The 57,671-nt window shown below is 56.5% G+C and carries 41 protein-coding genes and 1 pseudogene (1 of these 42 running past the window's edge); 22 read left to right on the plus strand and 20 right to left on the minus strand.

Features of this window, described 5'->3' with window-relative positions; all coding sequences use genetic code 11:
• Window positions 1-20 precede the first annotated feature (20 nt).
• The 3 genes from NRS07_RS19880 to NRS07_RS19890 all read left to right on the plus strand — a co-directional run bounded on the left by NRS07_RS19880 (window position 21) and on the right by NRS07_RS19890 (window position 5,226).
• On the plus strand, window positions 21-257 hold the full coding sequence (locus tag NRS07_RS19880; protein ID WP_259213894.1) for a hypothetical protein: 237 nt from the start codon (window positions 21-23) through the stop codon (window positions 255-257).
• Window positions 258-460: 203 nt separating this feature from the next.
• Window positions 461-2,626 (plus strand): McrB family protein, encoded by a 2,166-nt coding sequence (locus NRS07_RS19885; protein WP_259213895.1) that lies wholly within the window; start codon window positions 461-463, stop codon window positions 2,624-2,626.
• Window positions 2,623-5,226, plus strand: a complete 2,604-nt coding sequence (locus NRS07_RS19890; RefSeq protein ID WP_259213896.1) for a hypothetical protein — start codon at window positions 2,623-2,625, stop codon at window positions 5,224-5,226. Before NRS07_RS19885 ends, NRS07_RS19890 begins: the two co-directional genes overlap by 4 nt.
• Before the next feature lie 222 nt (window positions 5,227-5,448).
• Here the strand turns inward: NRS07_RS19890 and dndA are convergent, their stop codons facing one another.
• Window positions 5,449-6,576: a cysteine desulfurase DndA gene (gene dndA / locus NRS07_RS19895; protein ID WP_259213897.1), complete on the minus strand. Its 1,128-nt coding sequence runs from the start codon at window positions 6,574-6,576 to the stop codon at window positions 5,449-5,451.
• Between the two features lie 62 nt (window positions 6,577-6,638).
• Between dndA and dndB the strand changes: the two genes are divergently transcribed.
• From dndB to dndE, 4 genes are read left to right on the plus strand one after another with little or no spacing between them, the layout of a single operon-like run.
• Window positions 6,639-7,736 (plus strand): DNA sulfur modification protein DndB, encoded by a 1,098-nt coding sequence (gene dndB, locus NRS07_RS19900; RefSeq protein ID WP_259213898.1) that lies wholly within the window; start codon window positions 6,639-6,641, stop codon window positions 7,734-7,736.
• Window positions 7,726-9,321: a DNA phosphorothioation system sulfurtransferase DndC gene (gene dndC / locus NRS07_RS19905; RefSeq protein WP_259213899.1), complete on the plus strand. Its 1,596-nt coding sequence runs from the start codon at window positions 7,726-7,728 to the stop codon at window positions 9,319-9,321. Before dndB ends, dndC begins: the two co-directional genes overlap by 11 nt.
• Before the next feature lie 3 nt (window positions 9,322-9,324).
• The gene (dndD, locus tag NRS07_RS19910; protein WP_259213901.1) at window positions 9,325-11,310 is read left to right on the plus strand and encodes a DNA sulfur modification protein DndD; all 1,986 of its coding nucleotides are present in this window, start codon (window positions 9,325-9,327) and stop codon (window positions 11,308-11,310) included.
• Window positions 11,307-11,684 (plus strand): DNA sulfur modification protein DndE, encoded by a 378-nt coding sequence (dndE, locus tag NRS07_RS19915; protein WP_259213903.1) that lies wholly within the window; start codon window positions 11,307-11,309, stop codon window positions 11,682-11,684. The genes dndD and dndE overlap by 4 nt, the downstream gene beginning before the upstream one ends.
• Before the next feature lie 337 nt (window positions 11,685-12,021).
• Here dndE and NRS07_RS19920 read toward each other — a convergent pair whose 3' ends face one another.
• A complete protein-coding gene (locus tag NRS07_RS19920) occupies window positions 12,022-13,365 on the minus strand; it encodes a hypothetical protein (protein WP_259213904.1) in 1,344 nt (447 codons plus the stop codon).
• 1,294 nt (window positions 13,366-14,659) lie between these two features.
• On the opposite strand from NRS07_RS19920, the gene NRS07_RS19925 reads away from it, so the two are divergent.
• Window positions 14,660-15,667: a phospholipase D family protein gene (locus NRS07_RS19925; RefSeq protein ID WP_259213906.1), complete on the plus strand. Its 1,008-nt coding sequence runs from the start codon at window positions 14,660-14,662 to the stop codon at window positions 15,665-15,667.
• A 336-nt stretch (window positions 15,668-16,003) separates the two neighbouring features.
• On the opposite strand, the gene NRS07_RS19930 is transcribed toward NRS07_RS19925, so the two are convergent.
• A complete protein-coding gene (locus NRS07_RS19930; protein WP_373889887.1) occupies window positions 16,004-17,341 on the minus strand; it encodes a HipA domain-containing protein in 1,338 nt (445 codons plus the stop codon).
• Window positions 17,335-18,192 carry a helix-turn-helix domain-containing protein gene (locus NRS07_RS19935; protein ID WP_259213907.1) on the minus strand — a complete coding sequence of 286 codons (858 nt, stop codon included), beginning with the start codon at window positions 18,190-18,192 and terminating at the stop codon, window positions 17,335-17,337. Before NRS07_RS19935 ends, NRS07_RS19930 begins: the two co-directional genes overlap by 7 nt.
• A gap of 1,341 nt (window positions 18,193-19,533) precedes the next feature.
• Between NRS07_RS19935 and dptF the strand changes: the two genes are divergently transcribed.
• The 5 genes from dptF (at window position 19,534) to NRS07_RS19960 (ending at window position 29,514) form a co-directional block, all read left to right on the plus strand.
• Window positions 19,534-21,144, plus strand: a complete 1,611-nt coding sequence (gene dptF, locus NRS07_RS19940; protein WP_259213908.1) for a DNA phosphorothioation-dependent restriction protein DptF — start codon at window positions 19,534-19,536, stop codon at window positions 21,142-21,144.
• Window positions 21,144-22,460 carry a DNA phosphorothioation-dependent restriction protein DptG gene (gene dptG, locus NRS07_RS19945; protein ID WP_259213909.1) on the plus strand — a complete coding sequence of 439 codons (1,317 nt, stop codon included), beginning with the start codon at window positions 21,144-21,146 and terminating at the stop codon, window positions 22,458-22,460. Before dptF ends, dptG begins: the two co-directional genes overlap by 1 nt.
• A complete protein-coding gene (dptH, locus tag NRS07_RS19950; RefSeq protein ID WP_259213910.1) occupies window positions 22,441-27,468 on the plus strand; it encodes a DNA phosphorothioation-dependent restriction protein DptH in 5,028 nt (1,675 codons plus the stop codon). The genes dptG and dptH overlap by 20 nt, the downstream gene beginning before the upstream one ends.
• A gap of 481 nt (window positions 27,469-27,949) precedes the next feature.
• Complete coding sequence (locus NRS07_RS20320; protein ID WP_307729957.1) at window positions 27,950-28,192, plus strand: hypothetical protein; 243 nt, start codon at window positions 27,950-27,952, stop codon at window positions 28,190-28,192.
• Window positions 28,189-29,514 carry an ImmA/IrrE family metallo-endopeptidase gene (locus NRS07_RS19960; protein ID WP_259213912.1) on the plus strand — a complete coding sequence of 442 codons (1,326 nt, stop codon included), beginning with the start codon at window positions 28,189-28,191 and terminating at the stop codon, window positions 29,512-29,514. Before NRS07_RS20320 ends, NRS07_RS19960 begins: the two co-directional genes overlap by 4 nt.
• An 876-nt stretch (window positions 29,515-30,390) precedes the next feature.
• On the opposite strand, the gene NRS07_RS19965 is transcribed toward NRS07_RS19960, so the two are convergent.
• From NRS07_RS19965 to NRS07_RS19980, 4 genes are all read right to left on the minus strand, one after another.
• Window positions 30,391-32,262, minus strand: coding sequence for a patatin-like phospholipase family protein (locus NRS07_RS19965; RefSeq protein WP_259213913.1), 1,872 nt, complete (start codon window positions 32,260-32,262; stop codon window positions 30,391-30,393).
• 133 nt (window positions 32,263-32,395) lie between these two features.
• Window positions 32,396-32,809 carry a hypothetical protein gene (locus NRS07_RS19970; RefSeq protein ID WP_259213914.1) on the minus strand — a complete coding sequence of 138 codons (414 nt, stop codon included), beginning with the start codon at window positions 32,807-32,809 and terminating at the stop codon, window positions 32,396-32,398.
• Window positions 32,810-33,076: 267 nt separating this feature from the next.
• On the minus strand, window positions 33,077-33,436 hold the full coding sequence (locus NRS07_RS19975) for a hypothetical protein (protein WP_259213915.1): 360 nt from the start codon (window positions 33,434-33,436) through the stop codon (window positions 33,077-33,079).
• 100 nt (window positions 33,437-33,536) lie between these two features.
• Complete coding sequence (locus NRS07_RS19980) at window positions 33,537-34,760, minus strand: PD-(D/E)XK nuclease family protein (protein ID WP_259213916.1); 1,224 nt, start codon at window positions 34,758-34,760, stop codon at window positions 33,537-33,539.
• Between the two features lie 440 nt (window positions 34,761-35,200).
• Between NRS07_RS19980 and NRS07_RS19985 the strand changes: the two genes are divergently transcribed.
• Window positions 35,201-36,712, plus strand: a complete 1,512-nt coding sequence (locus tag NRS07_RS19985; RefSeq protein WP_259213917.1) for an amidohydrolase family protein — start codon at window positions 35,201-35,203, stop codon at window positions 36,710-36,712.
• Window positions 36,713-36,747: 35 nt separating this feature from the next.
• Window positions 36,748-37,998 carry an IS256 family transposase gene (locus NRS07_RS19990; RefSeq protein ID WP_259213935.1) on the plus strand — a complete coding sequence of 417 codons (1,251 nt, stop codon included), beginning with the start codon at window positions 36,748-36,750 and terminating at the stop codon, window positions 37,996-37,998.
• A 330-nt stretch (window positions 37,999-38,328) separates the two neighbouring features.
• On the opposite strand, the gene NRS07_RS19995 is transcribed toward NRS07_RS19990, so the two are convergent.
• From NRS07_RS19995 to NRS07_RS20020, 6 genes are all read right to left on the minus strand, one after another.
• Window positions 38,329-39,479, minus strand: a protein-coding gene (locus NRS07_RS19995; RefSeq protein WP_259211202.1) for an IS3 family transposase whose coding sequence is annotated in 2 segments (ribosomal slippage) — window positions 38,329-39,233 and window positions 39,233-39,479 — 1,152 coding nt in all. Because the reading frame shifts where the segments join, the coding sequence is not laid out codon by codon here.
• A 57-nt stretch (window positions 39,480-39,536) separates the two neighbouring features.
• Window positions 39,537-39,884 carry a helix-turn-helix domain-containing protein gene (locus NRS07_RS20000; protein WP_259213918.1) on the minus strand — a complete coding sequence of 116 codons (348 nt, stop codon included), beginning with the start codon at window positions 39,882-39,884 and terminating at the stop codon, window positions 39,537-39,539.
• Window positions 39,860-40,897, minus strand: a complete 1,038-nt coding sequence (locus NRS07_RS20005; RefSeq protein ID WP_259213919.1) for a type I restriction enzyme HsdR N-terminal domain-containing protein — start codon at window positions 40,895-40,897, stop codon at window positions 39,860-39,862. Before NRS07_RS20005 ends, NRS07_RS20000 begins: the two co-directional genes overlap by 25 nt.
• Before the next feature lie 608 nt (window positions 40,898-41,505).
• Window positions 41,506-43,335 carry a site-specific integrase gene (locus NRS07_RS20010; protein ID WP_259213921.1) on the minus strand — a complete coding sequence of 610 codons (1,830 nt, stop codon included), beginning with the start codon at window positions 43,333-43,335 and terminating at the stop codon, window positions 41,506-41,508.
• Between the two features lie 244 nt (window positions 43,336-43,579).
• The gene (locus NRS07_RS20015; RefSeq protein WP_259213923.1) at window positions 43,580-43,948 is read right to left on the minus strand and encodes a hypothetical protein; all 369 of its coding nucleotides are present in this window, start codon (window positions 43,946-43,948) and stop codon (window positions 43,580-43,582) included.
• A 348-nt stretch (window positions 43,949-44,296) separates the two neighbouring features.
• Window positions 44,297-46,213 (minus strand): hypothetical protein, encoded by a 1,917-nt coding sequence (locus NRS07_RS20020; RefSeq protein WP_259213925.1) that lies wholly within the window; start codon window positions 46,211-46,213, stop codon window positions 44,297-44,299.
• 853 nt (window positions 46,214-47,066) lie between these two features.
• Here NRS07_RS20020 and NRS07_RS20025 point away from each other — a divergent pair.
• A complete protein-coding gene (locus NRS07_RS20025; protein ID WP_259213927.1) occupies window positions 47,067-47,207 on the plus strand; it encodes a hypothetical protein in 141 nt (46 codons plus the stop codon).
• Between the two features lie 67 nt (window positions 47,208-47,274).
• Here the strand turns inward: NRS07_RS20025 and NRS07_RS20030 are convergent, their stop codons facing one another.
• Both NRS07_RS20030 and NRS07_RS20035 read right to left on the minus strand, forming a co-directional pair.
• Window positions 47,275-47,433 (minus strand): hypothetical protein, encoded by a 159-nt coding sequence (locus NRS07_RS20030; RefSeq protein ID WP_259213929.1) that lies wholly within the window; start codon window positions 47,431-47,433, stop codon window positions 47,275-47,277.
• Window positions 47,434-47,641: 208 nt separating this feature from the next.
• A complete protein-coding gene (locus NRS07_RS20035) occupies window positions 47,642-48,277 on the minus strand; it encodes an RES family NAD+ phosphorylase (RefSeq protein ID WP_259213930.1) in 636 nt (211 codons plus the stop codon).
• Between NRS07_RS20035 and NRS07_RS20040 the strand changes: the two genes are divergently transcribed.
• A protein-coding gene (locus NRS07_RS20040; RefSeq protein WP_259213846.1) for an IS3 family transposase occupies window positions 48,253-49,814 on the plus strand; the annotation gives its coding sequence in 2 pieces (ribosomal slippage) (window positions 48,253-48,709 and window positions 48,709-49,814; 1,563 coding nt in all). The two genes, NRS07_RS20035 and NRS07_RS20040, sit on opposite strands and share 25 nt — an antisense overlap.
• 98 nt (window positions 49,815-49,912) lie before the next feature.
• Here NRS07_RS20040 and NRS07_RS20045 read toward each other — a convergent pair.
• Window positions 49,913-50,710, minus strand: coding sequence for a hypothetical protein (locus NRS07_RS20045; protein WP_259213931.1), 798 nt, complete (start codon window positions 50,708-50,710; stop codon window positions 49,913-49,915).
• A gap of 388 nt (window positions 50,711-51,098) precedes the next feature.
• On the opposite strand from NRS07_RS20045, the gene NRS07_RS20050 reads away from it, so the two are divergent.
• Window positions 51,099-51,884 carry a restriction endonuclease gene (locus NRS07_RS20050; protein WP_259213932.1) on the plus strand — a complete coding sequence of 262 codons (786 nt, stop codon included), beginning with the start codon at window positions 51,099-51,101 and terminating at the stop codon, window positions 51,882-51,884.
• A 185-nt stretch (window positions 51,885-52,069) separates the two neighbouring features.
• Here the strand turns inward: NRS07_RS20050 and NRS07_RS20055 are convergent, their stop codons facing one another.
• Window positions 52,070-52,387 (minus strand): hypothetical protein, encoded by a 318-nt coding sequence (locus NRS07_RS20055; RefSeq protein ID WP_259213933.1) that lies wholly within the window; start codon window positions 52,385-52,387, stop codon window positions 52,070-52,072.
• Window positions 52,388-52,465: 78 nt separating this feature from the next.
• Here NRS07_RS20055 and NRS07_RS20060 point away from each other — a divergent pair.
• A pseudogene (locus tag NRS07_RS20060) lies at window positions 52,466-53,070 on the plus strand (transposase); the annotation flags it as partial.
• Between the two features lie 35 nt (window positions 53,071-53,105).
• Here NRS07_RS20060 and NRS07_RS20065 read toward each other — a convergent pair.
• A protein-coding gene (locus tag NRS07_RS20065; protein WP_259213846.1) for an IS3 family transposase occupies window positions 53,106-54,667 on the minus strand; the annotation gives its coding sequence in 2 pieces (ribosomal slippage) (window positions 53,106-54,211 and window positions 54,211-54,667; 1,563 coding nt in all).
• A gap of 574 nt (window positions 54,668-55,241) precedes the next feature.
• Here NRS07_RS20065 and NRS07_RS20070 point away from each other — a divergent pair.
• The gene (locus NRS07_RS20070; protein WP_259213849.1) at window positions 55,242-55,577 is read left to right on the plus strand and encodes a transposase; all 336 of its coding nucleotides are present in this window, start codon (window positions 55,242-55,244) and stop codon (window positions 55,575-55,577) included.
• A 189-nt stretch (window positions 55,578-55,766) separates the two neighbouring features.
• Here NRS07_RS20070 and NRS07_RS20075 read toward each other — a convergent pair whose 3' ends face one another.
• Window positions 55,767-57,017, minus strand: a complete 1,251-nt coding sequence (locus NRS07_RS20075) for an IS256 family transposase (RefSeq protein ID WP_259213935.1) — start codon at window positions 57,015-57,017, stop codon at window positions 55,767-55,769.
• A 423-nt stretch (window positions 57,018-57,440) separates the two neighbouring features.
• Between NRS07_RS20075 and NRS07_RS20080 the strand changes: the two genes are divergently transcribed.
• Both NRS07_RS20080 and NRS07_RS20085 read left to right on the plus strand, forming a co-directional pair.
• A complete protein-coding gene (locus tag NRS07_RS20080; RefSeq protein ID WP_259213851.1) occupies window positions 57,441-57,599 on the plus strand; it encodes a hypothetical protein in 159 nt (52 codons plus the stop codon).
• 64 nt (window positions 57,600-57,663) lie between these two features.
• Window positions 57,664-57,671, plus strand: the start of a protein-coding gene (locus NRS07_RS20085) for a hypothetical protein (protein ID WP_259213853.1). The gene runs 1,861 nt beyond the window's last position; 8 of the gene's 1,869 nt are visible here — the first part of the coding sequence; its start codon is at window positions 57,664-57,666; its stop codon lies off the right edge, out of view.

A 57,671-nucleotide genomic window follows, 5' to 3' on the forward strand; every position in this document is an offset into this window, starting at 1 on the left:
GTCCCGCAACGGAACGTCAAATGCCTATCGGGCTTAATCTTGGGAGCTTCCAAAGTATCACGCGCAAACCCAAGATGTTCGAGCGCATCGAGATCTCGCCGGTCGATTTTCGTGGACGCCCCAACGGCGTGACGCAGCGCCGCCATACGTTCACGGATCGGAAGATCATTCTAAGCGTGCAGCAAGCGTCGCGTGCGCGCCCAGACGAGCACAGCGCCTCTGCGATGCTGGCGGCGCGATGCATCAGCCGCGGATGATCCATCCATTTCGCATCACCAACGATCATTCCTTGTCATCTGGCGACAACGCTTGAGCTGTACTTGCATGCACATTCCACGAGCCATGAAAATTTCTGATTCGAACTGGCACATTGTCTGAAGCAATTTCTTGAGCCCAGCTCAGCAATTGGCGCTTAAAATAACCGGTGCAGGCAACGATTAATTTGACGCACGGTGGACTCATGGCTGAAGCAGATGACGAACGCAAAATAATCAAAGCAATCTCGAACAACGACATCTCATCGAAACCTGACGATGAGCTCATTGCTATGCTCAAAGCTTCCTGGACGTATGAAGATCAGGACGCGCTTGACGTTGTGGGACGACTGACTACAGTGCAAGGGAAGACGGGAAACCTCCTGCACTTCCTTATTGATCTGCGCAGCGTCAAAGACGGCGCGCCGCTTCAGTTTCCTCATGAAGGACAGGGACTTCGACCTCGCGTGTTCGTTCGGCCTGCGGATGTCAAGCGATTGTCCCCGGCGCCAGACGAAGAGCCCTGGGTGCGTGCGCGAAGCGCGCTGTCGCCTCTGGAAGAGCGTGACAAGCAGGGCAATCCTTTCGCCTTGACTGCGGTGTCGGGAAGCGTGAACCGTCTGACCGCCTTGCCGCGCGAGTGGCGCATCGACAGCTTGGAGCTCGACGGCAGGGTGCACCTGGAGGAATCGATCGTTTCAATGCTCAGGCAACAGTACACTGCGGAGCTTGAACAGGAAAAGCGCGTGCTCGAGGCGGGAAACCGCGAGCTGGCCGTCGAAATTCAGCAGTTAAACGAAACTAGCGCAGTGCTGCGAGCCGACCTCGAGGCTGCAGGCAGCGAGCGAGCCGCTGTGACGGCTTCGATTGCAAGCGCGAATGAAGCGCTGCAGCTGGCGAAAAGCCGGTACGACAGCGGCGTCACCGTCATCAATAGCCGCTTAAGCCGGCTTCGCGCTTTCGTCGAGCAACGCGCAAAGGAGCTGTTGGCGCTGGATCTGATCGACGTCGACAACCTGGAGGCGCTGATTGGCCCGCCTAGTACGGCCGCCGATGCGGCGGGACACGTGTTCGACGAGGTCTTCAGCGGCGACTTGCAGACTGCGGCGCGCTACATCCAGGCGTATCTGCATAACAAAGGGATTTTTTATCGCCAAGCGGTGCTTCTGGATTTCCTGGCGCTGCTGCGAACCAATGATTTGATTGTGCTGGCAGGCGACTCCGGTTCTGGAAAAACGCATCTGGTGAAATCGTTCGCCGACGCTATCGGCGGCAAAGCGGTCATCGTTCCGGTCAAACCTAACTGGAACAGCGCTGAAGATCTGCTCGGCTATTACAACCCGATCGAGAAGCGGTATCTTTCGACGCCATTCCTGGAGGCGCTGAAGGAAGCGGCGCGAAACCCCGAAACGCCCTATCTGTTGTGTCTTGATGAGATGAATCTGGCGCGGGTCGAATATTATTTTGCAGACTTTCTCAGTCTGTTGGAAGAGCGCGGCGCCCCTCTGGAACTCCAACTGTACGCCAACACTGAACAGGCCCATGCGCTGAGCGAGTACAAGACGTTTATCAGTTTGGCGCGCGAAGCCAACGGCGGCGAAGGCGGCGACCTCGACAGTTTCGTGGAGATGCTGAAGGACGAACGCGTCCACCAGCGACTGCGCGAAACATGCGGCTTCGGCAGCGGCGAGTCCCTGCTAAAGCATCATGCGCATTTGCGCCGGTCGCTTGGAAACCTGGTCGAGTCCCCGTCCACGTTTACTTTCCCGACGAATGTGCGGATCATCGGCGCGATTAATGTGGATGACACTACTCACTATCTTTCTCCAAAAATCCTCGACCGGGCGCACATTGTGCGTTTTGAAAGCCCTCTGCTGCAAGATTGGGACGCGCTTGAACTGGAGGTCGAGCAATTCGACCTTGATCTCACTACGCCGTTGCGTCTCATCGCAGCCCAGCTTGGAGAAAGGGGGCCGTATCCGCAGCTCGACCGAAGCGACGCTTTCGTGCAGTTTGTTTTCGCCCTGACGCGAGACTACCTGAATGATCTAGGGATTGAAGTCGGGTTGCGTACGGTAAGGCAAGGCGCCAACTACGCCAATGAATTGCGAAGGCTTGGCGCCAGTGAGGCGCTCGTGCGCAACAATTTCGTGATTCACAAAGTGCTGCCGAAGCTAATGTTCGACGGACAAAAAAAGAGCAGGCGAGGCCACCCCAAGAGCGCGCTGCTGCAGGGCATGCGTGATTATCTCGCCAACGAGATCGACGCCGACGCCCTCGGTTGGCGCACCGCCTATTGCGTGGATGAGCTGACGCGGGTGATCGAGACGGCCGAGGCCAACGACGGCATCGTCAATTATTGGTCGACATGAACGCGGTTCCGTTCGAGGCTCGCTACCTTGACGTTGCATGGCTCGACCGCGACACCGTTCAGCGGCTTTCGGCGAGCGTTGATTCCATTCCCGTTGAAGAGCAAGAAGGCGCGTGGAGCATCGACACGCAGGTGTTCAAAGCCGCGCGCTTGCGGCTTGGGTTCCGTGTTCTTGACGTGCAGCTGACCCATCCGCCCTATTTCCTTGTCGACGAAAGCGCGCGCGAAGAGCTGCTGGCGATCGTCGATCCACGCAACGGCTGCACCTGGTGGATCGAAAACAGCGGTTGGGATCCGGAGCGCCGGCGCTACCATTCCCGACTGCAGCGCACCGTGGGGACGGCGCGGCTCCACCTGCAAGGGCGCCTGCTCACCATACGCAACCATAGTCTTAACTTCACAACCGACGAGCTCGAGGCGTATCTGAGCGATTTTAAGAGCGACCTGTGGGCGCTGATTTTTGATCCTCGCGGGGTTGTGCAAGGTAAGGTGGGCAAAAACGCGCCGAGCGTCTTAGGTCAAGAGCTTTTGCACCAGATACGCGAGTTCACCAGCGCGGCTGAGCGGATCGGCGAACGGATGGAGGTCGAGCTCAAGGAGATCGTGGAATTGCGTCCCCTGAGATCGGTGCGGCCGATTGTCGCGACGTTCAGGGAGGTGGCGGTGCGCGGCTGCGCCCGACAGCTGAGCAGTAGAGGTTTCGCTGAACTCAAGGATACGGCGGTGAACCGTTACGCCCACCATCTCGTCAACAAGATGCGATTTATGGTGGGACAGCTTCAACGCATGGCGCTTGCGCAAAAGTCCGGCTTGGAAACCAGGGCGCAGCAGCATTTGGCGAGCGCGGCTGAAATCGCGTCGCAACAATTCAACATCGTCGACGAAGCGGTGTTTCGCAGTGAACTCGCCAAGTTCGAGTCGGAGCTTGCGGCCGCGCGCCAGTCTGTCAATGAACAGGATGCAGCGCGACGTCCGCCCCGTACGCGTCCAGTTCAAGGATATACCTTCAAGCTGCGCCCAATCAAGCCAAAAAGTCAGGAATCGAATGTTATCGAGCCGGACGGTCGGAGGTTTAACTGCATCGAACTCGACGGCGAGGACTTCAAGGAGACATTTGGAACGTATTGCATGGTCACGCTGCCCAAACAAATTGGGACGCACGTCGCAAAGCTCAGCCAAAACGGCCAGCGCGGCATCAAATTGCTTGGATCGCTGACGAAGTCAGCCGCATACGACAAGAATGGGAAGAAATTTTATACGATCGAATTCGACCATATTGAGCGCATTGAGTTTGTAGGCCCGACTGCTGCAGACGAATCGCGCAAACGAATGGATGCGCTAGCAGCCAATAGCTGGCGTATGCCGTTGACGCCCAGGGAGCGGCAAGAGCTTCAACACGAATCGAAAGCGCTTGCGGTGCGGGCCGCGGCTCAGAAAGCGCGCGCTGGCGCGCTCGGTGAAACACTCGATGAGTTGGATGCGTTGGACAGCCGTCTGCGCAAGCTCGGACGGCTCTTTCGCACGCTAAACATCGGAATCAGTTCGACGCTCCCGCAGTCGATGACCTATGTGCGCAACCCGCGCTATTTCGCGCTGAAGACGGCTTACAACAAGCTCAACAATTTGGCTGGAACCGAAGACGACGTCCTTGATGCAATGATGGATGTCGAGGACATGGGCTTGGTTAACGTGTCAAACCTCTACGAGAAATGGTGCTTGCTTCAAATGATCAAGGTTCTCCGCGACGGCTTTGGGTTTGAACCGAGCAAGGGATGGCAAAAAACCTTGGTGGACGGCGTCCTTGGACGTTCTCACGACATCTCCCTAGCGCTCACAGGCGCAGGACGCTGGGCGGCGACGCTGATCTATGAAAAAGTATTGACGAACAAGCGCCGCCCGGATTTTGTGTTCGATCTCACGGTTCCGCTCTACGAACAAACTAAGACTAAACCGCTGCAATGGTTCGACAGCGGGGACAGCACGACCACGCGATTTGTGATGGACGCTAAATTCCGCGAACGATGGCGTCCCGGCGAACTTGCTGAACTCCTTGAAGAATTATGCGTCCGGAAAAATTATTCCGAGGGCGGGGAAAATTCTGTTTTCATCCTCCACCCATGTGAAGAGCATGCTCAACAACGCACTTCACCGTTGACCTGGGGGCGAGGCTCAGACTACGGCCAGCTGCATAATCACGAGCGCGGTGCGATCCGTCTTTCCCCGCGACGCGTGAACGGGTCGACCATCGACAACCTCCACAGATTGTTCGGAATGATGTTTCAGGAGGCGAGCAACTATCTGCGCGACGACAGCGGCTGGCAATGGACTGATGCGCTGTGCATTGGTTGCGGACGCGGCGTGGATGCATCCGAAGTGCGTTTGAAGTACAGCACCACGAAGGCCGGTAAAGAAAAGTGGGAGCTGGGCTGCCGAACATGCCAACTGGTCTCGGTCAGAACCAACTGCTACGGTTGCGGTGCGCGCTTATTCAAAAACGGACACTATTGGACTTACCATCGAACCAGGGCTGAGTCGCTATCGAATGTCGTGTGTCCGAAATGCGAGCGCTTCTTCGACAACGCGTCCAGCGAAGCTGTTTAACTGCGCGAAGCCCGCTAGAAGCCGACGAGGTTGGCTCCTCAAGGTCAAGCGAAGAGCGTAGCAACCCGCTTCATGGATGGAATTGACAAGCATAGGGGCAGGGCGCTTGCACTGCTCGCAGCGCCGCAACAGCATCTCAGCTAAGAGCTAAGCATGGGGGCTTGTTGAGGCAATGCTCACGTTGCCGGCGTCCTGCTGAGGTTGGCCCGCCGGCGCGGTTTTCTACATCATGCGGCGCAGAACCTGACATACGTGTTGCCAATCAACCGCCGGCGTCGCGTGGCACCACGACAAGCGCAACGCGCTGTCGATCCGCTCTTGATCCAGTCCCATTGCCACCAAGACGTGGCTGGGTTCATAACTTGTCGACGTGCACGCAGACCCATTCGACAGCGCCAGCATTCCTTTCAGCGACACCATCGCCGCCTCGGAATTCAATCCTGGCAGAGAAACGTTCAGTACATGTGGCAGACAGTGTTCTTCGGCGCCGTTGATCTGGCCACCCAGTTGTTGCACTGCCGTCACCGCATCGTCACGAAAGCGCAGACACGTGGCCGTGCGCTGCGCGTGGTCGCGGAGCGCGAACTGCGCCGCAACGCCGAACCCAGCGATCAAATGCACCGGGTGGGTACCCGGGCGTACGCCTCGTTCTTGTCCGCCACCGAACATCAAAGGTGCCATCGGAGGACGGTTCCCTAACCGCCGACGACTAATCAGGGCGCCCACGCCTTTCGGGCCATACACTTTGTGCGCCGAGATACTGATGAGGTCAATGCGTGGGTTCTGGAGTGGATCGATCAGTTTGCCGAAGGTCTGCGCAGCATCGACGTGAAACCACACCTCGTCTGGCAAGCCGGCCGCGATCACTTCGATTGGTTGTACGATGCCGGTCTCATTGTTCGCATGCATGACGCTCACTAACAAGGTGTCTGACCGTACCGCGGCCAAGATCGCTTGCGCATCGATTCGTCCCGTCGAGTCCAGCGCTACCAAGGTGATGTCAAAGCCAAGCGTGCGCAAGTGCTCGAGCGGCTCGAGCACCGCCTTGTGCTCGATGGTCGTTGACACAATATGACGCCGACTGGCGCTGTCGGCATGGCCAGCCAAGCCGAGTAACGCGATGTTGTTGCTCTCCGTGGCGCCACTCGTAAAAATCACATCGTCGCGGCGCGCCGCGACTACCGCGGCAACTTGTTCACGCGCCCGCTCCACGGCTTGTTTCGCGCGAACACCGAACTCATGGGTACGACTGCCGGCGTTGCCGTACTCCTCAGCTAGATAGCGAAGCATCACCTCCAACACCGCCGGCTCGACCGGCGTGGTGGCGTTGCAGTCGAGATAAACAGACATAGTTTGCGTTTTTGAAAGAGCTTGTTTGTGTTATAATAGCACAAACAACCGGTTACCCATCCATGAACGGCGCCTTCGAATACGTATTCCCGTCCATCAAAGGGGTGCAATCGGGACGTGAATACTACGTCTCGATGTGCCCCTTGCGCTTGATCCCCAAGATTTTTCTGTTCGACGACGACGAACTCAATCCCGAGTTGCGCGCCCAGCGTACCCTGAACAAGGGACGGGTGCCCGAAATCGCGGAATACATCCTTGGCAACCGCCAGAGCTACACGTTTTCCGCCATCACGGCATCGGTCGATGGCGGTGTACGCTTTGTGCCAGCAACTGGGACCACCCACGGCAGCCTGCTCGGAACTTTGCACGTGAATATGCAGTCACGCTTCATCATCAACGACGGCCAGCATCGCCGCGCCGCGATTGAGCTAGCGTTGAAATCCGAACCAGGCTTGGGCGACGAAACCATTGCCGTCGTGTTCTTCGTCGATCCCGGTCTCGAGCGCTGTCAGCAGATGTTTGCGGATTTGAACCGTCACGCGATCCGTCCAAGCCGCTCGCTCGGCCTGTTGTACGATCATCGTGACCTGCGCTCACAGCTCACGAAACTGATCGTACTGAAGTCGAAGTTCTTCTGCGACATGGTCGAGATGGAAAAGAATACCTTGTCCGAGCGCTCCCGCAAACTGTTTACGCTCAGCGCGATCTATTCGGCCAACACGGCCTTACTGGACGGCGTCGATACCTCCAATACGGACGAGACCGCCCAACTGTGCGCCGACTACTGGGATACCGTCAGCGCCCACATTCCGGAATGGCAGCGTGTAAAAGAGGCGCGCTTGAGTGCGGGGGATGTGCGCCGCGATTGCATCCACTCGCACTCGGTGGCGCTGCAGGCGATCGGCGCGGTGGGCAACCATGTGCTGCGCCGACCGAAGTCGACCTGGAACGACATCCTGAATCCTTTGAGCACGCTGGATTGGTCGCGCGCGAACGCGCGCACCTGGGAAGGGCGCGCGATGGTCGGCGGGACGATCTCGAAAGCGTCGAATAACGTGGCGCTGACGATCAATCAACTCAAAAAACATTTACAGATTCCTTTGGGGCCGGACGAGCAGCGGACCGAGGATGCCTTCCTTCGAGGACACCATGGACACTAAGAAACCCGCATCCGCCTCGGCCTTCGCCGAAAAAGGGTTCAAGCTGACTGTTGCCGAGCGCACGGAGGTCGTGAAAGCTCTCTACCTGAGCGATACCATTCCCTGGGTGATCGGCTATAGCGGCGGCAAAGATTCGACCGCGACCTTGCAGCTGATCTGGAAGGCGCTGCGTCAGCTCGCTCCGGAGCAACTGCACAAGGATGTGCACGTTATCAGCACCGACACCCTGGTGGAAAATCCAATTGTCGCCCAGTGGGTGGCGCACTCTCTCGAGGTCATGGGTAAAGCCGCCGAAGAGCAAGCGCTGCCAATTAAACCGCACCGTTTGACGCCCGAGGTCAAAGACCGGTTCTGGGTCAACTTGATCGGTAAAGGCTATCCAGCCCCGCGCCCAAAATTCCGTTGGTGCACCAGCCGCCTAAAAATCAGCCCGTCGAACAATTTCATCAAAAAGCTCGAACAGCAAAACGGCGAGGCGATCGTTGTCCTGGGCACCCGCAAGGCGGAGAGCACCTCGCGCGCTGCCTCGATGAAGCGGCATGAAGGGAGCACCCGGGAGTGGCTCAATCGGAACGGACAACTCGATCGCAGCTGGGTGTTTACGCCGATCGAGGACTGGACCAACGACGACGTCTGGATCTACCTGATGCAGGAAAAAAATCCCTGGGGCTTCGACAACAACGAGCTGCTCGGAATGTACCAAGGCGCCACGGCCGACGGCGAGTGCCCCTTGGTGGTCGACTCCACCACACCGAGCTGTGGCGACAGTCGCTTCGGCTGCTATGTGTGCACGATGGTGTCGCAAGACAAATCGATGGACGCCATGATCCAGAACGACAGCGAGAAGGAGTGGATGGCGCCGCTGCTAAAACTGCGTAACCAAAAGCTGCTCACGACCGACGATCGTCACTTGCGTGAGTTCCGCCGCATGGATGGTCGTCTCACCTTGATGGAAGTGAGCAAGGAAGGTCCAGACGTGTCGCGCGGATCCGACGGCAAGCTCTATCAATTGGTGCACGGGCCGTACAAGCAAACCTACCGTGAAGAGCTGCTGCGCGAACTGCTCAAAGCGCAGAAGGAAGTGCACGAGCGGGCGCCCGAGAACGTGAAGTTCGATCTGTTTACGATTGAAGATTTGGAAGAGATCCGCCGGATTTGGCTGTTCGAAAAGCACGAAATCGAAGATAGCGTACCGCGCATCTATGAGGAAGCGATGGGCCAGCCGTATCCCGAACCCAAACTCGACGAGAGTCAGGTATTTAACGCGGGCGACATCGAATTGCTACGTCAGATCGCCGCCGAAGAGGGCGATCCGGACCAGCTGCATTTTCACTTGGTGCGTCAACTGCTGGCCGTCGAGGGCAAGTATCAACATGCGGCGCGCCGGGCCGGGCTGTTTGACGAACTCAACGAAGTGCTCGAGTATCACGCCTTCACCGGCGAGGGTGAAGCCCTGGAGTTCGCGATCCACCGCTCGCTCAGCGTGCAAAAAGCCAAGGGCATCGAAGTGGAATTCTTGCGCCCTGTTTTCCAGATTGTCCCGGTACTGCAAGGCGACACCGAACTCACCGTAGAAGAAGAGTAAACCATGCTGTTTAAAGAATTTGTCCTGCACAACTTCGGCATCTATAAAGGACGTCACGAGGTTGATCTGATGCCAGGGCAGGGCCGACCAATCGTCTTGTTCGGTGCACTCAACGGTTCCGGCAAGACCACCTTTCTCGACGGTCTGCAATTGGTTTTGTACGGCAAGCATGCGCGCTGCACCGCGCGCGGCAACATGGCCTACCCGGATTTTTTACGCAGCTGTATCAACCGCTACGTCTCGCCACATGAGGGAGCCGGGCTTGAACTCGAGTTCCAGCATCACCGCGAAGGAAAATGGCAGACCATCCGGGTCAAACGCAGTTGGAACGGTCGCACCGAGAACGTGCGCGAAAAACTCGAAGTGATCCGCGATGGTGTGCTTGACGCTATGTTGTCGGAGCGTTGGAGCGAGTTTGTTGAGGATTTTATTCCTTCGCAGATCTCCGAACTCTTTTTCTTCGATGGCGAAAAAATCGAAGCGCTGGCCGACGAGCAATCGGCCGCGGCCATCATCCGTACTGGCATTCAGGCGCTGCTCGGTTTGGACGTCGTTGAGCGGCTCATAGCCGACATCAAAGTCCTGGAACGCCGCCGTCGCGTGGATCAGCTTCACCCGGAAGCGCAGGCGCTCATCAAAGCCAACCAACAAGCGTTGGAGCTGCTGAGGGACAAAATGGCGGAGCTCGAAGCTCAGCTCAAGCAGCAGAAGACGGTGACGGAAGCAATCGCGGGCGAACTGAAGGTCTCCGAAGAAAGCTACCGCCAACAAGGCGGTGCGTTGGCCGAGCAAGCGGCGGTGTTTAAAGCCCAGCTCGAACTAGCGCGCGAACAGAAGGAGGCGCACGACAAGCACCTGCGCGACAAGATCGCCGGTGGTCAAGCGCCTTTATTGCTTGTACAGAATTTGATGCGCACCGCGCGCACTCAGTTGTCCATCGAAAGCAACGCGCACGTGGCCGCCGCGATCGTGCAGGAGATGAGCGCACGCGATGCCGATGTGCTCGGCTGGTTAACCCAGAACGACGTCAGCGCCGCGACACGCGATGCGTTAGCAGCGCAATTGGCGCGCGACCGTGAGCAACGCGCAGCTGCGGCCCAGATGCCGGCGTATTTGCACCTGCGGCCGGAAGCGCTTGCCATGTATACGGAGGAGCACTTCACAGCGCTGCACGCGGACTTAGGCGAGGAATTAGTACGCGAACAGCAGCTGGCTGAACGCGTCAACGATTTGGACCGTACGCTGGCCGCGATGCCCAATCCCGAGACCTTGGCGCCATTGCGCGAGCGTGTGGTCAAGCAAGAACAGCTGCTTCAGCAAGCGTTGGGCGCGGCGGACCTGCTTCAGCAACAACACGACGATGCGGTCAAGACAGTGGCCCAGGCCGAGCGGGAATTGCAAAACCGCATGCTCGAATTAGCCGATCAAGACCTGAAGCATAAGACGAATGAGCGGGTGCAGCGTCATCTTGGCCAGGTCGAGAAGACCTTGCGTAGCTACCGGGAGGCGGTCCTGCAACGGAACGTCAAACGTCTATCCGGCTTGATCCTGGAGAGCTTCCAAAGCATCACGCGCAAACCGAAAATGTTCGAGCGCATCGAGATCTCGCCGGTCGATTTTCGTCTAGCCTTGTTCGATCATGCTGGCCATCAAATCCCGAGCCATCAACTCTCGGCCGGAGAGCGTCAATTGTTGGCGGTGTCGATCCTGTGGGGCTTGAGCCGGGCGTCAGGGCGTTCGCTGCCAGCCATCATCGATACGCCGCTCGGTCGTTTGGACGGGCAACATCGGCAAAAGCTCGTCAAGAACTACTTCCCGAAGGCAAGTCACCAGGTCATTCTGCTGTCGACCGACCAGGAAATCGACGAGGAGCTGCACGCTAAGCTCGAGCGCTCGATCTCGCAGGAATACGTGATTGAATATAGCGAAGAGCAGCAAAGTTCGCAAATCTGGCCAGGTTATTTTTCGTTTGCTGAGGCATTGTTATGATTATCGATGACGTGCGCGTCTCCGAAAAAGCGAAGCACCAACTGTTGACCCTCAAGCGTCGTACCGGCATTTTGCAATGGAACGTGCTATGTCGCTGGGCCTTGTTGACCTCGCTGGCCGAAAGGACCGTACCGCCGCACGAGGAAATCATCACCGACAGCAATGTCGAGATGAGTTGGAAGACGTTTGCTGGCACACTCGACGAGGCGATTACCGCAGTTGTGCGTCAACGCGCGCATGAGGATGGTGTCACGGAGGACCAACTGCCGCAGTTCTTTAAGATTCATTTGCACCGAGGCATCGCCTACCTCTTGAATGGAGCTCAAGACCTACGCGGCCTGATCGCGATGACCGGTGGCGGTAAGAAGTGGTGATGTCTTTCTACGTCACCTCACCACGTGTCATGGATCGGCATATCGTCTGTGTTACTTCGCAACCCTAGGATCCACATTGAGACTGGGACTGTGGCTTATTGCGCTAACGGTATTGCCAAAGGCCGGCGCCGCGCCTACCGACTGCTACTGTGTCTGGGGGATAGACGAACACCCAGAGCGCCGCTGTCCTAAAAACGTCTAACAAAACCGTTGGACATACCGCCCAACAGGTGAGCGAGCAGGCAAGCGAATGGAACGCTTGGGGGATGTCTGCGCGTCGCTCGTGCCGATGCGTAGTCCGCGAAATCGGTGTAGCCATCGTAGGGGAGTTAAGCCATCAGTACGGCACGATTTTCCGAATAATATCAAGATTCCCTTCAGTGATATATATATTACCCTGCTTGTCAATAGTTATTCCACGACTAGTTGTGAATGGAGTCGGAGGCGCAAATCCGTCACGATAGCCCGGCGTGCCAGCAATTGTATAAGTGGAAACCAATCCATCAGGACCAATTTGTCTTAGAAATCCATTTCCGGTGACAAAAACATATCCTTCTGAATCAACTGCTAGAGCCATCGGAAAATGAAAGCGCGCTTCCGTAGCATACCCATCCACATCGGGGGAGGAATCGACCGTAACCTTGCCCGCAATTGTAGTCACAACGCCTTCTGCAGAGATCTTCCGGATTAAGCGGTTAGAAGTATCAGCTAACCATACATTTCCGTTTTTATCAGTTGCGATTCCTTCAACGGCGCCGAACATTGCATTAATACCCGTCCCATCGCGGCTTCCTGGCATACCCATACCGGCGAAGGCCAACACTGTGCCATCAGGCATGACCTTACGGATCATATAATTTCCGGTATCAGCGACGTACACTGTACCAGCCAAATCGACGGCAACAGACCTCGGCCCTCTAAAACTTGCTATTGAAGCGCTTCCGTTGTCCGCCCCTGCCTGAGTACTCCCGGCCAATGTCGAAACGTTACCCGCTAAGTCAATTTTACGAATGACATTATTGCCAGAATCAGCTACATATATATTGCCCTTCGAATCCGACGCTAGGCCCATCGGCGAATTGAACCGTGCAATGCTAGGTGCTCCGTCGACATAACCACCGAAGCCATGTGCAACGCCGATTAACTCCACTGCGCCATTGGCCGAAATTTTACGTAGGGCATTTCCTGACGTAACATACACGGTACCGAAAGGGTCAAGCACCACTCCATGCGGGGTGTACACGCTTGCGAACTCCGTAGCCATTGCTTTGGTGGAGCGACAGATAACATTGATATCGCTGATATTCATCTTTCCTACTTTGCCGGCCCCGTTCTGCAGTGAACAGATTTTTGCACCAAGTGGTTGCCTGGCGATGCTCACAACGTACGAATTACCTTCGGTTAATTTAGTTGAAAACATAAAGTTAGTCGCGTTAGCGGAAACGCTAATAGTCTCGTCCCCCAGCATAAGTTGTAATCCATCACCATACGACGCCGATACTGTACCACCAAGAGTAATCGATTCGGCAGGAGCGTTAATTGGCGGTGTCGGGACACTAGTTACCGGCGGCGCTGTGTTCCCTATTTGTACTGGTGCTGCATTTTGCGAACTGCTACCTCCACCGCCACACGCGCAAAGCAGCAAGGTTAGAGTAGATGACATAGCGAGGAATTTAATCATGGATTCTTTGTTTAACCAGATATTGGAAGTCACCAAATACAAAAGGTACGTATAAATTATAGGTACTTAATCCGATCATATCCATTATGAGTTCCTCTTTCGAAACTAATACTGCCATCTCGGAAGTTTAAACATCGAAAAAAATATTGAGGGCACTTCTGTCGATTTGCCTGAACCGCAACGCATTGTCGACCACGTAAAAACGGGGTATGCCTAATGTAATTTTGAAATTTTGGCATCAAGCTGAGCAGTTTAGAGCATTCCCAGCATCGAAAATGCACATATTGTCACACTAAGGAGTAGGCGTCTTGAGAGCAGTCGTGGCTGCGATTCAACGTCAACAGACTGGGTTTTTCGATGGGCCTGACTAGGGCAGTGGGCCTTTGCTTTCGCGTTGACATTACTTCGCGGTTTCGAGTGCGATGCGTAAAGCGTTGATTTGACACGTAAATTGGATTGTTGAATGGCTGTCGTGAAAGCCAAAGTGAGAGAGCTTAGTCCGCACTTGGCGCGTAAACTGGCGTAACAGTTCGCCTACTACTTACGTGCAGCCGTTATAAGTTTTGCAATCCTCGTTGGAAATTGACGATAGCGCACAGCCCAGCGGCCGACTTCATTATTGGGCTTCGTGTAGATCAGGCAGACGTCATGAAGGCGGCCTCGACGCATAACGGTCCTACAGGGCGGGCATGGCCGTGGCAGCTTCTGGGCCGATTACATCTTCCAATCGAGCCAAACGAACCTACGAACGCAACGGATGCGAATGCCAGCGAAGGCGCTAGGTAGATGCAGCGGCAATACGAAGCAACCTTGCAAGTCGAGGTGAGGAATCGGCAACAGTCAGTGCATACGTCAGAGCGCAGAATGCGATAGGAACCCAAACTAAGAGGGCATGACCCAGCAGATTCGACAGTACATTCACGCTAGGTGAAAGCAACGCGAGCGCGCAGCAGAACTAAAGACCTGCAAGAAGTAGAGCAAGCATAAACGCACCGACAGGGTGGAACTGTGGTCTAGGCAGTGTCATGTTTGAAATCCTTGGGAAATGCAAATGTCCGCTCCTTGCCCGAGGCGGCCGTTCGGCTCAGCATAGCAGGTGTAGTCTTTCAATTTTGGGCCTCGTCATAGTCGACCTGGTAACTTACTTCTCGTCGAGCCATGTCTGAGGTATTCAGAACTGGCACGATGGAGCGGCGAAGTAATTCGGGATCACTCCCGAACATCTACTTCGAGTGGAGACAGCTGATGTATTGTTGGTTAAAATAGTTGCTCTTCCTTACTCGAAAGCCGATCCATGCGTGCTCTACTTTCCGCGAACGCCATCCGCACCGCTGTACACGATGTCCTTGTCGATCCCTCCCAGGATCGCGTTGTCGCGGTGGCATTCGTGGGTAAAGATCCGACCAGGTGGCTGCCGTCCAATCTAAAGGGCATCCAGCTGTATTGCTGGCCAAAATTAGGAAGCACCAATCCAGCCAGTATCGAGACCTTGCTTAACATGGACGTTGAGGTGCACTTCGTCGAGAACTTGCATGCCAAGCTGTTTTGGGGCGCGGCCGGCGGTGCGGTGATCGGGTCTGCGAATTTGTCGGAAAACGGCATGGACGAAAACCGCTTGATTGAAGCCGCTGTTCATTTGCCGGCAGGCGATCCCGCAATCGCCGATTTCTTGAGCTCGATTCACGCGCGCGCGGTGGGGAGTAAGGAACACGAAAAGGAGTTCAGGAGGCAGCTGGACCGACTTCACATCGCGGACGTGCAATACCTTCAACGCAACCCACATCCGCGCAAGGCTGCTAGCGGCGAGAAGCCTGCGGCATCGCGCACCTTCGGTGACTGGTCTGAGTCCAAGATGCCGGAACGATGGCAGCTCGGCTGGTGGGAGGAAAAGGCCGAGCCTCCGCGCGACGCTGCGGTGGAGTTTAGCTCGCGCTATCCTGGCCAGCAGTACGAATCCTGGCTACCCGGGGTAAAAGGTGAATTGATCGAGGGAGTCGCCACGCTGTCCGTGAAATTTTCTTCGGATCCGCGGCGCGTCCTTGTGCGACCAGCGCCTTACTGGTGGTATCCAGAAGATTGCATCGTTTCGCACCAAAAGAACGCGCAACAGTATCCCTATAACTGGCTGGCGAGAATTGATATACCTGTGGGGCGCGGCGTGCCATTCAACCCTGCTGAGAAGCGTTTTCAGTTAGCCCTCAAGGCAACAGTCGATAGCTTAGGCGACGATATTCTGGAAGTGCGCGGACCTGTTCGAGGACGCTTTCTGACGACCTTGAAGCGCCATTACGGTCAGTTATAAGCGGCGTTGGACAACCTATCTGACACAGCACGCCGCTACAGAGCGATGGGGCGGAAGATAAGCTGCCTTAAGGGGCACAGGTCTTCGGGAAGCAGTGCCTGGGCCATGGCATCAGTCCGTCTACAAACACGGACGCCCTGTTAGTGCCCTTACTAAGCCTGCTTAGGTTTGCTAGCGACCCATTGCGGACGATCACGCACAAATAGTCTGCGCCAATTTCTTAATCGTGGAAAGTGAGGTTCCAGGTGCAACGGAACGGCATACGAGTTAGACCTGCGCTAACTTACTGGCGATGATCAATTGGGATGACGGACTTTTCTAGGGTTCCGGCGGAACTTATTGAATATCAGGCAGTTGTTCCTTAGTGATTCCGGAAAGAAATCGTTTGGCCTCGGCGCGCATGCCTTCAGCGATGCTGGTCCACGTGTGTTCCTGGAAATTGATCGGTAGTTGTGGCGCGACCTTAGCCAGCACCTCATCCACGCTGAGCACCAGTAGCACCATCGCGCTCCATATCACTGGGCCGCCGTTCTTCATTGCCAGCTGGTGCCAGTGGCGTGTATGCATATCTCTGAATCGGTAGTGTGCGTTCTTCGACCGAATTGCCATGGCCGCTCCAGCTTTTTGCGGACTGAGTTGGTGGGCACCTTTGCCCAAGTAGGGCCAGACCGACAGGATGTCGTAGAGCGGCGTCATTTCATATGCGTCTTCGTGTCCCAAAAAAATGGAGAAATTTTTCGCATGCCCATCCGACGCGGCCAACAGGAAAAAGATTAGCTGCGTTAATAAAAAGCGCATCGTGTCGTCTTTGTCCACGCTACCTTGAAGAAGTTGCAGGCACTGAAGCATGCCGGGGCCGCCGTGCTCTTCATATTTTTTTTCCGGCGGAACGGCAAGTGCCTGACAGAAATCTTCCTGTGGCAGTCGGGCGATCCAACTGTCATCGTCCCGCCATTCCCGATCAAAGCGTTCCACAACAAGAACGGTCTGTTCACCAAACGTGAGCATCGACGTCGTTGCTGTCTGCAGTCCAAACGCGGCGACGATTTGGGCGCATAACCACTCATTCTGTACAGAGTTCGACATATCCAGTACCGCCCCTTTGAGTGGCACAAATCCAAGCGGCAGTTTGAAGATATGAGTAGTTGGCGTTGATCCCCTTGGATGGCACCACTGCCCGTTCCAGAGAGTAAAAGCTGTCTTTTCTTGGGCGCCTGCAATTGAAATCCGAAACAGCTCGTCTTCGTTGTGAGCCGGACCAGCGTCGGCAGGAATGGCTTGCAAAATATCCGCTATTTTTCCGTTGGATAAGGGCTCGCAATTAATACGATTCCAGCCGTCGGGGAGCACACCATCGGGCAACAATTGCACGGCACCAACGCAATCACGGCCGATCGCCTCTAAGAGAGCGAAAGTATCTGATTTTGCATTGAAACGTTTGGCCAGACGCGAGCGTATTTTGTCGTTGTCAGGCAATAGATTATCGAAGTAATTTTTTACTGCGTCGCCCTTGATTTCAAGCGAGCTGCTGATGGGCAACGATAGCGACAATGATCGCCGGCGCGGCGAATCAAGCCATGATGCTTCGTATCGGAAGGTATGGGCGCTGCGGTCGACGCTCCACATGCCGACAAGTATCCCATTCATCCACACATTCAGCGCCTGGCTCACCAAGAACCTTTTTTCAGTTTGCCAAGACCTAGGCCGGCCGCGCTGGCAAGTTTGCGCAGCTGTTCGCTGGAGCTAAGGCCGAGACCGGCCTCGCTGGCAAGTTTGCGCAGCTGTTCGCTGGAGCTAAGGCCGAGACCGGCCTCGCTAGCAAGTTTGCGGAACTGTTCGGTGGAGCTAAGGCCGAGACCGGCCTCGCTGGCAAGTTTGCGCAGCTGTTCGCTGGAGCTAAGGTCGAGACCGGCCTCGCTAGCAAGTTTGCGGAACTGTTCGGTGGAGCTAAGGCCGAGACCGGCCGCGCTGGCAAGTTCGCGCAGCTGTTCGCTGGAGCTAAGGCCGAGACCGGCCTCGCTAGCAAGTTTGCGGAACTGTTCGCTGGAGCTAAGGCCGAGACCGGCCTTGCTAGCAAGTTTGCGGAACTGTTCGGTGGAGCTAAGGCCGAGACCGGCTTCGTTGGCAAGTTTACGCATTTCGTCGCTGGAGCCAAGGCCGAGACCGGCTTCGTCGGCAAGTTTACGCATTTCGTCGCTGGGGCCATGGCCGGGACTGCCTCCGCTGGCGAGTCGGCGCATGTTCTTGCTGAAGCCGAGACCTCTCTCGGCTTCGTTAGGGATCATGTTTCGTGGAGGTGTTTCATGAGGATCACTCAAGGCAATGCTTACACCGAGCATCGAGAGTAGTTGCATTAACTGATCAAAACTTACCAAACCAGGGTTTGCCTCTATTTCGGCAATACGTACCTGACTCACCCCAACCAGAGCGCCAAGCTGCGCCTGTGTAAGGCCGCGCTTTTTCCGCAGCGCCCGAAGGTGTTGGCGTAGTTGCGCCGAGAAGCTAATGGGGTAGGTAGTTGCCATGATAAGTGAAGTATATAAGCCCTAGGCTATAAAGTCCAGATATAGGGCGTAACATATATTTTTGTTGACAGGGTAGCACTGGATAATTTTCCGTAGCAAGGGCGCTCGTGGGAAAAGTTGTTCGTCTTCGCGAAACCCTGGCAGCAAGCAGAACTTGGCGACGCCTTCTAGCTCCACCTAGGCCACTGCTGTTTTTGGGAAAGCTTACGGTAGACAGAAGGAGCTCCAATTCCGGGCGTGTTTACTGTGAAGGTTAGGAATTGCTTGATGAATTCAAATTGCTCACATTTCCCTCAGTTCGCAAGATGTTGGGGGGTTAGGTTGTAAACTGTTGCGCCTGGTCATCATAAGAAGCAAAATATAAGCCTTATCCTATAAAATCCAGATATAAGGTCTCGCATATATAGTTGATAATAAGACATTACTAATTCCACAGTTGCCCTGGAATTGGCCCTCACAGAAGGAAAAAATAGACTTCAGACATGTCGATGGCCAGGGCGAAGAATCCAACAATCACGAGCAGGAGCATCGCCGCGATGAGGGGATGGCGCCGGACCGCCCGGCACCTGGCGGGCGCGTCATAAAGCGCTGCTGCGGAGCCGAACGAGCACCAAGATGGGATACGAGTTTGGAATGCATGTGTTGTTGATCTCACAGACGCTTGACCCGAACTAATTGAATTGCGTCAACAGAAGTGTAGGAGCGGGGCATGGACCACGCTTTGACGACTGACAAATGCGTAAATAGGCGCGCAGCCTGACTGCAGGACATGGATGATGAACGCCGTTATCGCACCCCACAGCGCCCTACAGATGCGCGTCATGCAATATTGCTTGGAATAATCGATCTGTTTCTGATAGCAGTCGTTCGGCTGATGTTAATATCCAGCAAGTGACAATGTGTGAGTTCAATGAGGCGATGAACCATTACACTGTTCCATTGAACGTTCATCATGTACACATACACAGCTCACCACCTTCCACATCACCGACGCCGCGGTGCGCGCGTGCGCCTGCGCCTGCGCACCGAGGGACTATCCGTGCGAGTCGTTGCAAGCGTACGCATAGCGCGGCGCGCGCAGAGGTGGATGGCGAGGCGTGCTGACACGCGGGGCGTATTGGCGCGGTTTTGCTCGCCACAGTTGGAGACATCGATGTATTACGTTGGACCTAGCCGCCACTGGCCATGCTCGGCATGCAGGGCGTCGATGACCGGAAAGATGAGCGGGCCGCTCTATTGATCCCTGATGAACGAAGCGCCGTGTCGTCCAGTTTCCGCGCCAACGTCGCCGTTTCATGCGATAGCAACTTCAGCATTTTCACGCTCACCATTTGACCGGTTATGACAACCATTACGTTTCGGGACGCCCTTTCCGTCCTTTCCAAATCATCGCCCTTTTCCGTCAAGACCTTGTCGACCAAGGCCCCCGACGGCTTCGACGCCCTGAAAGAGTGGCTTTATATCGAGCAGGATATCGAACGGGATCTACGGGCCCAGCTGGCGCACGCCAAGCCTGGCGACGTGTTGTTCCTATGTGGCAGTAGCGGCGACGGTAAGTCCGAAATTTTGACACGGGTCCATCACGCCTATCGGGATCGGGTGACTTTTCACTTGGATGCGACCCATAGTTTTCAGCCCAACCAATCGGCTATCCAGGCACTTGATCAGGTATTTCGCCGCGCCGTGATGGACCAAAAAATCCTGGTTGTTGGGATCAACATCGGCATGATCGGCAACTACGCCCAGGAGGGAAGTCCCGAGCTAGCCGAGGTGCGAGATGCGATGCGCGCCTTCCTGCAGAACGCCGAGCCGCCGGCTCCTTACTATTTCTTTAACTTCGAGAATTATCCGAAGTTCAAAATGGACAACGGTATCCCCGTCGCGCCGTTCGCCAAAGACATCATGCGTCGCCTAACGAACACGAGCGACGCGAACCCGTTTTATGCGGCCTTCAAGCACGGCGAGCTACGCCACAGCGAACCGCGGCTGTACGCGAATTTCCGCTTGTTGATGCTCGGCGGTGTGCAGGACGCGATCATCGCCAACATCGCCAAGGCGCGCTTAGCCAAAGATCAATTCGTCACGGCACGCGGCCTGCTCGACTTGTTGCATCATTTACTGACCGGGCCGGGCTATTTGTTCGACAATTTGTTCTCTGGCGGCGACAACGAACTGGCCGCACGCGTGGCCGATTTCGATCCCGCCTTGCTCCGCACGCGCAAGCTCGACCAGTTAGTGTTGCGCTATGAACTGGGGCTGGTCGAACCCGAGCGCGATGCCTTTCTCGAAGAATTCACCGCATGGAATATCCGGCTCAATAGCGAGCAGCAACCGAACGCTGCCTCCTTGATCCGCCTGTTCTCGACTTTGCAGGGTGAGCATGTCGGAAACGACTATCACCGGCAATTCGCCGACGAGTTCGCCGACCAAGTCATGATCGACTACGCCGCTGTGTGGAAGATGCATGCCCAATTCGACGGCAGCAGCGAGGCCAGGACGGCGCTGCGTCGATTCTATACGTCGACCCTTACCGCCGGTATCTTCCGTTACGCCAACCGTAACGCCGCCGAGCTCGGCAAGGACGAGATTTTGCTCGGCGAGTATCACGGCGTCAAAATCGCTAGCTTGGCCGACTTGCGGCCCGACTATACGGCCTTGCAAAGCTTGGCGCCCACGACCTCGATCGCCAGCTTCAACGTCGCGCTGCGGGTCGGCGACGAGCCGCTCAAGCCAATGCCGTTCAACATCAACCTGTTCGGACTGTTGCTGCGCTTGAACCAAGGTTACCGCCCCAATAAATACGATAAAAACAGCATCGTCTTACTTGACGAATTGGTCGAACAAATCAAAGCCCTGGTCAAGCGCGGCAACCGCTTAAAACTGTATCGCCAGCAGCAACGCATCTCCTTGAGATACGAAGACGGCATGATCGATACCGTTGGAGAAATGTAATGTATCCATTCGCAACCGACTTGCAGGTGTCGGACAAAAACAAGTCGCCTAACTACCTTCCGGTACGACAAAAAGGAAATGAATTTTCCTGGGCATCGGTGACCGGTCTGGTGCTCGGTAGCGTGCTTCAGCAAGGTTTGCAGGACTTTACCGTCGAGGCGTTCCGCGACGAGTGCCGCGCCGAATTCAAGGATTTGTTGAACGAGCCGGGGGTGTGGGAATGGCTCGACCATATGTATTTTTCCAACCATGCGGTGCTGCAGGTCTCGCCGCTGTTTCTGCTGTTTAAGGCGCAAAAAGCCGCGCGTAGCGAGCACGAGGATCCAGCCGCGAATCAACGCATGAGCGACATGTTCTCCGGTTTGCTCGCAGGTTTTACTTTGCCTGAGAAGCCGGACGACAACCTGCACTTTCTCGAACAGGTCATGCTCGACGTATTGGTGCGGCGACTCAGCCCGCTCGAGAGCAAAGGACGGCCACGCGAGCGCCCCTATCTGCCCTTTCTAACAGAGGCCTTTCAACGCGACATGCAGTTCCTTGCGGCCTATCCGCAATACTTGATGTCCGAACTGACCAACACGCTCAAGCTCTACGCGTTTAGCTACTGCTCGCAGCTGTCGTTGGCGGTGCGCGATTGGCGCCGCGGCACGCCGCAGCCCAAGGAGCTGTATTTCATTCTCGACGTCGAGAAAGCCTCCACCGAGCGCGACAAGATCCGCGAGCGCGGCTACCGCTTGCTGGCGTCGACAGCCAAGGAGCTGTTCCCGGTGCTGTCGGCCGCCGAGGTACTGCAGACCGAGGGTTTGCAGCGGCCCCTGTGGCAAATCTACGCGGATGCGCAAGAGCACGGCGATCAACAAGCATTGGTCGACGCGCTGAACGACTACATCGGCCAATTCGCGACCAGTCGCCAACTCGCGGCCCCGCCGCTGGCCGAAACGCTCGAAGACGCCTTTAAGCAATTCGTGGTGCTGGCACTGCGCCAGTTCGACCCGGGTAAAAGCGAGCGTCACAGCGTCAATCAACGCTACGCGCGTGAATTAGAGAACAAGATCTTTGCCGACTTCATCCAGTTCCGTGGTCGTGCCGGCAACATCCTTGCTCTGAACCAGGACCAGTTGCTGTTGCTCACCAATTTGGCCATCGGCCGCAACGATAAGCTGCGCTTTTTCGAATTGCTGCGCGAGTTCCAGCAGCGTGGCTTCTTTTTTGATAATCAAAGTCAACAAGTGCTGATCGAGTTTTTCGAACGCATGGGCAATGTTGAGCGAATGAGTGATAGTGGAGAGGCTGTGTATGTCCGCAAGACCGTATGAAAGTTACCTGGTCGATGTGTTCATCGAATGGGCGTCTGTCAACGCCCAGCCGGGTTTCCGGTATCAGTTCCAGTCTCCCGACCACAACAACGCCAGCAAGCTGCATCGTGCTTACCTGGCGCACGCAACGGACGCGGTCACGCTCGACGGCGTCGCGTTGTCGTACATTCCCTTGGCGGGCACCCGGCTCATTCCCGTCTTGCACGGCGAAGACGGCGTCGGGTTTTCCGAGAACTACATCTCGCGTTTGCGCGATTGGGTATCGGATCGGAGCGTCGGATGCACCCTGCTGATCATTCACAACAGTAAGCTCGACACGATCATCAACAGTTCCGAGGATCTGGCCGGGGAAGGACGCGCCTGGCATCCTCACATGCTCGTCAAACGCTTACGCAGCCTGTCCCAAGAACACGCCGCCAGCACAAATTTGCTCGGCTGCTTGTTGGACGAACAGTTGAAGTACGTGGTGAGCGAGGGCGCGACCGTGTTCGGGTTTGCCCCTGTGTACGAGGCGATTTCGCAAGGCACGATCGAACTGAGCAAGCTGGGCTTGTTCGAAGACCCGCTGGTCGCTTCGCTGAACAACGTGGCGCAGATTCGAAAACGCCTGGACGAGAACCGGGATTTGCGGCGTCATCTCGAGTTCGTGACGGAAAACTATGCGGAGCAGGTCGAAGACAGGTTACGCGAAGAGTTTGGTCCGAAGTTCATTCGCGAGCATTTTGTCGACAGCCAGAATTGGAAAAACTTAAGCTTCGCCGATTTTAAACAGGAGCTCGACACCAATCATGCGCAGTCGTTGACCTTGGAAAGCGTTTCAAGCGTCAATGGCAAGCTAACAGAGCGGGCCAAGAGCGCTACCAAGGCTGGGCGCAAGGATCTGAGTGTGCTGATCGAACTTCCTGCCAATGCCACGGAAGCGTTATTGGACATTAAACTCCTGGCCTCGGACGTGGCGCTGTCGCAGCTCGAAATCGGGCAGTGTTCGATCGACCGCAGCATGGTTGAGGTCGGTGTTGGACACGCGGGCGGCAAGCGTAGTCGCATCCAGGTGCGTGCACCCTTCGCCGGCGAACCCCTGTTTTTCACCGTGACGCTGCGCCGTCCGATTCGCGCCGAGAACCATCAATTCCGTTGTCTGTTCTTGCGGCAGGGCGTGTTCTTCGTTGACGGCTTCAAAAACCATTTCCGCGTCGAGCCTCACGTCAAGCGCCTCACGCTGCAGATGGAAGCGAATCGCCTGTCGATCGCGGAGAACGAAGGACCGAGCTTCGCCTCCGACGACCCGCACGACGTTGTCGACAGCACGGCCTATGCCAGTATCGACTTCTCGCGTCAGGCCAACGCCTCTGAAAAAATCGGGTTTCAGGTGGCCAACGGCGACCAGCGCTTGACCTTTAACATCGAAGGCGCGCCGGCCGAGGAATCGGTCACGGTGCCCTTGATCCACGATCGCGATCGTTACGAACGTTTGTTCCGCGACGACGCTTACCGCGCCGAATTCGGTGTCAACAGCAACCGCCTCGTCATCGACAACCGCGAGTCGGCCGTTGCCGGCGTCCGACAACTGCTGCTAACCCGCGAAGCGACGATGGTGGCCGAGCGTATCGTACATGTGTCGAGCAAGGGGCAGATCCGCGTCGAGGACCTGCGCGAGATCGACATGTCCTTGCACGCCGCCTATGAGGATTGGTACGGGTACTTGAGCGCACGTGGTACCACCCCGAGCCTGGTGTCGTGGGGACCGGAATACCGCGCGCTTAGCGCGGCGGTCACGGACGCCTACGAGCAGGCTTTATTGTCGATCTTGCCCGACAAGGTGCTGACCGACACATATAAGCGCTTGCTGCGGGTCGGGATGGTCGAACACGAAGGCAAAGAGTTCATCACACCGTTTCACCCGTTGAATCTATCGTACCACCTGCAACTGGTAGAGACCATCGTCGCCGACCGTAAGGCCGGTCACGACAGCTTCGCGACACTACCCGACGTCACCCGCGAACGCTTGACGCCGGCTGGCTTGATTCCGTTCGTGTACGACGGCAGCAATACCGTGTCGCATGTGAGCGCGGTGCGCGAGAACGCGTCGTGGTTGGAATTGATTCCACAAAAGGAGTCGAGTTTCACGTATGTGCGTAATCTGGTGCGCGACAAGCTGACCGAGTTTACCCAGGCTTATGCCAGGTTGTTCAGCGCGGGACCGCGCAGCACCTTGATCCTCAACGTCATCAACATGGGTGGCGCGCGCGAACTGTTCCTGGGCCTGACCGATTACTTCAAAAAGTACCGCGACGATACTTGCGCGATCCACGTGAACTGCTACGACGACCAGATCCTGTTCAACGAGTTCGACGCGTTCGCCGAATGTGTATCCTCGCAGGCGCTGCGCGACGCGTATCAACTCGGCCGCGGCGGCGTGCACGACGATGCCGACTTGTTGATCGACTTGATCCGCAGTCGACTGACGTACAGCAAATTCAAGACGCCGAAGGACGACGAGCAACTGGCCTACGCGCATCTTGCCTTCTTCCGCAATAACGCGCCGGTCGACGTGCGTCCGGTGCGGGCCGAAGGCGCCTTGAGCGGCGTGCTATGCGACGGGTTGATCGCCGGCGAGTCGGCCGAGAACATCGAGAATGCCTATTTCTCCTGCTTCGGCTTGCGTAACGTCGACTATCAACCCTTTCAACCGCTGCGCCTAGCCCGGCTGGTCGGCGCCCTGATGCAGCCGGCGCGCGAGAGCAATAGCCCGTATGTAGGCATGAGCTTGGGGTTGGCGGCCAGCACTGAATTCCGCGAGTTGTTGACCCGTTCCTACGACAGCGCGCTGTGGACCACGATTGTCGATCCCAAGGTCACGCTCGACTTCTTCACCTCGCAGCGCGACGTCGTGCTGATCCATTATTCGGACCAGTACACCAGTTCGGCCGGTTACGACGCCATCACCGTCACCAAGCAAGTCGACCTGTTCCGTCGCTTGCTCGGCAAGGAAAGCCTGCTCTCCGAGTTCAATGCGTTTAACGGAGAATGGTTGCTCAAAATGCTGACCGCGAACGAGAACACCCGTAAAGAGCGACGCGGGATCATCGGCGCCTATAAATTTGTTCGTTCGCTGTTGATGGACGCCGACATCACCTGGGTGCCGCTGTCGGTGGCCGAGATGATCCGCGTCTCCGGCAACGTCGGCTTGAAAATGAGCGAGAGCGACTTTTCGCGCAACCTGCAAGGTTATACGCGCGGGGCTATCTCGGACGACGTCTTATTCGTCGGCTTCCGGGGCGAACAGATGTATTTGCTGCCGCTCGAAGTCAAGACCGGCGCCCGTCCGGATTATGACAAGGCGGTTGAGCAAGCGCGCGAATTGAAGCGCTACCTGCGCGATGAAATCCTCGGGCCAAACACCATGGTCGCGAAGCTGTATCGCGGCCTGTTCGTGCGCCAGGTCTTGATGCAGGTTGAAAAATATCGCCTGTACGGGGTGCTCACCGACACCGACCTGCGCCACCTGGCGCCGCGCCGGGAATGGTGGCTCAAGGGCGACTACACGCTGGCCGAACTGACCGACTATCCCACCGGCGCGGTCGTATCGCATCTCGATAGCGGAACCTGTTTCGACGCCGCTTACCGTACCGTGAAGGATGTCATGCTGATCGATCTGCCGATCGGCTTACTGGACTCGCTGATCGACGCGGCCGATGCCGGGCAAATTCGCGCCTTGCGTACGCAGTGCCACGTCCCGGCCGACTATGTGTTGTCCGACGCGTCTCATACGGGTGCGCCGCCGGCGGTGAGTGACGTGGATGCGGCGCCGGCGCCGATCAGCGTCGTCCCTGTCGCCGACATGCCGGATGTCGCTGTCGTGGCCCCGCCCGCCAGCAGCGGACACTTGCGGGTATTGGTCGGTCATAACGTCACCACCAACCAAGCGCTGTACTGGGAGCCGACCAACACGGCGCGCTTCATGAACAGCAACTCGGGAATCATCGGGACGATGGGTACCGGTAAGACCCAATTCACCAAGTCGGTCATCACGCAATTGGTGCGTAACCAGGCCGACAATGTGAACGGCGCCCCGATCGGCATGCTGATCTTCGACTACAAATCGGACTACGTCGACAAAGAGTTTATCGGCGCGACCAGCGCCAAGAAATATCAGCTGAGTAAATTGCCCTACAACCCATTGAGTCTGTTCGGTGACACGCCGATGCTTCCGCTGCATACGGCCGCCGGCTTCGCCGAGACGATGGCGCGTGCGTATGGGTTGGGAACCAAGCAGCACTTAAAGCTCGAAAACCTGATTATCCAGTGCTATGCGAGCGCGGACATCTATCCCGAGGACGAGGCGAGCTGGTCGAACCCGGCCCCGACCATCGAGGACGTATGGCAGCTGTTCCTCAAGCAGGAAAAGGTGGAGGAGGATTCGCTCTACGCGGCGCTGTCGAAGCTGGCGCGCTTTAAAATTTTCGAACCCGACGCCCAGAAGACGGGCAGCTTGTACGACTTGATGTCCGGTGTCGTTGTCGTCGAGCTGGCCGGCTATCCCTCCGAGATTCAAAACCTCGTGGTGGCCTTGACGCTCGACTTGTTCTACGCGCAGATGCAAAAGCGAGGCAAGCCGGACGTCGTCGGCGACTTCCGCCAGATCACCAAGATGATTCTGGTGGACGAGGCCGACAACTTCATGTCGCAGGACTTTCCGGCGCTGCGTCGCATCCTCAAGGAAGGCCGTGAGTACGGGGTTGGCGTGATTCTGTCGACCCAGGACATCACCCATTTCAAGACCGGAGAGAACGACTATTCGAGCTATATTTTGAGCTGGACCGTGCACCGCGTGTCGCAAATCAAAAACGCCGACGTCAAGGCGTTGTTCAACAAGGACGACAAGAACGAGCAAGAACAGCTCATGGAAACGATCCGGCGTCTTGACAAGCACTACAGCCTGTTCGTCGACGGCGAAAAGCGCATTCAAAAAATGCGCGACTCGACGTTCTGGGAGCTCGTGCAATAGGAGTGGTCCTGCCTTAAAGGGCGGGCCACCACACTTGCCGGCATCTGACGTCATGCCGGATGTTTTGGTGCCCGCAACCATCATAGATGGATGCAGGCGCACAGATACCGCGGCTAGGCTCCACGGGATCGACAGCGCGGTTCCGATGGCAATGTTGCAGCTGAATCGGCGTACGCGAAACGTCGATCGATACGTTTGGGGTAGCGCCTACCTAGACATATCAAGGAATGTTGGGAAGCCGCAAAGTAGAAATGCAGGTCTGGTAAGATGCTCACAAATTACTTATTTACCTATGAAGAAGCGGAACTCACAATTCAACCCAAAACGAGCGCTCGCACCCAGCAATCCGGAAAGTATGCAGTATGCGTTGAGCCTACTGGAGCGTCTCGGGTATGGGGGAAATTCCGAGCACAAAAGGAACCCCGGCGACTTCGGTCTTACCCCTCCGAGTGGTCCTCGTCCGGGCAAGTCCTTGTGCGACGTGGTATCCATATTTTCTCGTGACGTGGCGCTGAACCACCTCAAAACGGGGGCGGCGAAGTGTCTGATCAGCGACCGTAAGGTCGACGGGTTCCCGAAAAATATTTGGTCGGTAACTGAGGATGGTGTGCCGATGGAGGCCCAGTTGGAAAATCCAGTGCTAGGCACCTATCATGGATATCCCATGCCAGATTCCGATCCATTTGCCGAGCAGGTACTCAATCGCTGGAAGGGGACGGAATGAATCATTTCCAGATGTCACATCAGTGGACTTCCGCTCAAACCGCTGAACCGGATGAACAGCACACCATGTGCCGATTTATGTTGGCGGTAGGTAAGAACACACTGACGCAGAACGAGGACATTTTTTCGCAAACCGTGTCCGACTCGGTCTTGGTATCTGCACTGCCTTTAGCGCAGTGGTTTGCGGCCTCATGGTGGAGACTACTATCGGAGCCTTTGCCCCGCAAGAATAGTCGCCCGCCACCCGGATTTCGTATGGCGCATGAGATTGCCGCCGCAGGGGCGGGATATGTCTGGCCCCAAGTGCTTTTTGCGACAGACCGCGAGGTCATGCAAATTTGGGCTGTGCCGTCGCGTCAAAGTGAACAGCAGTCGGTTCGATATTTAAATGGACTGGCGACTCCCGCCGCAGTGTCGATGAGTGAATTCGAAAGCAGAGTCGACAACTTCATCAATTCGGTTATCGCGCGTCTTGACGCGAAAGGATCTTGTCACAACGGTCTTCAATCGCTATGGCAAGAAGTTCTGGATGAACGCAACGACGTAGAGGCCTCCATCGCTCGCCGGTGCGAGGCGGAACTGGGCTACGATCCAGACGAGTGTCCAGAAGATGTGCTTATTACCGCGCTCAATCTCAAAAAACGCATGGGAGATTCGACCTTGTCGGAACTTGCTCCTGTGTTTGGAAAAGACATGGGGGGCGATTCGATTGGCAAGCTCAAGGATTTGATCGATAGTCCGGGCCTCATAGGGCGTCCCGATGTCCCGGCGATAAATTGCGATAAATCGTTGTCGGCGGCACCCTGGGAGCGAGCGGTCACCGATGCGCGATCTTTACGATCGCAGCTTGGCATCGACTCCGATAAGATCGAGACCCACACGTTGTGCGATTTACTTGGAATCCGATTCAAGGATGTCGAGGATTTTGTCCTGCCAGGCGTGAGCGTAGCGGCTGTCGGGAAACCCGTGGACGAAACGAAAATCGAATTTATTCCGCGTAGGCGACATCCGAATGGACGTCGTTTCGAGCTGGCACGATTTGTTGGCGATTATCTGAAATGTTCGGAACGCGGTCCAGGATGGCTTGCCTCGACAGATCTAAGCACGTCCCGACAGAAGTACCAACGCGCTTTTGCCGCCGAATTTCTTTGTCCTATAAACAGCCTACAAGCATTTCTCGAGGACGATTTTTCCGATGACGCTATCGAGGACGCCGTCGAGCATTTCGGAATCAGTCCAGACACTGTCAGGTCCCTTTTAGCGAACAATAACCTGTTGTATCGCGATTATGGTAGAACCACTCTGCCATATGCGTTGAGTTAAGGGATGTCACGGAAGTACCATGGATGCCAAAATCAGGCCTCGAAACCTGCACATTGCAGCGCTCGCGTTAGCAGCGGGGTATGTTCCTGCCGCTCAGACCACATTGATGTATTTGAGTACCGATTTGGGTGGCCACTGACATCGACTACCTACCGGCTCGCGGTACTGCTAGCAATAGTCATGGCAGTCGCAACGGCTGGCGCTTTGCCAGGCTTATGGACCAAGAGGTTGTTTCGGATTTTGATTGTGGTCGGCTTGTCATACGTAGCATTGTTTATCGTGACATTCATACCCGGTTGTATCTGGGGGCCGGCGTGCCTGTAGGTGCGACCTACTAGACTAGAAATGTCGGCTTCCGGCCTAGTAGCGGACGTAGAGAGGAGCGATACGGCGGAATATTCAGATTTTTTGGAGCCAATAACGCGGTTAGGACATCTCACTGGACGCTATGCTCTTGGTCCTTCTCTACGTGAAATTGTGATGAGCGCAGCGCTATGTACTTCCTTTCCTGAAACGAATATCGACCGCGACTGCTCTTGCTGTCATGCCGGCGGGGCGCAGGGTGCATCAGCGTGGCTATGCCGACACGCTGCGGCTGCTATGGTCGTCGGTGTTCCCGTTCTCGTGCTGTTCGTGCTCGGACTGCAAATGCGTTCCCCACCGCAGGCGTCCCAGCAACCGCAGATCCGGACGGGAGCGCATGCGGTTGCGAATGACGCGACAGCGCGCTCCCTGGACAAGAAGGAACTTGATAAATTATTCGAGCGGCCTGTTTCGGAGATGGGATCGGTCTTTCCGTCCCCGGCGCCAGCTCCTGGCGCTGATGCCCACTTCCGACCTTTATAAGTGCCAACAGGCTCGATAGACCGGTCTACTCTATTGCACGGCAAGCGGCGTAGGAGCGGCACTAGCCGCTGACGCGCTCGGGCTAGACACGATCGCCGGCAACGCACAAGCCTCTGCCAGTTCACGCGCTCCATCGAGACCAAGTTGATAGTACGCGTCGAACAGCTCATCCGATATGAATTGGTTGAACGTCGAATCGTTAGGAAAATGCATTGACAAATCCTGGCCCCAGCCTTTGGTCAACCGCTTAATCCGAGTGTGCTTCACATAAAACAACTCACCCTTGGATCCGTCAGGATAGTGGACAACAAAAATATCGACCGAGCCATGTGTGCGGCTATAGGCTATATCGACATCAAGGTCTTGACGGGCGCGGGCGCACAGCACCCTGAGCGACTCACCCGTATCAAAGGGGTCGAATGAAGCGTCGAAACAGTAAATCTTCTTGGTCATTTGGGTAAGCAAGAAATAGATACCAGTGTTTTCAAAATGGCCGCCATCGGAAACTTTGAAATACCCTTTAGTGATATCCGATGCTTCATCATTGAACGTCAACCACAAATCCCTGAATCTTTTCGGTCCACGGCAGGAAATTTCGTTGCCCATCTTATTCAGCCACAAACCGGTATTCACACTGAAGCTGGTCAGAATATAGCGATACAGGCGGGACGTCGCGATGCCGACATCGATGGCGGCGCCAGACAATGCCATAGCCCCCTTATAGGTGGAAATCCCAAAATCGTCTTTCACCTTGTCCCAAGGAACTATGTCGGATGTCGACACGGCGATCCCCGCAGGACTGATATTGCCATGACTGGGTTTACCGTTCTGCAGTATCGAAATATTCGCGACGCAGATGGGGAACCATTTGGAAAGCTTTGGGGGAGCGCTAAACGTTTGCTGGCCATTACCAACGAAAACCTCGACATATTTCTGATATGACCTAAGCATCGAGGATTTGTTGCTATTTGTGAGGCCCCAGATCAACAGTACAGCGCTTGGAAGGGCGACGAACAGTCCGAGCGAGGTCGAGTCAAACCGTTGTCCTGCATCGCGAGGGAATAGGTGATTGACAGTGAGTGTCGCGAAAAAGATAGTAAGCGCGATGCTGATGATCTGCTTCGAGTCTCTTCCCAATACAGCGCTGAGGCCATTACGTATGGAGTACAGGATCCAACTATCCCGTGGATTGCGTTGAACGGAAAGTAGGGTGATCATTACGACGCCGACCGCGAAGCCGGCCGCGGTCGCGTAGATCGATCGAGACGAAAGGTAGTGCGCTACCAGAAATCCGCCGAAAAGAATACCCACATAAACGCCAAGTCGAAGTGGATCGATCAAAGAGTTTAGCCAACCCAGTTTGGGGAAGGACGAGGCCATGGAGTGCAAGACGAACGTCGAAAAAATGATCGAAAGCAGTGCAATCACTAAACTTGTAATCACCGTATTGCCTGCAACGGTCTTTACCACGCTCGCCATTGTCCAAAACAAGGTGGTAAGTGCCGACAATAGGATAAGCCCGATAAACAGCCCGAGCATCGTATGCATTAAGACACGGCTCTTGAGCGAATTAAACTTGTCGAGGCCGCTGCCGATCTCGTGATACAGCTTATTTTCACCTAAAAAATCCTTGGCTTCTCGGTGGTCGGAATTCGCCATGACAGCCAATGGAACATATCCGCCGCCGGATACCGAAGAGATAAAATCGGTCTGCTGAAGTAAACCCAGGTTATAGAGGCCGGCCAAGGCTCCCGTTGAAAAAGCGGCGGAACGAATCCCGCCGCCGGATAAAGCTAAGCCAACGAGTTGCTCTTTGTCGTCCTCCGCCGCCACCGTCTTGTCGAACTGAAGCGCTGCTTCCTGTTTTCTACGTTTTACGATCTGTTCGAAATTCTTGTTCATATATGCTTGTAATTGTTATTTTGCCGATCTAAGTGTTTCCTTGAGACACTTGCGTTCAATGCTAGCACATTAAGGTTTGCAATTTTGCTGATCGGCGCGTGGCGTTGGTTTTCGTATCGCGCCCAGCAGCGTTCTATCTCGTTTGACCGATCTTCCAATCGCCGGTTACGTCGCGGACCATCCGCATGTAGACGGGACCCTCTTGGTCACCGTTTCCATATTCGACGTCAACGCGATAAATTTCCTCCTGGCCGGTCTCCGGGCCCTTCACCTCCAGGTTCGATATCCCACCCTTTGCCTTGATCGATTGTGCCGCGCTGTCCATGTTGGCGGTGATACCGTCAATATCGAGTGTGTCGTTCTTCATCAACGCAAGCATTTCAACCGTGTCGCCTTCGTCCATTGCGTCATAAAAACGCCGAATCGTTTCTTCGGCATCGGAAACACTAAAGAAACACGACTTCAGAAGAAGTAGCAGCACGATGGCATCACCCATGAGGCTCCACTTTGCAAAATTTGATGTAAGAGGAGGGGCGATCGATTCCATGGTGTCCTAACGTTGCGATATACATGTTGTTAAAAATGTTAGATGACGAACGATAGCTTATTGATAGCCGTATGGCAACAAATTATCGATGGCGACGCATACGCTAGTGAGCCGAACGGTGCGGACATCGTTGCTCGGTGCGGTTCGACTACGCTGCGTTCACGCAAATACGGTCGAGGTCTAGCGCCTATGATGTCCGAATGACCGAACGCACCGATTTCCTGACCGCCAACTGGGTCGATCTGATCCTGCTTCTGCTACCTATGATCAGTCAGCGACAGGCCGCCTGCTCGTTTGCCTCTGCTGATCCACCGCCGCGCATAGCTTACCCACAATCTCCTCCGGCGCCGCTGTGGGAAGACCACCTGTGTCGAAGCCTGGGTAAACCCGTCCGCTTCCATCGCTCGAGGACAGACGGTGAAGAGTTAAGCCGCTATTGCCGATCAAGCGCTCACATTCATGCTTTACCACGCCTAAGGTGATATGTAGTCGCGTCCCGCACAGTTTGCCAAAGCGCTTGGTGCCAAACGCATTTTCGAAGGCGGGACGGGTGTCATTGATCGCGACCCACTTGGTCGTGGATTTAAAGACAAAGTGTTTGCTGATCAGTACTTCTTCGATACTCATGCGACTCCCGGTGGTGGATGTTGGTGAATTGGGTCCTGGGCGCGGTGGGCTCGGTAGAACGTGTCGGCCATACCGCTTGGCGCGATCGGCCGCAAGGTCGCTAGCCGCGACCTTGACGTGCGGCGCTGTCGCTTAAAACGGACCACGCGCTATACACCTGCGCCACGGACGATTCGGCGGCTTGACGCAAGGCCTCCGCGTCGCTCAGTAGGGCGAGGGTGACATCGTCGGGGTCGAGCAGATCGCCCGAGAGCGCACAGCGGCGCCACATGGCCCAAGTGGGTTGGCTCTCGCCATGGATCCCAGCCTCCTCGAGTAGGGCGATAGCGCGCGTACGTTCGCTCTTGTCGTGCGGTGGACACAAAATGCCGGTGTACAGCCCTGCCTCGATCTCGATCTCGATCACGCCCAGTGCCTCGCTAAAACCAGGGATCCTAAAATACAGACCGAAGTAATCCCGTTTCCGGGCATTGAGTTGGTAAAAGCGCTCAATGCGTTCGCGCCGTGCCGATGGTTCAGCGGGCAGGGATTGCGGCGTCAATCTTTCGGCCATGTCTGGGTAGTCGCGCTGCGCGACGGCCCACAGCGCGTCCCACATGCGCCCCTGCAGCACCACCAATGCCCGCGTGTAGGCGGCCCGTATATCACGGGCGTGGCGCAAATGCTCGCCCTTCAACAGCACGTCAACCAGTTCATTCATATATTCCCCTGTCTCGAGATGGCCAGTAAGGCGATCGACACCCCGCGCGTACTGGGCGATCGTGTCGCGCAAGTGCGGCGCTTGTGCAGCGCAGGCCTCCGCCTGCAGTAACCAGGTGCGAATGTGGTGTTTGTAGCTGACGTTTTGATACCGCTCTAGCATCAGTTCATCGAGGGCACACAGACTCGCATCGAACGGCCGCTCGCCCTGTAAGGTCAAATACAGCAGGTGGACGTCGTCGTGATGGCGACGTGTGCGGTCCCAGTAGCGGTACAGCTGGCGCTCTTGATCGGGAGCGTGGATCTTGTTTTCGATGACGACGACACGTTTGCGACCGAACTCGATGACGATGTCGACGTGGCCTTCCTCTGTCGCCACGCGGGCATAGCGACACTCTTCCTCGCTGTCGGGAACGATGCCGACGCAGCACATGAATCGATAGAGCAGGGCGGCGCCGTGCGCGTGGGCGTGCGGATCGATCAGGAAAGCGATCAGCCTGCTATGAAGCCGAACTTCGTCGTGCGCTAGGCGCAAGGCATCGAAGACATTAAAGCCGTGGTGGTCAGGAAAGCGAGCACGCAGCAGCGCCGTGAGTGAGAACAGTGCTTGATGGGATTGGGTCATAAGCCTAGCTAACAGGTTGCGGCACGGTCCGTCTTCCATGCGCCCAGCACTTGCCGATCAGCGCACCGACAACGCCAAGGAGCGAACACGCTGGACCGCAACGCGACTTTGGCGCTATTTTTCGACAGCAATGAAGGAGGCATGGACGCATCTCTTTTATTGTACTTTCAGGCAATACTCTTTCATATCGTTGTTGAACGTTGAAGTGATTTCACACCATACGAAGCAGCCGGTCGATCGGTCTCGCGGACCGCAACGACAAGGTGAGATCGTAGAGGACAGTGCCTCGGCGCTCGGCATCGCCGAAGCGCGCTGTTACCCTCGCATAGCGCGATAGCTCGTTCTCATCATCGCCATTGCATTTACACAAGGATTGCCGAATACTTCATTACTACTCGCTTGATTGGGTGCGGACGTCGTCAACCAGAAGGAGAGCAAACGTGATTCAATTCCAGAACGCAGTAGCGATGGCTACCGATCAAGTCGATAGAGCAGACGACAAGAGGATCGTTTTATCTGGCGATATCGTCACCATGAATGCTTCGCGTGACATTATTCGTCAAGGAAGATTATGCATCCAAGGCAACGAGATTGTCGCTGTACTCGGGCCCGGGGACCAAATCCCAGCTGACTTCACCGACGCAGCACGGGTCGATACCAAGGGGACAATTTATCCGGGTCTTTTTGATCTGCATAATCATCTTCCCTACAATATGATTCCCCTCTGGCAGGTGGATCGGCCGTTTAAAAACCGCCGGGAATGGCAAGCGGTTCTGGAGTACTACCCGGCCGTGCGCGCCCCATTCGGCCTGCTCAATGAGCACCCGGACCTGGATTACCGGCGTGCAATCGTTCGCTTTACCGAATGTCGCAATCTGCTTGGCGGAGTCACCACCGGCCACGGCATGGGCATGACCAAGGGCGTGACCTATCAAGGCCTCATGCGCAATATCGAGCAGCCAGAGACCGATGAGCTGCCTCGAGTGAAATCGCAAACCGCGGACATGAAACCGGAAGATATTAATAAGATGGTGGAGTGGACCGGAGAGGGTCGACCGTTCATTTACCATCTCAGTGAGGGTATCGACGAACATGCACACGAGCGCTTGCTCGACCTCCAGCAGGCGCCGGGCGCCTTAAACCGTCACTTGGTATGTATCCACGCGGTCGGCGTCTATTCCGAAGATTTCCCGTCCCTTAAGCAAATCGCCGGCATCGTGTGGTCGCCCACAAGCAATTTGCTGCTTTACGGGCAAACCTGCAAGATTGAAGCAGCCAAGAATTCGGGAGTGCCGATCGCCATTGGAGCCGACTGGTCGCCGAGTGGATGCAAGAACCTGTTGGGCGAATTAAAGGTAGCACGTGCCGTAAGCCGCCATCACGGCACTGTGCTCAACGATATGGAACTCGTGGCCGGCGTGACATGCGTGCCTGCAACCATGATCGGCTGGGCGCATCGCCTTGGTTCGATCGGCGAAGGCAAATGGGCGGATCTTCTTATTCTTGAGGGACAAGTGGCCGACCCTTACGCGCATCTTGTCGAGGCTCGCGAAAGCTCGATTGCCGCGGTTATTATTGACGGACGCATTCGCCTGGGACAGGCGGATGGCTTGGTTATAGGGGAGCCGCTGTCGAGTGAGGAAGTCATTGTGGGCGGCAAACGCTACGTGCTGGACTTGGCTGAATCGAGTGGCGATGGAGTGGGCGGCATGAGGCTCGACAAGGCCATAAACAAGATCGACGATGGCCTGCAACGTCTGCCGGAACTCGAGGCGGCTGCAACGGCATTGTGGGGTGGGGACGATAGGGAGAAAAAATGGCAGTTCGAAGATGAGATGCACGAAGACAGTTTCGAGGCGCTGTTCCTACGCGATGATCGCATGCCTGCCAAATCAATGCGACTAGGGCCATTGACGAGCCTGTCAGAATTTCTGTGTGGAACGGGGTCATGAAATAATGCCGAAAGGATTGTTCCATGACCGAAGTGATGACCACCAAGAAGCCCAAAAAACAGAAGGCAGCGTATCCGTTCCCAGTCGAGCTGATTGACCAGCTGCTGGCCCAGGTTGAGAACAAGGACGCCGAGTCGATCCTTGGCGAGTCCGGCCTGGCCGGGCAACTCAAGAAGATGTTAGCTGAGCGCATGCTGTCGGCCGAGCTGAGCCACCATCTGGCCAGCGAGGAAGAAGGCAGCAAAAATCACCGCAACGGCAGCAGTCCGAAGAAGGTGTTGACGCCAGGTGGCGAGCTCAATTTGGACATTCCGCGCGATCGTCTGTCGAGCTTTGAACCGAAGCTCGTCGCCAAGCATCAGCGCCGGATGTCCGGCTTTGATGACCATGTCATCAGCATGTACGCGCGCGGCATGAGCGTGCGTGAGATTCAAGCGCACCTGCTGGAGTTGTACGGCACCGAGGTGTCGCCGGACCTGATTTCGACCATCACCGACGAGGTTCTCGAAGAGGTCGCACAGTGGCAGCAAAGGCCGCTCGAAGCGATGTATCCGATCGTGTATTTCGATGCGCTGCGCCTGAAAATCCGGGACGAAGGCACAGTCAAGAACAAGGCCGTGTATCTGGCTCTGGGCATTCGTGCCGACGGCTGCAAGGAAGTACTGGGCCTGTGGATCGAACAGACCGAAGGCGCCAAGTTCTGGCTGAAGGTTTTCAACGAACTCAAGAACCGCGGACTGGACGATATTCTGATCGCCGTCGTCGATGGTTTGCGCGGCTTCCCGGAAGCCATTGAGGCCGTGTATCCGCAGGCGCAGATCCAGACCTGCATCGTGCACCTGATCCGCAACTCGACCACGCTTGCAGCTTGGAAGGACCGTAAGGAGCTGGCAGCGGCGCTCAAGCCGATTTACCACGCTGCCAACGCCGACCTCGCCGAAGCGGCGCTGGATGCGTTTGCAGCCGGACCATGGGGTACCAAATTCCCGACGGTGGCGGCAATGTGGCGCCGGCAGTGGCAGCAGGTAATTCCGTTCTTCGCTTACCCGCCGGAAGTGCGCACAATTATCTACACGACCAACGCCATCGAAAGCTTGCATATGCGCCTGCGAAAGATCGTCAAGAATCGTGGCCACTTCCCAAGCGATGAAGCCGCGACAAAATTGTTATTCCTGGCCTTGCGCAACATCGAGAAAGATTGGAAGATGCCGCAACGGACCTGGAAGCAGGCTGCAAACCAGTTCGCCATCATGTTCGGCGAGCGCTTCACAAACGCAATTATCTAACTACGAATTCTGGCCCCGCACACAGAATTCCTGACAGGTCCCCATTGACCGCTGTCGATGATCGCAACTTCGGCGCGCAGATGCGCGCCAGCCTGAACATGCCTGATTATGCGAAAGCTGCTTTCCCTGAAGAGCCGTCGGCGCTGTGACTTGGTGCCCAACCAATACACGTGACGATCGCTTGCCATTTGCAGCCCGCCATCCTGCCAGTGCACACCGTTTTAGTCGGCGCGTCGTCGCATCCGACTCGACACCTATGAGCGAAGCTTAAGCACTATGCGACCTTTCACAGCAGTCATGATCCTAGCGCTTTGAATCGCCACGAGTTTCCTAGACACTCGCGAGCCGCTTGAAATACTGCTTTTCATACTCGACCGGCGACAAGTCATTGCTGAAGCTGTGCCGGCGCTTTGGATTGTAAAACATCTCAATGTAATCGAAGACATCCTGCTTTGCCTCTTCCCGAGTGCCGTAGGTCTTGCGTCGGATTCGTTCCCTTTTCAGGAGCTGGAAGAAGCTCTCGGCCACGGCGTTATCGTGACAGTTCCCACGTCGGCTCATGCTCTGCTGCAGGTTATGCTCGTCCAGGAAGTCGCGCCAGTCGTAGCTACTGAATTGGCTGCCCTGATCGGAATGCACCATCACTGCATTCTTGGGTTGCCGACGCCAGACGGCCATCAAGAGCGCATTCATCGCCAGCTCGCGGTCAATTCGAGAACTCATCGACCAGCCGACCACCTGACGCGAAAACAGGTCCAGTACAACGGCCAGATAAAGCCACCCTTCGTAAGTGCGAATGTACGTGATGTCCGTCACCCAGACCCGATTCGGTTCCTGCACGTCGAATTGGCGCTGTAGATGATTAGGCGCCACCAGCGAAGGGGCGCCGCCTCGTTTGTATTTCCGCTTGGCGTAACCGGTTTGCGAACGAAACCCGGCCGACCTCATGAGACGGTGGACGCGATTGACGCCGCATTGCTCACCGAGCTCGCGCAGGTCGTCGCTGACTTTGCGGTAGCCGTACACGCTGCCGCTTTCCAGCCACGATTCCTTGATTGAAACCAGAAGGCGCTTGTCTTCTTTGGTGCGACGGCTTTCGGGGTTCAGACTCCAGGCATAGAAGCCGCTCGGATGCACCTCGAGCACTTTGCACAGCCGACGCACCGGGAACTGGTCCTGTAACTCAGCAATTAAGGTGTACCTTACCCGGACGTCTTGGCAAAGTACACCGCGGCTTTTTTCAATATGTCACGCTCCTCCGTGACGCGCTTGAGCTCGGCCTTCAGGCGCCTCATCTCGTCGGCCTGGGCATCGACGGCCTTGCGCTCCGTCTCAGGCACGCCGTAGCGCTTCGTCCAAGCGTAGAGGCTATGAATGCTTATCCCGAGCCGCGCCGCTACTTCGCTCGGTGGGTGACCGCCCTGCGCCACCTGCTTGATCGCTGCAATCTTGAACTCTTCTGTGTACCGCTTACCGCTCATATCTTCTCCTTGTGCCCGACATTATGGGTCAGAAGTGTCTACGATAGTCGTGGCGATTCAAGAGACCGTTTTATCGCAGTCATCGGGCCACATGGTGCGCAGTATGTTCGCAATTTGCTGCGGCGACCAGAGTTCCTTCAGATAGTGCCGCACTACCTGAAATAGCGCACCGTCGGCGTGAAGTTTGGGTATGCGTCGCGGCGCCATACGTCGTTCGTAACTTTGCAAGTGAGCCAGGTTGGCGTCGTAAGCGCCCGAGCCGGGCGCCCGGCGCAGCTCACGGCTGATCGAACTCGGAGAACGGCCAAGGCGTTCAGCAATAGACCGGATGCTGCACTGGTCGTCGCGCATGGTCATCACGACGGCACGCTCCTGCGTCGTCAGATGGGTATAGATTCGGGGCATGGCGGCACTCTACAGGAAAGAGTGTTGCACTTGGTTTTAGAGACTGCCAAGATAACAAGGCGTTTATTGGAAATTCTTAGAATATTATGTAGTTTTCTGAGAAATTCTTGAGCGCCGTTGATATCTTTTGCAGAAACCCATTGAAAATCGTCTAAAAGACTGGAAAAAAGACCGGCATCCAGACCAATTGCTGGGTAAAACAACGGAGGATGTCCTTGCTTGAGACGTTCTCGAACGGCGTGACAGACAAAATTAGTTTTCCCAACCTGGGGCGGGCCTACTAGCAAAACCACTGGGCGCTTTTCAATGTCAAGTAGGCGATGCAAGTTCTCTTGCGCGTGTGCACGAGCAACGTATAACTCCGGGATAAACTTCTTCCCCGAATTTAGGTCATCGCTATAAAGAGGTCGCATGCGATGTTCGATCTGCCCTTCGCAGAAACTAAGAAGATTTTCTTCGGATAACGACAGAAGCGATTCAAGAGCCTCTGCTCGTAAATCCAAGTAGTTTTTCTGGGATAATGCTTTCGGGTTCTCGCAAAAATTTTGAAGGTCGATACTATTTTCACGTATCTCATCGCGCGTGAATGTGTCGAAAACCCTCGTGATTACTCCATTCGTCACTACTGAAATCGGCGCGATATCGCCCTCTAGTAATCGTGCATAAGAAATGGCTTGATCGCGGTCATCGTCGGTAAGTTTTATATGAGGCGCCTTAACCTCTATAACCATCAGATTTCGGCCTTGACGATTTCGAACAACCATGTCGGCCCTTCCGGAGTATTTTGTGTTTTCTTTTTCTTTTTCTTCTTCTTTATTCTTCGGCGCTGACGTTTTTTTCCTAATCGTGCCATTTTCTACGTTTAGAATTGCATGGCCGAGTCGGACCGAGAATGAACGCTCCAAAGAAATCTGGTCTAGAGTAAATCCTTGAGACAATAACCATGGAAATACAACTTTTGTCCGAACGTCCTCTTCGGTTGAGGCATTGATATCGTTGCTGTTGGTTATCATATTTTATGGCGGCCTTTCGTTGTAGAGATACCAGAAGCTGGAGCGCTCATTCAGCCCATCAGCAACGTATGATCGCACGCGTCAGCCATGTGTGGTAAATATGAGCGTCAGTAAGGCAAAGATGATTGGCGGCGTTCCGCGCAAGTTAGTAGTGGGACCGCGTACCGAGCAAACCAAGTAGAAGAAGCGATGGATTCCATCTAAGCATGGCGCTGCCCTTGACATTTCTGCTGAGCTTACCGGGAGTGGTGCTGCCGGATGATGCTATGACTTCCCTTGGAGCGCTCAAGGCGTCTTTACAGTACAGGACCGTTACTAGCCTCCCTCGCAAACTCCATATGTATTTGAAGCAGCGTTTCTGCAGGATCGAGGAACTATCTGCAATTGAGTTATTGCTTCTGGTCCATGGGAAGACGTCAGAGTCTTCGTTGCGCCGCGATGGATCCCGCGCAGACATATTTTCGAGTCGATGACGCTTCCTGAGCGACTGTATCGCGTTGTGGAAATAGGCTCCCTTTTCCTGTCGAATTGCTCGGCATGCTCTCCAGACTGGACGTGAAGGGATATTCAATTGCGAGCGCCGCAATGCTAGTTTCCTCGTTTCCATCTCAGCCAGGCTCGCTTTTGGTGTCCTTTCGATCAGGGCCGCCCTTATTCTGTCGGCCGTAATAGTCCTCGGCGGCCTCAGCGATGCGCTTCTCTTTGGCTTTGACATATATCGCGGTCGTGCTCGCGCTTGCATGCCCAAGAATGTCTTGAGCGACAACGATCGGCATCTCATCTTCCACCGCGAGCGTGCCGAACGTGTGCCGAAAAGCATGCGGCGAAGTACTCTCGAGCTGGGCAAGATCCTCCGGCGTGAACAGTGGCGCTTCCGCGCCCGACACGGCTGCGGCATGTTCGCGCACCCGACGAAGTGCCGTGGTCACCAAGTGATAGAAAGAGTTCGCGCTGTATCCATGCGTGTTGCCGACTACGTGCTTCGCCTGAGCGGCTTCGGTCCCGGGAACCACAATCGGCGCCAGCAAGGGCAGGTCATTCACCTGCTGATCAAAAACCAGTCCCCGATCGCGCCAGTGCGCCCGCAACGCCCCGACTGTGCGCTGGCTGACCGGTACCTTGCGCACGGTACTGCGTTTGCCCAGGACGGCCAGCAGCCACACTCCTGCGGCGTGCCGGCTCGGCTTCATGTTGTGGCGACGGGCGCCGGCGACTTCCGCGCGGCGCAGGCCGGAGTCGCCCATCAGCAGGATTGCCGCGAGCGCCACCCGGTCCTGATGGTTCTCCGCAGCTTCAGCCAGCAGGGTCAGCACGTCGACGACGCTGTCCCATGCCGATCTAGGCAGTGCCCGATCAATCTGCATTTCCTCGGCCTGCTTGATCACCTTGGGATCCTTCACTGCCACCCACGGATTTCCAGCTAAATAGCGGACCTTCACGAGCCAGTCAAACGCCCCGCGCAGCACCAAAACGGCCTGTTTTTGGGACGCGGCGCTCATCGGCTCGTCCGCGAACGGTTTCCAGCGCTTGCTGGTGCGAGCAGTGCGTGGCCCGCAGAATTCCGGCAGGGGAGCACGTAAAAAGTTCTTATAGGCCTCGCAGTCGTCGACCAGCAGCGACGACATCGGCTTGCAAACCACCAGGGCGCACCAGAGGATGAAGCGCTCGAGTTCTTTGCGATAGGCGCGCTCGGTGTGCTCTTGTCCCTTGTAGCGGTTCAGGTAGATGTTGATCGCCTCGAGGTCGTTGCGTGCGGAGATAAAGCAGAACGCTGGTGCGCGGTTGACGCCATCCGTTCCAGATAGCCAGTCCGGCAGCTGGAACGTTCCTAGCGGCGCCAGTTCACGCTTCCTTAGAGGATCGAGCACGGGTAAGAGATTAATGTCCTCGAAAGGCTCGATGTGGGACCGTTCGATGCCGACTTCGCCGAGCTGGTTCGGCCATCGGCGCAGGAACTGCAGAAGGGTGTCAGCGCGGCCAACGCCGATGCGCGGTACCGAGCGCCACCAGCCGGGGCCGCGCCGGTTGATCAGGTCGACTAAGTCGCCCAGCGTGAGGATGCCTTCGGCCCGAAACGCGCTGGCGGTCTTCGGCCGGAACCACTGCGAGAGCTTCTGTGAGCGGCTCGGGGCCGGTTTCGGCATGTCCGCAGCCTGGATCAGGATCTCAAGTGCCTTGGCCGTGATCGCGCCGCCTTGCCGGGCTCCCTGCAGGATTTCCGCGATCCGCGGGTTGTGCTCGATGGCCCGTTCGATCAGCTTCGTGCGCATATCGATGAGCCAACGCTCGAGTCCCTGTTCGACCTGGGGGCTGTCTTCGCTGTAGTACAGATCGGCGATGCGCTGCAGCGGGATTTTCAGGCAGTACGCACGCAGAGCCGTATAGTCGGCGCGATCGTAGGTCAGCTCGGGCAGTTCAACGTCGGTGTGCTGCGTCATGCCGCCACCATCAATGCGATTAGCGGGAACGAAGCGGAGTCGCGGAGCGGTACGTGTGTGCTGGTGTGGGTTCGGACGGGCATGCGAATGATGGGTGTCTGTTTTGGCGGCAGTGCAAACTGCCGAGATACTCCATCCTAAACCTGTTTCACGGCCAAAGCAAGTAAAAACGCTTGGGTGATAATAGCAATTATCATCTAAGGTAAGGCCAGATAAAACGGTCTAGCGGCGATCGTCTAACTCTTCAGGTACTAAAACCCATCCTGTTGAGTAACTTGCTCTTCTCATCAAGTTGCTTTGTAACCCAAGGTTGAGCCGCGGCCGAATTCCTAACGTTCGACTGAGCAGCATTTTGAGTGTCCCCTACGACAAACTGCACGTAGACTTGTTCAAATGCGCGCTCCAATGCCTTCGGCATGCCATCGCGGATAATGTCTACCGCACGTGGAATGATTGTCGGGACTGCAATCACGTGGACTTTTCCTTTGAACATAGCAGCCCCTGGCACTTGGTCAACCTGTTTGCTGGCCTGCTCGACAGCATCCATCACTGCCGATTCTCGCGCAAAAGGTTTCCTGCTGTGGCTATGGAAATTGAGCTTGTTCTCTTTCATGATTAGCCCATGCTATAGCAGCCTGAGCGGTCGATGATAGTGCCCACCATTGCGAATCGATCTACCGGCCAAGTGGGGCATCTGTTGTAGTCGATTGGATGCCCTTGCGCCTTCCAGGCCTTTGCTCCCCCTCCGTCAGGGAGTAGCTGATTAATGAGGTTGCCAATCTTCATTACGTTCGCATGGCGTGGTGTACAAGCAATTCCACGTTAGGCGTAGGTAGGTGTTTAGTCGGCAATCTTAGTTTGCAAGGCGAGAAATTCGCTCAGCCGCTATTGTCAGCCTGAACCCGGATCTCGGAAGGCTTCTTTCGAAGTAGGTCGTGCCATATCGAACCGAGAAGCGAACCTAGTCGGCGGAGTCGTCTTTGCCAAACCAGACCTTCGCCATCTCTGGGTGGGCGCGCTTCCAGCGTTCAAGCGCAGCGCCTTTCAAGAAGTACGACCTGGAGCTGTAGTCCACCCCGGGACGCAGCTTTTCCAGATCATTGTACGTCCATGACGGACGCGAAGCTGAGGCCGATTTGGTAGCAGATCCTGAGCCCAGCGTTGTACCTTTGCTTCGCGTCCTTTGTGGTTTAGCAAGACGTTCTGCGAGCTCGGGAAACAGAAGTCCAAGAACTCGGTCGTAGCGGTCATCACGGACGTACATTTCATAGCCCCACTGGATGCTGTTGGCTACGTCGGCCCGCCATTTGGCGATGCTTTCCTCCTGCAGTGCAGAAACCTTAGGTCGATACGCCTTTATTGCCATCAGGTAGATCGGATGCCACTGACGCAGCACCACACTGTCATTCCGAATACGGTTGATGACCTCCCAGCAGGTGCTTTCCGCGTAGCCAACACCTGTATCGTTTCTAATTGACAGCAGGCGCTCAAGGATCATAGCCGGCGCCCCGTACAAACCGGGATCAGCTGCTTCGGGATATCCCTGACAGCGCAACGCGATCGCTGCCGCCCTCATTTCCTCCTCATGCAGGTCAGCCTCAGGTGATGGTCGCTGCATTGCGGCTTTTCGAGCGCGAAACATGAGGATTGCGGCCTCGAGATAAACCGCAGACCAGGTCTCAGCGGTATTGTCGTGCGCCACCAACTCGATCGCCTTCTCCAGCGCGTCTCGCTTGACACTCTCGTCGTCGAGCTGGGCGTTTAGCACATCCACGGCCAGTCGCGATTCTGGATGGCAGAGCCAACGTTTCGCAGCCGTCTCGTTTACCACGAAGTTCGCCAAGCCTTCGCGCGTGATTGTGCCCCCCATGCTGCCGATGTTTATCTCGACGGCCGGGTAGCCGGCCGCTTCAATCCGTTGCCGGCGCTCCTCGGTAATCGAATTAGTCACCGTCACCTCGACCAGGAGCGTTGCGCCGTTTACCTCCGTCGCAATTACGTCAGGCACGATGTGGCCAAGGCGGCGCTCTAACGCGACCTGCGCTAGTTCTGCCCATCTTGCCGGGAAGTCTTGGCCACGGCTTATAAGGTGGCCGGAGATTTCGCGCGTTGCTGTAACAGCTGGGTGCTCAGGAAGTGCCACGCGGCCGCTCTCATGCAGGATGTCCTTTACGAGCTTATGCAGTAGGGTTTCGCGGCGAATCGACGGTGTCGTGTCGGCCGGCAAGTCGTCAAGTTCTGCCCAATCCAAGGCCTCAGCGGCGCGCTGATACGCTTCCTGAAGAGCTTTTGCCTCGAGCGCCTGGTCGTTCCAATGCACACGCCAGCACTTCTCATCCATGAGCGGCACGAGCCTCTTGCGAATTTCGGACAAGGGCATGGCAGCAATCTCAGCATCGTTTACTACGATCTCAATGCAGGGATTCACGTTACCAGCTGATTCGACACTCGTGCTGCCGACAAGACGGACCTCAATCTCTCGGCCATCGTCTAACTTCAGAAAGCCGCACAAGGGATCGGCAAAATTGACGTCGACTATGCGAAACGTTTCTGGCGGATGCTCGACCCAGGCCTCGTACTGTTTGCCACTAAAACCCTGTACGTGCATGCTGCGCCGCCGGCGAGGAAGGTGCAGAATTTCATTGCTCTGGAAGGCTGCAGCAAGCGCGGCTCGGGCCGTTAGGATCACGCAGGAATCTTTCGGCATCCCGTCAGGATGCCTGAAATGCGGTCTGCGGGAAAAAATCTCCTTACCGGCGTTGACAGCAGTGAGCGGCTCGCCACAACTTATGCACTCACAGTTGCACCTCGCGCCGGTTTCCTTTAACTCAAGGATGTACTGTAGTTCTTTGGTACCACGATGGCGAGCCCATGCCATCACTAGATGCTCTGTGTTCATCGCAGTTGACGGTGTTAGTGGCGAGCTTGCGGGAACGTTGAATGTCAGCCCCGCACAAAACGGAGTAGCAATCCTCCGTCTGGATTGTAGTGTTAACTAGCGAAAACGGGTCGTGCGATCTAAGGGAGACCGCTCTCAGGTAGTGAAACATGTAGCCACTAAGAATCTGCGAAAGATCAGCACACCGAATTTTTTATCGAGCCTAACGTACAACCATAGCGATTACAAGGCTATGCGTACCGATCGCTCCGCGCACGCTAGACCGCATGACGCCGGCGCGGTGCGAGCATGCGCTAGCTTGTACACCGGCCTGCGCGCCGCAGCGTTGTAAGATGGGTGTTTCTCGATACTCAGATTGCCAGAATGGCCTACCTCGACCAGTTCATTTGCGCGCTCCGCTTTTACTTCGACCTAAATCCTGCTGAGCCAACCCGCCCCGATTGGGAACGACTCCAGCAGCACTTTGAACAAAGCCAGAATCCGCTTTTCTCGCCAGCCCGTGAGGGCACCCGGGCTTTCATAGCACGGCTCGCTGAACGGTTCGTGGCTGGCTACCCGGGCGATATGGCGCATGCCTGCCACGCCGCGTCAGCGGGTTTCCTGCGAAGCTGGAAAGCATCGCGCCCGGATGGACTCGCGGGGACGTTAGCCATCACGGTCGGCAGCGTGCGTTTCAAGGGCTGCCCGGTATTCGAAACAACGCACGACGAGGTCGCGGAATTGATTACGGCAGGCCGCGCCTCAGGCTCCGATGTTCCGGTACACGTGTGGCTGACACTCGACGACCTGACCGTGATCGACCTGACCATCGTTCCGACCCTGGTTAAGCGCGGTGAGATTGCTGCGGACGCGCCACCGGTACTGTTCTGGCGAGGAAGCTGCCAGCGATTTCGAGTTCGAGCCCGTGCTGGTCGACAACTTGTTTTTCGAACGGATCGACACCGGCGCTTTCACCGCACAGTTGCGCGGCTAGCCGGGTTGCTAGCGTCTTCTAAAACAGTGCCGCTCGGCGCCCGCCATGCGCTACCGCACAGCCGCGCTCACGTCGGCGACGGTGCCGGATCGTCAGTTTTCGATGGGACGGCGCCGCGCTCGTTTCCCAGGTCGGGAATAGCGTGCATCACATACTGGATCTGGGCCAGCGCACGTTCGTATACCGCATCGCGCTCCGCGCCCTCGAGCAGCACGATCAGGACCATGCAGTGCCCATCGCGCAAGTGGAAGGATATGGCTTGAGCGCGCAGGCGAGGCGCGGTCGATTCATCCCTACGCTTAGATCTAGTCCTTGACTCAAGTTGGGAGACGCGAGATGACGGCGTGGATGGAATGCCTTTAGCCGTACCGGTGCGCTTGTAAACAAATTTCGCCAGTGATATAGCGGTCATTACTAGCGGCGGCGGCTGGGCCCTACAGCGCAGCCTTGATGCACAGATCGGTGCCAACTTGTCCGAACTCGGGGTGCTCATGTAATGGCGTGACTTCACGCATGTGCAGCTTGCCCGCGCCGCGGTCGAACAGCACCACTGCCTTCTCGTCGTTCTTGTGGCGCGACATGTAAAGAATCCCGTCGACTTGGTCCGGGTGACTATGCACGGCGGCCGACCATTTTTTGGTCGTCGCGTACGAAGCGGTGCCGGTTAATCCCGCGTGTCCGCCGATGCGCTTGAGCGCCGCACCAGTCAGGTTGGCTAGCACGAGTGGCTCGCCTCCGAAGCGCACCACGTAACGCGACTCGATGCTGGCCACATCTACTTCAAAGCATCCATTGCGAGGCTTGAGGTCGTGCAAAACGGTTTCAGCTACCGCCACTGCAAGTGAGGTGCCGAGGTAACAAGTACCGTAGCGTGCGGCGGGATCCGGATTGGGGTCATCAAACCGATTCGCATTCGACTTGCCAAAGTATGGTTCACCGGTATTGTGTCGTGATACCCGAAACAAGTCGGCAGGATTGACCTCGACCTCCCCCGGTGTCAGACTAGTTGTCGCCTCTAGATTTCCCCCAAATATAGAGGTGCAAGATGAAGGCAGTGTACTCACCGGCATTTGTAGAACAGGCACTGGTCAAGGTATTCTCGCGTGGCGGCAGGAGCGTGCAGGCAGTCGCAGACGATATCAACGTCAATTACCACACGCTGAAAAATTGGATGGTGAGGAAAGCAGTGGCAGAGACGAATACCCCAGCGGCAAAAGAGAAGCGTCCGCAGGATTGGAGTGCCCAGGAGCAGCTGGTGGCGCTGCACGAGACCCACGGCATGACGGGCGAGACATTGAACGCGTGGTGCCGAGAGCACGGCGTTTTTCCTCATCATTTGAACGAGTGGCAGGCGGCGTTTTGCACCGATAGAAAAACGGGGCCGCAGGATTCGAAAGCGCTACGCGCGCTCAAGGAGGACAACGATCGACTGCAACGGGAGGTGCTGCGCAAGGACAAGGCACTGGCGGAGGCGGCAGCGTTACTGATCCTACAAAAAAAGTTCCGGGCGCTCTGGGAGGACGAGGTCAAATGACCTCGCTGCCAGAGCGCATCGCAGTGATGGCCCTGGTCGCAGAATCGGTCGAAGCCGGTGCGCGCCAGGACAAGGCGTGCGCTGCGATCTCGTTCAGCGAGCGCACGCTGCAACGGTGGCAGCGTGACGTACTGCGCGGCGACCAGCGGCCGGCGCGTGTGCAGGCGCCGCGAAACCGGCTCAGCGCGCTTGAACGCAGTCAGTTGCTCGCTGTCGCCAACTCCGATGAGTTCGCGAGCCTGCCGCCCAGCCAGATCGTGCCGCGCTTGGTCGATCAAGGGGTGTACCTGGCCTCGGAGTCGACATTCTATCGGGTGCTGAAAGCGGAGAATCAACTCGCCCATCGAAATGCCGAACGTCCCGCACAGGCTCGTCACAAGCCGCGTGCGCTGGTGGCGACCGCCCCTGGTCAGCTGTACAGCTGGGACATCACGTATCTGCCCACGCCCGTGAAGGGCGTCTATTTTTACCTCTACTTGTTCATGGATATTTTCAGCCGCAAAATCGTGGGCTGGCAGATATACGACGTGGAAAGCAGTGAGCTTGCCGGCGAGGTTGTGCGTGACATTTGCGAACGGGAGAACATTGCTCCGGAGCAGGTCGTACTGCATTCGGACAATGGCAGCCCGATGAAGGGCGCAACCATGCTGGCGACCCTGCAGGCGCTGGGCGTGATGCCCTCATTCAGCCGCCCGTCCGTGAGCAATGACAACCCCTTTTCGGAGTCGTTGTTCAAGACATTGAAATATCGGCCCATCTATCCACGAAGGGCCTTCGACAGCCTGTTGGCGGCACGGCAGTGGGTCGGTCGCTTTGTTCATTGGTATAACCACGAGCACCGCCACAGCGCGATCCGGTTCGTGACCCCGGCACAGCGCCACGCAGGCCTGGACGCGGCGTTGCTACGCAAACGGGACGCGGTGTATCAGGCAGCAAGGGCTGCGCATCCGGAGCGCTGGAGCGGCAACACGCGCAACTGGGAGCCCGTCTCCATCGTCCATCTGAACCCGGATCAGACCAGCAGCAATGTGACCGAAGTGGACAAAAACGAGCTGCTCAAAAAAGCGGCATAACAACTAATTCAGGCGACAACTAGCTTGACAGTCACCGACCTTGTCTAGGCTGTCTGGCAGCCCTGGCGCGGCAGGCAGACGCTTGGTTGCCGCCATGTTCAGCCCTCACAGAAAGCGTTCGCTTGGTCGATCACCGCGTCGACGCGTCCCTTTGCTAACGCCTCAAGTGGGCTCAATCCGCGCAGGGAGTAACGCGGACTGGTAAAGAAATGCAGCTTACTTGAGCCCGGTAAGTCCCCTAAGGCCTGGCATACCCGCTCGAGCGTTGTCCGGTCATACGCGGGGTCGGCGAAGAAGGCTGGATACAGATACTTACCGCTTTCCCCCTTGAGCGCGAAGATGCGTTTGCGCTTCATGGCGGCGCTTAGCGCCTGTGCCGAGATGTGCAAGCGCCGCTGCATCTCGACGCCCGTCAACAAGTCGCCCGTAGTGACCTCGCGCTCGCGTCGTGCTTGCTCCTGGTGTCGGAGCGTTGCCATAAAATCGGCCGTGCTGACGCGTTCGGGCTGCTGCTCAGCCACACTCGCCTTACCAGACTCTGCACGCACCACTTCGTCGATACCTTGGCGCATCGCACCTAGCACCTCAAGGCGAGTTTTTTTTGGCAAGAAATGCACAATCGAAGCGTATGCCTTCCGGAATTCATCTGCAGCCGGGTTGTTCTCCCCCGCGCGGGCGGTAGTGGCGAAGTGGGACATCGCCCGCGCCAATAGCGTGGTGCCCGCATCGAGCTGGTCAGCCGCAGCGTCACTCAATGCCGCAGGCGCGCGTCGAATACCACGCCTTGTGTGTTCTCCTTTGGCACTGGTCTGCACAATACCCTTAGTAGCAGCACCTGTTGCTCGTGCAGGCGGCGCGGCTGCTTTCAACTTGCTAGATTGCATTGCCTTGCCCATAACCTTCTCCTCAATGAACGCCCAGTATAGGCTCAACGATCAAATAAATCAACTAAATCAACTAAATCAACTAAGTCAACTGCGTTGCCGGCGTGCCTGCCGCCGTACCACTCTCATGCCGCGCTAGTACGCCGTAAGGCAAGCGGGATGCCAGCAACAAGAGATGCACTGCAGTGCCCATATCGCTTACATATGGTTCAAGGCCCAGCGCCTGAGGTGCCGAGTTTCATCGCTATAAGGAACAGGAGCTCCCAACGGACAGAGATTTATTTGTGAGTAATATGTGTTTGTGGCAAGATAACTTTGACTCTAACCTCAGCCATGGCGAAGTGCATACATGACCATTGTAGAAGCGATCAAAGTTGCGATGCGGACGAAAGGTGGACCCATGACCACCGACGAAATCTATCGATTTATCGTGGAGCAGGCTCTATACGAGTTTCACGCCGACAATCCAGCCGGTATCGTGCGCCAGCAGATTCGCCGTCATTGCGACGGAATTGAGTATTCCAGCGCTTCGCCGACGAAGCATTTTAAGGTGGTCGATGGGGGGCGCTACGATATCTTGGCTTCGCCAATCAAAAAATCGGCGCGTGCCGGAACCGCCCGCTCGCGGCGGGCTTCGACCGCGGGCGCGCGTGCCAAAGCGACGTCGACGCCACGAAAGGAATTACTGCCTGAGGTCCTGTCCTTGTACGAACGATACCTCGCTGAGCTAAAGCGCCGTATCTTGCGAGACCTAAAAAGTCTGTCCGCGACCGCGTTCGAACGCTTTGCCAAGAGTCTTCTTGATAAGTATGGATTCCTGGACACGAAGGTTACTAAAGTCAGCAACGATGGCGGCATTGACGGCCACGGCAAATTGAAAGTTGGTCTGGCTAACCTGAATGTTGCTTTCCAATGCAAACGCTACACGAAAAGTAACGTCCAAAGGCCCGAGATCGACAAGTTCCGCGGCGCCTGTCAGGGGGACTACGAGCAGGGACTGCTTTTTACGACGGCGTCGTTCTCTGAAGGGGCTATCGGAGCGTCGATCAAAAAGGGGGCAGTCCCGATTATTTTGATCGATGGACCCGCGATCGTCGACCTCATGATCAGTAAAAGCTTTGGCGTCCAGACCGAGGCATTGTCGATTCATACCTACGCGCTGGATCTGGCCCTCGATCCGAATTAAGGCGGCTGAGGCGGCCGAGGCTAGGGTGCGATCGGTTGCGCTTGGTCGCGCCTTCAAGCCGCGAACCAATAGCCGATCCGCCTTGGCGGTCGCCACGTTTGCCGGATCGGGCAGGTTAAACGGTTCGTTGTTCTGCTTCGACAGTGAACGCGCTTGCGCTTGCCGAGCGCACCCGTTTCAGATGGCTAGGGCGACTTCGTTAGGACAACGTTGCGCCATTTGACCTCTCCTCGGCCGAGCGAGTTTGTCTCTTCCGGACTGACATACAGTGGCGTCAACCCCACCACGCGTGCGTGGCCAAGAATTTCGTTTGCGCTGATCGGATAGATCACCCGCCCGACGTTTGGCGCACCGATTCGCAGCGTTAAGGCGATGCGTCCTTGCTCCTTTGGTAGGTCCTTGAGCCGCGCTAGGGAGGCCAAAGGTCGATCAGGACGTAGGTGCATCCACACAGCGCTTGCCAGCACAAAATCGAAACGGCCGGAGCTTTCGTTGAAGCTCACGAGCTCGGGCGGTAATCCACCCACAAAAAGAGCGCGATCAGAAGTAGAATTTTCTACTTAAGACACAGAAAGCTCTACATGAAGACGTCCCGCTTTACCGACAGCCAGATCATCGCCATCCTCAAGCAAGCCGAAGCCGGCAGCCCGGTACCGGAGCTGTGCCGCGAGCACGGCATCAGCAACGCCACGTTCTACAAGTGGCGCTCGAAGTTCGGCGGCATGGACGCCTCGTTGATGGCACGAATGAAGGAGCTGGAGGAGGAAAACCGACGCCTCAAGAAGATGTACGTCGAAGAGCGCCTCAAGGCCGAGATCGTCGCGGAGGCGCTCACAAAAAAATGGTAGCGCCATCTCAGCGGCGGGAGATGGCGCAATGGGCCGTGTTGGAGCGGTCAGCCACAGTCAAGCTGGCGTGCCAGGTCTTTGGCATTAGCCAGACCTGCTACCGCTACAAGGCCAAGCTGGACGCGGAAAACGTCCTTATTGCCGACTGGCTGGTGCGACTGACGAATAACCAGCGCAACTGGGGCTTTGGGTTGTGTTTCCTGTATCTGCGCAACGTGAAAGGCTTCAAATGGAACCACAAGCGCGTCTACAGGATTTACCGCGAGCTCGAGCTGAACCTACGCATCAAGCCGCGTCATCGCCTGGTGCGCGAAAAACCGCTGCCGCTGGCGGTACCGGTGACTGTCAAGCTAGTTGTCGCCTGAATTAGTTGTTATGCCGCTTTTTTGAGCAGCTCGTTTTTGTCCACTTCGGTCACATTGCTGCTGGTCTGATCCGGGTTCAGATGGACGATGGAGACGGGCTCCCAGTTGCGCGTGTTGCCGCTCCAGCGCTCCGGATGCGCAGCCCTTGCTGCCTGATACACCGCGTCCCGTTTGCGTAGCAACGCCGCGTCCAGGCCTGCGTGGCGCTGTGCCGGGGTCACGAACCGGATCGCGCTGTGGCGGTGCTCGTGGTTATACCAATGAACAAAGCGACCGACCCACTGCCGTGCCGCCAACAGGCTGTCGAAGGCCCTTCGTGGATAGATGGGCCGATATTTCAATGTCTTGAACAACGACTCCGAAAAGGGGTTGTCATTGCTCACGGACGGGCGGCTGAATGAGGGCATCACGCCCAGCGCCTGCAGGGTCGCCAGCATGGTTGCGCCCTTCATCGGGCTGCCATTGTCCGAATGCAGTACGACCTGCTCCGGAGCAATGTTCTCCCGTTCGCAAATGTCACGCACAACCTCGCCGGCAAGCTCACTGCTTTCCACGTCGTATATCTGCCAGCCCACGATTTTGCGGCTGAAAATATCCATGAACAAGTAGAGGTAAAAATAGACGCCCTTCACGGGCGTGGGCAGATACGTGATGTCCCAGCTGTACAGCTGACCAGGGGCGGTCGCCACCAGCGCACGCGGCTTGTGACGAGCCTGTGCGGGACGTTCGGCATTTCGATGGGCGAGTTGATTCTCCGCTTTCAGCACCCGATAGAATGTCGACTCCGAGGCCAGGTACACCCCTTGATCGACCAAGCGCGGCACGATCTGGCTGGGCGGCAGGCTCGCGAACTCATCGGAGTTGGCGACAGCGAGCAACTGACTGCGTTCAAGCGCGCTGAGCCGGTTTCGCGGCGCCTGCACACGCGCCGGCCGCTGGTCGCCGCGCAGTACGTCACGCTGCCACCGTTGCAGCGTGCGCTCGCTGAACGAGATCGCAGCGCACGCCTTGTCCTGGCGCGCACCGGCTTCGACCGATTCTGCGACCAGGGCCATCACTGCGATGCGCTCTGGCAGCGAGGTCATTTGACCTCGTCCTCCCAGAGCGCCCGGAACTTTTTTTGTAGGATCAGTAACGCTGCCGCCTCCGCCAGTGCCTTGTCCTTGCGCAGCACCTCCCGTTGCAGTCGATCGTTGTCCTCCTTGAGCGCGCGTAGCGCTTTCGAATCCTGCGGCCCCGTTTTTCTATCGGTGCAAAACGCCGCCTGCCACTCGTTCAAATGATGAGGAAAAACGCCGTGCTCTCGGCACCACGCGTTCAATGTCTCGCCCGTCATGCCGTGGGTCTCGTGCAGCGCCACCAGCTGCTCCTGGGCACTCCAATCCTGCGGACGCTTCTCTTTTGCCGCTGGGGTATTCGTCTCTGCCACTGCTTTCCTCACCATCCAATTTTTCAGCGTGTGGTAATTGACGTTGATATCGTCTGCGACTGCCTGCACGCTCCTGCCGCCACGCGAGAATACCTTGACCAGTGCCTGTTCTACAAATGCCGGTGAGTACACTGCCTTCATCTTGCACCTCTATATTTGGGGGAAATCTAGAGGCGACAACTAGTCTGACACCGGGGGTTTCCGACCCGGACAAAACGGTCTTTCGGTCCGGCCGTACAGGGAGTGTGTGTGGCCGAGCGGCCCGCCCAGATCGCGCGAACGACAACTGGAATGACGCTTGAAACGCTGCTCGTTCAACGCCGCATCGCCACGCCCCAATGGGACTGGACTCAAAAGACCGTCGACACGCGGCGCGAGGCGACTGCGCGCTTCAAAGCGGGCGCTTCCGGAAACGTACGTGCTGTACTTCGTGAACGCATGAGGGAAGATAGCACCTGGGCTACCAGCGAACCAAACCGGATCGAGGCGAGACACGTCTCGCATGCGGGGCGCGGGCAACGGCCCAGTGCGCGAAGGCCAAGCCGCGCAGCGCCAGCTCGGCGGCCGAGTTGTCGATCTAAATGCCACCGTGGGCGGCATTGTGGGTAAGGAAGCGATAGCCACGCGATTCGCATCTACCTATGTGGACAACGCGACGAGCGTGTCCAGTCGTACTCGCTCGATATGAAGATGCCGCATCTAGCGCCCGTGCGATTTGATTACTGTGGCGTCCGATCACCCAGCGGTTAAACGGCTGTCCGGTCGTGCGCGCAGACGTCCAGGTAAGCTGCATGCCGATCGAGCGTACGCTTCACGAGCGCATCGCGCCTGGCTGCGCCGACGAGGCATTGCAGCACGTATCGCGCGATATGGCGTGGAGTCGCGTGAAAGACTCGGCAGATGGCGTTGGGTCGTTGAGCGCACCTTAGGATGGCTACACCGATGTCGCAGATTGCGCATTCAGCACGAGCGACGAGCGGACATCCATCAGGCGTTCCTTACACTTGCCTGCTCGCTCATCTGTTGGCGGTATGTCGAACGGTTTGGTTAGGCGTTCTTAGTCGAAAATTTTGTACGGGGCACCTGTCATCGTGATTCGCGCTCCACATGGCATGCAGGCGAACGTGGAAGACGAGGCTCGGGTTCGAGGCGTGCATCTGAAAAGAGGACGAGACCGGCCGCGAGCGGGTTGAGCCCCGGGACCTGTCAGGAATTCTGTGTGCGGGGCCAGAATTCGTAGTTAGATAATTGCGTTTGTGAAGCGCTCGCCGAACATGATGGCGAACTGGTTTGCAGCCTGCTTCCAGGTCCGTTGCGGCATCTTCCAATCTTTCTCGATGTTGCGCAAGGCCAGGAATAACAATTTTGTCGCGGCTTCATCGCTTGGGAAGTGGCCACGATTCTTGACGATCTTTCGCAGGCGCATATGCAAGCTTTCGATGGCGTTGGTCGTGTAGATAATTGTGCGCACTTCCGGCGGGTAAGCGAAGAACGGAATTACCTGCTGCCACTGCCGGCGCCACATTGCCGCCACCGTCGGGAATTTGGTACCCCATGGTCCGGCTGCAAACGCATCCAGCGCCGCTTCGGCGAGGTCGGCGTTGGCAGCGTGGTAAATCGGCTTGAGCGCCGCTGCCAGCTCCTTACGGTCCTTCCAAGCTGCAAGCGTGGTCGAGTTGCGGATCAGGTGCACGATGCAGGTCTGGATCTGCGCCTGCGGATACACGGCCTCAATGGCTTCCGGGAAGCCGCGCAAACCATCGACGACGGCGATCAGAATATCGTCCAGTCCGCGGTTCTTGAGTTCGTTGAAAACCTTCAGCCAGAACTTGGCGCCTTCGGTCTGTTCGATCCACAGGCCCAGTACTTCCTTGCAGCCGTCGGCACGAATGCCCAGAGCCAGATACACGGCCTTGTTCTTGACTGTGCCTTCGTCCCGGATTTTCAGGCGCAGCGCATCGAAATACACGATCGGATACATCGCTTCGAGCGGCCTTTGCTGCCACTGTGCGACCTCTTCGAGAACCTCGTCGGTGATGGTCGAAATCAGGTCCGGCGACACCTCGGTGCCGTACAACTCCAGCAGGTGCGCTTGAATCTCACGCACGCTCATGCCGCGCGCGTACATGCTGATGACATGGTCATCAAAGCCGGACATCCGGCGCTGATGCTTGGCGACGAGCTTCGGTTCAAAGCTCGACAGACGATCGCGCGGAATGTCCAAATTGAGCTCGCCACCTGGCGTCAACACCTTCTTCGGACTGCTGCCGTTGCGGTGATTTTTGCTGCCTTCTTCCTCGCTGGCCAGATGGTGGCTCAGCTCGGCCGACAGCATGCGCTCAGCTAACATCTTCTTGAGTTGCCCGGCCAGGCCGGACTCGCCAAGGATCGACTCGGCGTCCTTGTTCTCAACCTGGGCCAGCAGCTGGTCAATCAGCTCGACTGGGAACGGATACGCTGCCTTCTGTTTTTTGGGCTTCTTGGTGGTCATCACTTCGGTCATGGAACAATCCTTTCGGCATTATTTCATGACCCCGTTCCACACAGAAATTCTGACAGGCTCGAGCCCCGTCTTCAATCGAAGCAAAGGCGGCGCGCGCATTGGGGGCGCCGCCTCCCAACAACTGGTCGGCCCGTAAGGTCGGCGTCTACGAAGAGCAAACCCAGCAGCATGCTGCTCGGTCCGGCGCCGCGTGCTATTCCGTGAATGACAGTGACGGTGAATGCGACAGGGGATGACGACGAACGCAGTCGAGTTAGCCACCCGGATCATGCTGCATGTCTCGCGGGTGTCCTGGCCACCGCGTGCGCCATACCTTTGCTTGCTTATTTGCTAGTGGCCGAGTCAAATCGCTTTTCTGTTACCGTCACAAAATTACAGTAGAAGCTCCATCCCCCACCTCAGGAGCTTTTCATGGACCGCAAACAGGCCAACCATCACGCCAACCAGAAAAATCCGAATAATGTCGCTCATAAGCATGTCAACGACAATCGTTCGAACCAGGGAAATCCCACAAGTCACACCTACGACAAGAGTCGGGCTGCTCCCAAACGCAATGTAAAAGGTAAATAATCAAAGACGCAACGTCGAGGCCCCCGGACAGCGGGGCCGACTGCTTAGACAACGGAGCAATCAAATGGCAAG

Origin of the sequence: Massilia sp. H6 (genome assembly GCF_024802625.1) — a bacterium.
GTDB lineage: Bacteria > Pseudomonadota > Gammaproteobacteria > Burkholderiales > Burkholderiaceae_D > Telluria.

Excerpts from the sequence above, each read along its gene's own strand:
- NRS07_RS19920 (WP_259213904.1), bottom strand. The coding sequence starts at position 13,365 with ATGATTAAATTCCTCGCTATGTCATCTACTCTAACCTTGCTGCTTTGC.
- dndA (WP_259213897.1), bottom strand. The coding sequence starts at position 6,576 with ATGTCTGTTTATCTCGACTGCAACGCCACCACGCCGGTCGAGCCGGCG.
- NRS07_RS20020 (WP_259213925.1), bottom strand. The coding sequence starts at position 46,213 with ATGGCATGGGCTCGCCATCGTGGTACCAAAGAACTACAGTACATCCTT.
- NRS07_RS20035 (WP_259213930.1), bottom strand. The coding sequence starts at position 48,277 with ATGCCGGTGAGTACACTGCCTTCATCTTGCACCTCTATATTTGGGGGA.
- NRS07_RS19980 (WP_259213916.1), bottom strand. The coding sequence starts at position 34,760 with ATGACCCAATCCCATCAAGCACTGTTCTCACTCACGGCGCTGCTGCGT.
- NRS07_RS20045 (WP_259213931.1), bottom strand. The coding sequence starts at position 50,710 with ATGGGCAAGGCAATGCAATCTAGCAAGTTGAAAGCAGCCGCGCCGCCT.
- NRS07_RS19880 (WP_259213894.1), top strand. The coding sequence starts at position 21 with ATGCCTATCGGGCTTAATCTTGGGAGCTTCCAAAGTATCACGCGCAAA.
- dndE (WP_259213903.1), top strand. The coding sequence starts at position 11,307 with ATGATTATCGATGACGTGCGCGTCTCCGAAAAAGCGAAGCACCAACTG.
- NRS07_RS20000 (WP_259213918.1), bottom strand. The coding sequence starts at position 39,884 with ATGCCCCGAATCTATACCCATCTGACGACGCAGGAGCGTGCCGTCGTG.
- NRS07_RS19885 (WP_259213895.1), top strand. The coding sequence starts at position 461 with ATGGCTGAAGCAGATGACGAACGCAAAATAATCAAAGCAATCTCGAAC.
- NRS07_RS20075 (WP_259213935.1), bottom strand. The coding sequence starts at position 57,017 with ATGACCACCAAGAAGCCCAAAAAACAGAAGGCAGCGTATCCGTTCCCA.
- dndD (WP_259213901.1), top strand. The coding sequence starts at position 9,325 with ATGCTGTTTAAAGAATTTGTCCTGCACAACTTCGGCATCTATAAAGGA.
- NRS07_RS19960 (WP_259213912.1), top strand. The coding sequence starts at position 28,189 with ATGAATCATTTCCAGATGTCACATCAGTGGACTTCCGCTCAAACCGCT.
- NRS07_RS19890 (WP_259213896.1), top strand. The coding sequence starts at position 2,623 with ATGAACGCGGTTCCGTTCGAGGCTCGCTACCTTGACGTTGCATGGCTC.
- dndC (WP_259213899.1), top strand. The coding sequence starts at position 7,726 with ATGGACACTAAGAAACCCGCATCCGCCTCGGCCTTCGCCGAAAAAGGG.
- NRS07_RS20005 (WP_259213919.1), bottom strand. The coding sequence starts at position 40,897 with ATGATAACCAACAGCAACGATATCAATGCCTCAACCGAAGAGGACGTT.
- dptG (WP_259213909.1), top strand. The coding sequence starts at position 21,144 with ATGTATCCATTCGCAACCGACTTGCAGGTGTCGGACAAAAACAAGTCG.
- NRS07_RS19990 (WP_259213935.1), top strand. The coding sequence starts at position 36,748 with ATGACCACCAAGAAGCCCAAAAAACAGAAGGCAGCGTATCCGTTCCCA.
- NRS07_RS20030 (WP_259213929.1), bottom strand. The coding sequence starts at position 47,433 with ATGGTCCTGATCGTGCTGCTCGAGGGCGCGGAGCGCGATGCGGTATAC.
- NRS07_RS19975 (WP_259213915.1), bottom strand. The coding sequence starts at position 33,436 with ATGAGTATCGAAGAAGTACTGATCAGCAAACACTTTGTCTTTAAATCC.
- NRS07_RS19935 (WP_259213907.1), bottom strand. The coding sequence starts at position 18,192 with ATGGCAACTACCTACCCCATTAGCTTCTCGGCGCAACTACGCCAACAC.
- dndB (WP_259213898.1), top strand. The coding sequence starts at position 6,639 with ATGAACGGCGCCTTCGAATACGTATTCCCGTCCATCAAAGGGGTGCAA.
- NRS07_RS19925 (WP_259213906.1), top strand. The coding sequence starts at position 14,660 with ATGCGTGCTCTACTTTCCGCGAACGCCATCCGCACCGCTGTACACGAT.
- NRS07_RS19965 (WP_259213913.1), bottom strand. The coding sequence starts at position 32,262 with ATGAACAAGAATTTCGAACAGATCGTAAAACGTAGAAAACAGGAAGCA.
- dptH (WP_259213910.1), top strand. The coding sequence starts at position 22,441 with ATGTCCGCAAGACCGTATGAAAGTTACCTGGTCGATGTGTTCATCGAA.
- NRS07_RS20015 (WP_259213923.1), bottom strand. The coding sequence starts at position 43,948 with ATGAAAGAGAACAAGCTCAATTTCCATAGCCACAGCAGGAAACCTTTT.
- NRS07_RS19970 (WP_259213914.1), bottom strand. The coding sequence starts at position 32,809 with ATGGAATCGATCGCCCCTCCTCTTACATCAAATTTTGCAAAGTGGAGC.
- NRS07_RS20050 (WP_259213932.1), top strand. The coding sequence starts at position 51,099 with ATGACCACCGACGAAATCTATCGATTTATCGTGGAGCAGGCTCTATAC.
- NRS07_RS20080 (WP_259213851.1), top strand. The coding sequence starts at position 57,441 with ATGGACCGCAAACAGGCCAACCATCACGCCAACCAGAAAAATCCGAAT.
- NRS07_RS20010 (WP_259213921.1), bottom strand. The coding sequence starts at position 43,335 with ATGACGCAGCACACCGACGTTGAACTGCCCGAGCTGACCTACGATCGC.
- dptF (WP_259213908.1), top strand. The coding sequence starts at position 19,534 with ATGACAACCATTACGTTTCGGGACGCCCTTTCCGTCCTTTCCAAATCA.